At 63.8% G+C, this 49,260-nt stretch carries 54 protein-coding genes, 1 tRNA gene and 3 pseudogenes; 24 read left to right on the top strand and 34 right to left on the bottom strand.

Translation table 11 applies throughout. The annotated features are described in order from the left end of the window. From X744_RS142010 to X744_RS142035, 6 genes are all read left to right on the top strand, one after another. A partial coding sequence (locus tag X744_RS142010; protein WP_031261266.1) for an NADPH-dependent FMN reductase occupies window positions 1–363 on the top strand: 363 nt, incomplete at its 5' end. Beyond that, window positions 360–1,073: an orotidine-5'-phosphate decarboxylase gene (gene pyrF / locus X744_RS142015; protein WP_023762652.1), complete on the top strand. Its 714-nt coding sequence runs from the start codon at window positions 360–362 to the stop codon at window positions 1,071–1,073. The genes X744_RS142010 and pyrF, both read left to right, overlap by 4 nt. Before the next feature lie 28 nt (window positions 1,074–1,101). Then, complete coding sequence (locus X744_RS142020) at window positions 1,102–1,389, top strand: DUF1330 domain-containing protein (RefSeq protein WP_023762651.1); 288 nt, start codon at window positions 1,102–1,104, stop codon at window positions 1,387–1,389. 687 nt (window positions 1,390–2,076) lie between these two features. Beyond that, window positions 2,077–2,397 carry a metalloregulator ArsR/SmtB family transcription factor gene (locus tag X744_RS142025; RefSeq protein ID WP_023762650.1) on the top strand — a complete coding sequence of 107 codons (321 nt, stop codon included), beginning with the start codon at window positions 2,077–2,079 and terminating at the stop codon, window positions 2,395–2,397. Then, on the top strand, window positions 2,394–2,858 hold the full coding sequence (locus X744_RS142030; protein WP_023762649.1) for an SRPBCC family protein: 465 nt from the start codon (window positions 2,394–2,396) through the stop codon (window positions 2,856–2,858). Before X744_RS142025 ends, X744_RS142030 begins: the two co-directional genes overlap by 4 nt. 44 nt (window positions 2,859–2,902) lie before the next feature. After that, the gene (locus X744_RS142035) at window positions 2,903–3,313 is read left to right on the top strand and encodes a GFA family protein (RefSeq protein WP_023762648.1); all 411 of its coding nucleotides are present in this window, start codon (window positions 2,903–2,905) and stop codon (window positions 3,311–3,313) included. A gap of 50 nt (window positions 3,314–3,363) precedes the next feature. Here the strand turns inward: X744_RS142035 and X744_RS142040 are convergent, their stop codons facing one another. The 6 genes from X744_RS142040 to X744_RS142070 all read right to left on the bottom strand — a co-directional run bounded on the left by X744_RS142040 (window position 3,364) and on the right by X744_RS142070 (window position 9,292). After that, window positions 3,364–4,422: a hypothetical protein gene (locus X744_RS142040; protein ID WP_023762647.1), complete on the bottom strand. Its 1,059-nt coding sequence runs from the start codon at window positions 4,420–4,422 to the stop codon at window positions 3,364–3,366. Between the two features lie 123 nt (window positions 4,423–4,545). Beyond that, window positions 4,546–5,421 (bottom strand): SMP-30/gluconolactonase/LRE family protein, encoded by an 876-nt coding sequence (locus tag X744_RS142045; protein ID WP_023762646.1) that lies wholly within the window; start codon window positions 5,419–5,421, stop codon window positions 4,546–4,548. Continuing rightward, window positions 5,421–6,062, bottom strand: coding sequence for a 2-dehydro-3-deoxy-6-phosphogalactonate aldolase (locus X744_RS142050; protein WP_023762645.1), 642 nt, complete (start codon window positions 6,060–6,062; stop codon window positions 5,421–5,423). The genes X744_RS142045 and X744_RS142050 overlap by 1 nt, the downstream gene beginning before the upstream one ends. Then, on the bottom strand, window positions 6,059–7,012 hold the full coding sequence (locus tag X744_RS142055) for a 2-dehydro-3-deoxygalactonokinase (protein ID WP_023762644.1): 954 nt from the start codon (window positions 7,010–7,012) through the stop codon (window positions 6,059–6,061). Before X744_RS142055 ends, X744_RS142050 begins: the two co-directional genes overlap by 4 nt. Further along, window positions 7,009–7,776, bottom strand: coding sequence for an SDR family oxidoreductase (locus tag X744_RS142060; RefSeq protein ID WP_023762643.1), 768 nt, complete (start codon window positions 7,774–7,776; stop codon window positions 7,009–7,011). The genes X744_RS142055 and X744_RS142060 overlap by 4 nt, the downstream gene beginning before the upstream one ends. Before the next feature lie 166 nt (window positions 7,777–7,942). Then, window positions 7,943–9,292, bottom strand: coding sequence for an EAL domain-containing protein (locus X744_RS142070; protein WP_023762641.1), 1,350 nt, complete (start codon window positions 9,290–9,292; stop codon window positions 7,943–7,945). 73 nt (window positions 9,293–9,365) lie between these two features. On the opposite strand from X744_RS142070, the gene X744_RS142075 reads away from it, so the two are divergent. The 4 genes from X744_RS142075 (at window position 9,366) to X744_RS0138595 (ending at window position 12,650) form a co-directional block, all read left to right on the top strand. Then, window positions 9,366–9,578, top strand: a complete 213-nt coding sequence (locus X744_RS142075; protein WP_023762640.1) for a hypothetical protein — start codon at window positions 9,366–9,368, stop codon at window positions 9,576–9,578. Between the two features lie 49 nt (window positions 9,579–9,627). Then, window positions 9,628–10,569, top strand: a complete 942-nt coding sequence (gene gshB / locus X744_RS142080; RefSeq protein WP_023762639.1) for a glutathione synthase — start codon at window positions 9,628–9,630, stop codon at window positions 10,567–10,569. A 176-nt stretch (window positions 10,570–10,745) separates the two neighbouring features. Continuing rightward, on the top strand, window positions 10,746–12,278 hold the full coding sequence (locus X744_RS142085; RefSeq protein WP_023762638.1) for a YifB family Mg chelatase-like AAA ATPase: 1,533 nt from the start codon (window positions 10,746–10,748) through the stop codon (window positions 12,276–12,278). An 87-nt stretch (window positions 12,279–12,365) separates the two neighbouring features. Further along, complete coding sequence (locus tag X744_RS0138595) at window positions 12,366–12,650, top strand: TfoX/Sxy family DNA transformation protein (RefSeq protein WP_084025739.1); 285 nt, start codon at window positions 12,366–12,368, stop codon at window positions 12,648–12,650. A gap of 4 nt (window positions 12,651–12,654) precedes the next feature. Here X744_RS0138595 and X744_RS142090 read toward each other — a convergent pair whose 3' ends face one another. After that, the gene (locus tag X744_RS142090; protein WP_023762636.1) at window positions 12,655–12,897 is read right to left on the bottom strand and encodes a hypothetical protein; all 243 of its coding nucleotides are present in this window, start codon (window positions 12,895–12,897) and stop codon (window positions 12,655–12,657) included. A gap of 359 nt (window positions 12,898–13,256) precedes the next feature. Between X744_RS142090 and X744_RS142095 the strand changes: the two genes are divergently transcribed. Then, window positions 13,257–13,796: a J domain-containing protein gene (locus X744_RS142095; RefSeq protein WP_023762635.1), complete on the top strand. Its 540-nt coding sequence runs from the start codon at window positions 13,257–13,259 to the stop codon at window positions 13,794–13,796. A 77-nt stretch (window positions 13,797–13,873) separates the two neighbouring features. Here the strand turns inward: X744_RS142095 and X744_RS142100 are convergent, their stop codons facing one another. Then, a complete protein-coding gene (locus X744_RS142100) occupies window positions 13,874–16,042 on the bottom strand; it encodes a malate synthase G (protein WP_023762634.1) in 2,169 nt (722 codons plus the stop codon). A 230-nt stretch (window positions 16,043–16,272) separates the two neighbouring features. Here X744_RS142100 and X744_RS0138590 point away from each other — a divergent pair, with 230 nt between their 5' ends. After that, window positions 16,273–16,692: a hypothetical protein gene (locus tag X744_RS0138590; RefSeq protein WP_156938641.1), complete on the top strand. Its 420-nt coding sequence runs from the start codon at window positions 16,273–16,275 to the stop codon at window positions 16,690–16,692. A 37-nt stretch (window positions 16,693–16,729) separates the two neighbouring features. Here the strand turns inward: X744_RS0138590 and X744_RS142110 are convergent, their stop codons facing one another. The 5 genes and pseudogenes from X744_RS142110 to X744_RS142125 form a co-directional block, all read right to left on the bottom strand. Then, window positions 16,730–18,673: a hydantoinase/oxoprolinase family protein gene (locus tag X744_RS142110; RefSeq protein WP_023762631.1), complete on the bottom strand. Its 1,944-nt coding sequence runs from the start codon at window positions 18,671–18,673 to the stop codon at window positions 16,730–16,732. Between the two features lie 225 nt (window positions 18,674–18,898). Next, window positions 18,899–19,201, bottom strand: coding sequence for a cupredoxin family copper-binding protein (locus X744_RS142115; RefSeq protein WP_023762630.1), 303 nt, complete (start codon window positions 19,199–19,201; stop codon window positions 18,899–18,901). Between the two features lie 57 nt (window positions 19,202–19,258). Next, complete coding sequence (locus X744_RS142120) at window positions 19,259–19,885, bottom strand: CDGSH iron-sulfur domain-containing protein (RefSeq protein ID WP_023762629.1); 627 nt, start codon at window positions 19,883–19,885, stop codon at window positions 19,259–19,261. 306 nt (window positions 19,886–20,191) lie between these two features. Beyond that, window positions 20,192–20,557 (bottom strand): annotated as a pseudogene (locus tag X744_RS1000000172880) (hypothetical protein); the annotation flags it as partial. A 124-nt stretch (window positions 20,558–20,681) separates the two neighbouring features. Continuing rightward, the gene (locus X744_RS142125; protein ID WP_245266855.1) at window positions 20,682–21,059 is read right to left on the bottom strand and encodes a hypothetical protein; all 378 of its coding nucleotides are present in this window, start codon (window positions 21,057–21,059) and stop codon (window positions 20,682–20,684) included. Between the two features lie 181 nt (window positions 21,060–21,240). Between X744_RS142125 and X744_RS02640 the strand changes: the two genes are divergently transcribed. Both X744_RS02640 and X744_RS142130 read left to right on the top strand, forming a co-directional pair. Beyond that, a complete protein-coding gene (locus tag X744_RS02640; protein WP_023762626.1) occupies window positions 21,241–21,417 on the top strand; it encodes a hypothetical protein in 177 nt (58 codons plus the stop codon). Between the two features lie 67 nt (window positions 21,418–21,484). Further along, window positions 21,485–21,865: a YkvA family protein gene (locus X744_RS142130; protein ID WP_023762625.1), complete on the top strand. Its 381-nt coding sequence runs from the start codon at window positions 21,485–21,487 to the stop codon at window positions 21,863–21,865. A gap of 32 nt (window positions 21,866–21,897) precedes the next feature. Here X744_RS142130 and X744_RS142135 read toward each other — a convergent pair whose 3' ends face one another. After that, window positions 21,898–22,440 carry a phosphatase PAP2 family protein gene (locus tag X744_RS142135; RefSeq protein ID WP_023762624.1) on the bottom strand — a complete coding sequence of 181 codons (543 nt, stop codon included), beginning with the start codon at window positions 22,438–22,440 and terminating at the stop codon, window positions 21,898–21,900. A gap of 38 nt (window positions 22,441–22,478) precedes the next feature. On the opposite strand from X744_RS142135, the gene X744_RS142140 reads away from it, so the two are divergent. Next, a complete protein-coding gene (locus X744_RS142140; protein ID WP_031261255.1) occupies window positions 22,479–22,961 on the top strand; it encodes a DUF2127 domain-containing protein in 483 nt (160 codons plus the stop codon). 47 nt (window positions 22,962–23,008) lie between these two features. Here the strand turns inward: X744_RS142140 and X744_RS142145 are convergent, their stop codons facing one another. The 11 genes and pseudogenes from X744_RS142145 to X744_RS142190 all read right to left on the bottom strand — a co-directional run bounded on the left by X744_RS142145 (window position 23,009) and on the right by X744_RS142190 (window position 34,261). Next, window positions 23,009–23,317, bottom strand: coding sequence for a UBP-type zinc finger domain-containing protein (locus tag X744_RS142145; RefSeq protein WP_023762622.1), 309 nt, complete (start codon window positions 23,315–23,317; stop codon window positions 23,009–23,011). Further along, window positions 23,314–24,993, bottom strand: coding sequence for a cyclic nucleotide-binding domain-containing thioredoxin-disulfide reductase (locus tag X744_RS142150; protein ID WP_023762621.1), 1,680 nt, complete (start codon window positions 24,991–24,993; stop codon window positions 23,314–23,316). The genes X744_RS142145 and X744_RS142150 overlap by 4 nt, the downstream gene beginning before the upstream one ends. Before the next feature lie 149 nt (window positions 24,994–25,142). After that, window positions 25,143–25,227 (bottom strand) — tRNA-Leu (locus tag X744_RS142155). Window positions 25,228–25,389: 162 nt separating this feature from the next. Further along, window positions 25,390–26,010: a 2,3-bisphosphoglycerate-dependent phosphoglycerate mutase gene (locus X744_RS142160; RefSeq protein WP_023762619.1), complete on the bottom strand. Its 621-nt coding sequence runs from the start codon at window positions 26,008–26,010 to the stop codon at window positions 25,390–25,392. A 48-nt stretch (window positions 26,011–26,058) separates the two neighbouring features. Further along, window positions 26,059–26,895, bottom strand: coding sequence for a 4-hydroxy-tetrahydrodipicolinate reductase (gene dapB, locus X744_RS142165; protein ID WP_023762618.1), 837 nt, complete (start codon window positions 26,893–26,895; stop codon window positions 26,059–26,061). Then, the gene (locus X744_RS142170; protein WP_023762617.1) at window positions 26,892–28,766 is read right to left on the bottom strand and encodes an ABC transporter ATP-binding protein; all 1,875 of its coding nucleotides are present in this window, start codon (window positions 28,764–28,766) and stop codon (window positions 26,892–26,894) included. Before X744_RS142170 ends, dapB begins: the two co-directional genes overlap by 4 nt. Window positions 28,767–28,844: 78 nt before the next feature. Then, on the bottom strand, window positions 28,845–29,891 hold the full coding sequence (locus tag X744_RS142175; protein WP_023762616.1) for a glucokinase: 1,047 nt from the start codon (window positions 29,889–29,891) through the stop codon (window positions 28,845–28,847). Between the two features lie 421 nt (window positions 29,892–30,312). Continuing rightward, window positions 30,313–31,474 (bottom strand): annotated as a pseudogene (gene mepA / locus X744_RS0138575) (penicillin-insensitive murein endopeptidase). 63 nt (window positions 31,475–31,537) lie between these two features. Beyond that, the gene (locus tag X744_RS142180; RefSeq protein ID WP_023762613.1) at window positions 31,538–32,437 is read right to left on the bottom strand and encodes an SDR family NAD(P)-dependent oxidoreductase; all 900 of its coding nucleotides are present in this window, start codon (window positions 32,435–32,437) and stop codon (window positions 31,538–31,540) included. After that, complete coding sequence (gene queG / locus X744_RS142185; RefSeq protein ID WP_023762612.1) at window positions 32,434–33,588, bottom strand: tRNA epoxyqueuosine(34) reductase QueG; 1,155 nt, start codon at window positions 33,586–33,588, stop codon at window positions 32,434–32,436. The genes X744_RS142180 and queG overlap by 4 nt, the downstream gene beginning before the upstream one ends. Then, a complete protein-coding gene (locus tag X744_RS142190; RefSeq protein ID WP_023762611.1) occupies window positions 33,569–34,261 on the bottom strand; it encodes a glutathione S-transferase family protein in 693 nt (230 codons plus the stop codon). The genes queG and X744_RS142190 overlap by 20 nt, the downstream gene beginning before the upstream one ends. Before the next feature lie 161 nt (window positions 34,262–34,422). On the opposite strand from X744_RS142190, the gene X744_RS142195 reads away from it, so the two are divergent. After that, entirely contained in the window at window positions 34,423–35,229 is an 807-nt protein-coding gene (locus X744_RS142195) for an undecaprenyl-diphosphate phosphatase (protein ID WP_023762610.1), read from the top strand. Window positions 35,230–35,264: 35 nt separating this feature from the next. Here the strand turns inward: X744_RS142195 and X744_RS142200 are convergent, their stop codons facing one another. Both X744_RS142200 and rsmI read right to left on the bottom strand, forming a co-directional pair. Further along, the gene (locus X744_RS142200) at window positions 35,265–35,642 is read right to left on the bottom strand and encodes a YraN family protein (RefSeq protein WP_023762609.1); all 378 of its coding nucleotides are present in this window, start codon (window positions 35,640–35,642) and stop codon (window positions 35,265–35,267) included. Beyond that, the gene (gene rsmI, locus X744_RS142205; protein WP_031261250.1) at window positions 35,635–36,564 is read right to left on the bottom strand and encodes a 16S rRNA (cytidine(1402)-2'-O)-methyltransferase; all 930 of its coding nucleotides are present in this window, start codon (window positions 36,562–36,564) and stop codon (window positions 35,635–35,637) included. Before rsmI ends, X744_RS142200 begins: the two co-directional genes overlap by 8 nt. A gap of 131 nt (window positions 36,565–36,695) precedes the next feature. Here rsmI and X744_RS142210 point away from each other — a divergent pair, with 131 nt between their 5' ends. Continuing rightward, window positions 36,696–36,875, top strand: a complete 180-nt coding sequence (locus tag X744_RS142210) for a hypothetical protein (protein ID WP_023762607.1) — start codon at window positions 36,696–36,698, stop codon at window positions 36,873–36,875. 73 nt (window positions 36,876–36,948) lie between these two features. Here X744_RS142210 and X744_RS1000000175650 read toward each other — a convergent pair. The 5 genes and pseudogenes from X744_RS1000000175650 to rph all read right to left on the bottom strand — a co-directional run. Next, window positions 36,949–37,071: pseudogene (locus tag X744_RS1000000175650) on the bottom strand (transporter); the annotation flags it as partial. A 167-nt stretch (window positions 37,072–37,238) separates the two neighbouring features. Continuing rightward, on the bottom strand, window positions 37,239–38,402 hold the full coding sequence (gene hemW, locus X744_RS142220) for a radical SAM family heme chaperone HemW (protein WP_023762605.1): 1,164 nt from the start codon (window positions 38,400–38,402) through the stop codon (window positions 37,239–37,241). Next, window positions 38,399–39,046, bottom strand: a complete 648-nt coding sequence (gene rdgB / locus X744_RS142225) for an RdgB/HAM1 family non-canonical purine NTP pyrophosphatase (RefSeq protein ID WP_023762604.1) — start codon at window positions 39,044–39,046, stop codon at window positions 38,399–38,401. The genes hemW and rdgB overlap by 4 nt, the downstream gene beginning before the upstream one ends. After that, entirely contained in the window at window positions 39,046–39,456 is a 411-nt protein-coding gene (locus X744_RS142230) for a VOC family protein (protein ID WP_023762603.1), read from the bottom strand. Before X744_RS142230 ends, rdgB begins: the two co-directional genes overlap by 1 nt. 183 nt (window positions 39,457–39,639) lie before the next feature. Beyond that, complete coding sequence (gene rph / locus X744_RS142235) at window positions 39,640–40,356, bottom strand: ribonuclease PH (protein WP_023762602.1); 717 nt, start codon at window positions 40,354–40,356, stop codon at window positions 39,640–39,642. A 180-nt stretch (window positions 40,357–40,536) separates the two neighbouring features. Here rph and hrcA point away from each other — a divergent pair, with 180 nt between their 5' ends. The 6 genes from hrcA to X744_RS142270 all read left to right on the top strand — a co-directional run bounded on the left by hrcA (window position 40,537) and on the right by X744_RS142270 (window position 46,135). Further along, window positions 40,537–41,619 carry a heat-inducible transcriptional repressor HrcA gene (gene hrcA / locus X744_RS142240; RefSeq protein ID WP_023762601.1) on the top strand — a complete coding sequence of 361 codons (1,083 nt, stop codon included), beginning with the start codon at window positions 40,537–40,539 and terminating at the stop codon, window positions 41,617–41,619. A 90-nt stretch (window positions 41,620–41,709) separates the two neighbouring features. Next, window positions 41,710–41,907: a hypothetical protein gene (locus X744_RS142245; protein ID WP_013892036.1), complete on the top strand. Its 198-nt coding sequence runs from the start codon at window positions 41,710–41,712 to the stop codon at window positions 41,905–41,907. Between the two features lie 115 nt (window positions 41,908–42,022). Next, entirely contained in the window at window positions 42,023–43,372 is a 1,350-nt protein-coding gene (locus X744_RS142250) for a sorbosone dehydrogenase family protein (protein ID WP_023762600.1), read from the top strand. 206 nt (window positions 43,373–43,578) lie between these two features. Continuing rightward, complete coding sequence (locus X744_RS142260; RefSeq protein ID WP_023762598.1) at window positions 43,579–44,196, top strand: LysE family translocator; 618 nt, start codon at window positions 43,579–43,581, stop codon at window positions 44,194–44,196. 199 nt (window positions 44,197–44,395) lie between these two features. Next, entirely contained in the window at window positions 44,396–45,376 is a 981-nt protein-coding gene (gene cysK, locus X744_RS142265) for a cysteine synthase A (protein WP_023762597.1), read from the top strand. A gap of 132 nt (window positions 45,377–45,508) precedes the next feature. After that, window positions 45,509–46,135, top strand: coding sequence for a glutathione S-transferase family protein (locus X744_RS142270; protein ID WP_023762596.1), 627 nt, complete (start codon window positions 45,509–45,511; stop codon window positions 46,133–46,135). Window positions 46,136–46,157: 22 nt separating this feature from the next. Here X744_RS142270 and X744_RS142275 read toward each other — a convergent pair whose 3' ends face one another. Next, window positions 46,158–47,402 carry an RNA polymerase sigma factor gene (locus X744_RS142275; protein WP_023762595.1) on the bottom strand — a complete coding sequence of 415 codons (1,245 nt, stop codon included), beginning with the start codon at window positions 47,400–47,402 and terminating at the stop codon, window positions 46,158–46,160. Window positions 47,403–47,409: 7 nt separating this feature from the next. Beyond that, window positions 47,410–47,778: a YciI family protein gene (locus tag X744_RS142280; protein ID WP_023762594.1), complete on the bottom strand. Its 369-nt coding sequence runs from the start codon at window positions 47,776–47,778 to the stop codon at window positions 47,410–47,412. A 258-nt stretch (window positions 47,779–48,036) separates the two neighbouring features. Between X744_RS142280 and X744_RS142285 the strand changes: the two genes are divergently transcribed. After that, a complete protein-coding gene (locus X744_RS142285; protein ID WP_023762593.1) occupies window positions 48,037–48,996 on the top strand; it encodes a TAXI family TRAP transporter solute-binding subunit in 960 nt (319 codons plus the stop codon). Window positions 48,997–49,260: the final 264 nt, after the last annotated feature.

Raw genomic sequence — 49,260 nt, 5'->3', positions numbered from 1 at the left:
CTGATCGCGACACCCGAATATAACGGTTCGATTCCGCCGCTGCTCAAGAACACGATCGACTGGGTGAGCCGGGTGCGCCGGGATGGCGGCCGGTCGGTCAGGCCGCTTGCCGGCAAGATCGCCGGCCTCTGCTCGTCCTCCAACGGGCACTTCGCCGGCATCCGCTGCATCAACCATTTGCGTGCCGTGCTGGTGCGCTGCCAGATGGAAGTGGTGACACCGGAATGCTCGGTGCCGGAGGGTGGCGACGCCTTCGACGGGGACGGCCATTTCCGTGACGAAAGACTGCACAAATCGATGGAGCACCTATGCCGCACGCTGATCGAAACCTCGCGCATGCTGTCGATCCGGGTCGAGGCGTGACCGCCGCAACCATGCAGCCTCATTCCATGCAGGAGCGATTGATCGTCGGCCTCGACGTGCCGACCGTGAAGGAGGCCGAGCAGGCGGTGCGCGAGCTCGACGGCGTCGTCTCCTTCTACAAGATCGGCTATCAGCTGGCTTTTGCCGGCGGCCTCGACTTTGCCAGGGAGCTGGCCAGCGGTGGGACGAAAATCTTCCTCGACATGAAGCTGCTCGACATCGACCACACGGTGGCCAAGGGCGTCGAGAACATCGTCAAGATGGGCATGACCATGCTGACCATCCATGCCTATCCCAAGGCGATGGCGGCGGCGGTGGAAGCAGCGCGCGGCAGCGACCTTTGCCTGCTTGCCGTCAGCGTGCTGACCTCGATGGACGAGCAGGACATGATCGACGCGGGCTATGAATACGACCCGCATACGCTGGTGCTGAGGCGCTCGGAACAGGCGCTGCATGCGGGCATGGGCGGCATCGTCTGCTCGGCGGCGGAGGCCGAAGCGGTGCGCCGCATCGTCGGGCCCGACATGGCGGTGGTGACGCCCGGCATCCGGCCGGCGGGCAGCGACCATGGCGACCAGAAGCGCGTGGTGACACCGGGACAGGCAATCCGCAACGGCGCCAGCCACCTGGTCGTCGGCCGGCCTATCGTCGCGGCAAGCGACCGGCGCGCAGCGGCCGAAGCCATCCTTGACGAAATGCGCTCGGCATAATTCAAAAGAACGACTTCGGAGACAACAAATGCCCAAGGGATATTGGATCGCCCGCGTCGATGTGCGCGACGCCGAAGGCTACAAGGACTATGTCGCCGCCGCCAAGCCTGCCTTCGAGCGCTTCGGCGCGAAATTCCTGGCGCGCGGCGGCGAGCATGAAAAGGCCGAAGGGCCGGGCCGCGCACGCAATGTCATCATCGAGTTCGAATCGCTCGCCGCCGCACATGATTGCTACCACTCGCCGGAATACCAGCGCGCCGTCGCCATCCGCCAAAAGGTCGCCGACGGCGAAATCGTGCTGGTCGAGGGCGCCTAAAATCCGCCTGGAGCAGTTTTGACGAATCGCGGGCGTGACGGACTGCATACCATGGCGAATGGCGCAAACGCCCAGCGCCTTCGTCATCCACGGGCGAAGCAAGGAGCGTAGCGACGCAGCGCAGACCCGAGGATCCATGCCGCGACTTCAAAGCGTTGCAGCGGTGTAGAATTCTGCTCCGCTGCATTCTTCGGCTAAGATCGCGGCATGGATCCCAGGGTCTCCGCGACGGAGCTTCGCTCCTGCTTCGCCCTCTAAAGCGCGTCGCGTCGAAATGGATTCATGCACCGCGCTTTAGGTCTTTGTTTCCATGCATGTCGTTGTCTGAAAACCGGGGCCACTTTTGAGCGACATGCATTAGGATGACGAAGTTGGGAGGCTTCGGCCAATCTCGAATGCTTATGATGGTCCACCAACGAACGATGAAATCTCGGCCGTCGATAGGCATCCTGTCAAATCCCTGCTGCAGCGCTAATAGCAGGACTTCAGACGAAATCCTGCAGGTTCACGTCCGCAGTTCGGCGCCGCTAAGCAGGGTTCCGACATCAGGTACATGGCCGGCGCGGCCCATCGCGCAATCAACGTCCGAGTCCGAATAGCCGCATCCAATCTTGCGAGCCCGGATAATTGCCAGTTGACATGCAGGTATTTACCTGCATGTTGCTGTCTCACCACAGAGTGAGGTCGATGGACGCCGACAAGGTTTTCAAAGCGCTGGGCGACCCGACCCGCAGGAGGCTGCTTGACCTTCTGTGCGAGCAGAATGGGCAGACGCTCGGTCAGCTTTGCGATCACCTGGACATGGCACGGCAATCCGCCACCCAGCACCTCGACCTGCTGGAGGCGGCCAATCTGGTGAGCACGGTCAAGCGCGGCCGAGAGAAGCTGCATTTCATCAACCCAGTGCCGCTGCACGAAGTCTACGAGCGCTGGGTGCGGAAATTCGAACGGCAGCGGCTCAGCCTGCTGCACGACCTGAAACAAGAACTCGAAGGAGACGACCGATGACCAGAGAGACGACCAGCTTTGTCTATGTGACCTATATCCGTTCGACACCGCAGAAGGTGTTCGAGGCCATAATCAAGCCCGAGATCGCAAGGCGCTACTGGGGCCACGAGAACGTCTCCGACTGGAAGACGGGTTCGAAATGGGAACATATCCGCGCCAATGACGAACGGACCCTCGAACTCGTCGGCAAGGTCGTCGAAATCTCGCCGCCGACCCGTCTCGTCATCACCTGGGCGAACGCTTCGCAGGCCGACGATCCGTCGAAGTACAGCCGGGTAACGTTCGGCATCGAGGAATACGACACCATGGTGCGGCTGACCGTCACTCATGACGAACTCGAAGCCGGCAGCGGCATGGCGAAAGGCATCAGCCAAGGGTGGCCGGCTGTGCTGTCCAGCCTGAAATCCTTCCTCGAAACCGGCAGCGGCATCGACATTTCCGCCAAGCCGAAATCGGCCTGATGCCGTTCGATATCACGCAGAACCAAAGCCAGTGGAGAATGACAATGACCAAGCGCTATACCGGCGGCTGTGCATGCGGCGCGATCCGCTATGAGACCAGCGGCGAGCCGATCTTCCAGAACCACTGCCAATGCATCGATTGTCAAAAGCGCAGCGGCACGGGCCACGGATCCTACATGACCTTCGGCCGGCGCGCCGATATGGCGATCACCGGCGAGGCGAGCACATGGCGAGTGGCGGGCGCCAGCGGCAATGAAAAGATCCACTCATTCTGCCCAACATGCGGAACGCCAGTCTACCTGACATTCGTCGCCATGCCGGAGTTCATAGCGATCAATGCGACCAGCCTCGACGACCCCAGTGTTTTCGAACCGCAGGTGGTGACCTACACGATCCGCGGCCATGACTGGGACAGGATGGATCCGTCTTTGCAGGCGTTCGAGCGAATGCCGTAGGAAGTTCAGGCCAAGTGTCCGAACGACCGAATTCCAAGATTCGACCCGATCTAGGTGATCAGCCGGCTTGCCGCGGTTTCGGCCATGGCGTCGACGAGTTCGAGGCCCCATTGCTGGCTGCAATAGGCACGGAAATCGAAGCAGGGCAGGCCGGGGCAGACCTCGAACTCGATCAGATGGACGGTGTCGTCGGCCTCGACCCTGAGATCGATGGAAAACACGTCGCGCAGGCCGACCCCGCTCATCAGCCGCTCGGCGATCGCGCGAATCCTGGCGTCGGCGACCGGCTGCGTGTCGGCAACACCAACGAGTTCCGGTTCGGCATAATGTCCCGCCACCTTCGCCGCCTCGCCGGTGTCGCCGTAGAGCGCCAGACTGTCGGCCATGGTCTGGAAATCGGCGCCTGAATCGACAAAGGCGACGCCAAGGGCTTCGACCCCGGCGCCCGGCATCATGCCGAGGAAACTGGCGCGCACATTGCGGCCGGCGACATAGGGCTGGACCACGACATCATCGCGGTAAGCGGCGAACACACGCCGGCTGAGCTCCAGTGCGTGGCCGAGATCGTGGCAGCGTGAATCCGGCCAGATGCCGATCTTGGCGCCGAGCCGGTTGGGCTTGACGAACCAGCCGGTGGGAGACACCGGCGGCTCGACCAGCCATTTGCCGTCGCGTGCAAGCCCGGCCAGCGGCACCGGCAGGCCGAGCGCGCCAAGCACGGCGCCAGAGCGGAACTTGTCTTGGCAAAGTGCGAACAGCGCATCGTCGGCGCCAATCGTCTTGAACCCGCCAAGTCTCGCCAGAGCGGGTGCGGCGCCGCCCCGGAAATAGGCGATGCCATCGGTCAGCGTCCAGACCAGCGTCGTGCCGGGATCCTCGCCGGCGAGCACGCCTGGGGCGTCGTCCAGCGGCACCGGCGTGAACGACAGCCCACGCTCCAGGCAGGCGCGGCCAAGCGCCTCGAATTCAGGGGCGAGATCGGTCGACTGCGCCAGATAGGAGGCGATCTCGGCAGCGCGCTCCGGCGCATGACCGTCGGCGACCAGACGGTCGAAACAGGCCTTTTCCGGCTCATGGACGAGGATCAATCTTGGCTTGCGGCTCGGCATGAGATGAACGCTTCCCAGCGGTACGATCGCCTACCATCGCACGGTGAAGGCGTCAGGCTCTCGCGAAACCGACACGGCGCGGGCGCCTGCGTGACAGCACACCGGCCGACCGCAGAATGCAGTTCAGGCGATCAGCACGCGCGGCTCGAAGCGGCCGTTGACGGGGATATCGAGCAGGAAGGTCATACCAGCCTGCGGATCGAGCTGGCGCTGCTTCTCGTCCTTGCCCTTCCAGGCCGAGGTGACCGCCAGCCGGCCGGCGTTCTTGCCGACAAAGGCCGGGCAGGATGGCTGCGTCACCGGCATCGGGATTTCGCGCAGCAGCGCGCCTTCAGGCGAATAGGCCTTGACCACCTTGCCGCCCCAGACGGCGTTCCAAAGCACGCCGTCGCGGTCGACCACCGAGCCGTCGACAAAACCCTTGGACGAGCGGTGATCGACGAAGATTTTCGGTTCGCCGATGGGCAGGCCGGTGGTCGGATCGCAAGCGACGCGCATCAGCAACCCGGTCGAAGTGTCGGTGTAGTAGGCGAGCGCGCCATCTTCGGAAAAGCAGATCGAATTGGAGACGGTGATGTCGGAAAACAGCTTGCGCAGCTCACCCTTGAAAAACCAGTAGATCGAGCCAGCGCCCTTGCTCTCGTCCTTGGCCATCGTGCCGACCCAGAAGGCGCCGCAGGGATGGACGCGCGAATCGTTGGAACGCGTGAGTGGATTGTCGGCCTCGACAGCTGTGTGCAGCGTCAGCGCGCCTGTCCCCACGTCGCGAACAAAAAGGCCGGTCTCGGTGGCGATCAGCTGGCGCTTGTCATCAATGACGGCGATTGCGCTCGCCATCTGGCCAAGCTCGTGGATCTTGAGCGCGCCGGAGGCGACGCCTTGCTCCAGCAAAAGGCCGTTGACGATGTCGAACCAGAACAGCGCATCGGTGGCGGGATCGTAGCTCGGCCCTTCGCCGAGCTGGCAGATATGATCGGAGAAAACCGAAACCTCGCCCATCACACGTCTCCGCCGAATGCTGCATCCCAGGCCGTCACCGCCGCCTGGGCCCGCCCGGCCACCTCGTCGACGCTCATGCCCGGCTTGAACAGGCTGGAACCAAGTCCAAAGGCCGTCACGCCCGCCGCCTTGTAGCCGGCAAAATCTTTTTCGGAGACGCCGCCGACAGCACCGACCAGTGTTTGCGCCGGCAACACCGCGCGCATCGCGGAAATACCGGCAGCACCCAGCACGCTCGCCGGGAAGAACTTCAGCGCCGAAGCGCCTAGCTTGATCGCCAGGAAGGCCTCGGTCGGCGTGAACACACCGGGCATGGTGACCATGCCATAGTGCATGGCGCGCGCCATCACCTCGGCATCGATGTTGGGGCTGACCAGCAGCCGCCCGCCGGCCTTGTGCAGGCCATCGACATCGGCCGGCGTCAGCACCGTGCCGGCGCCGACCAGAGCCGTTTTCGGTAGCGCTTCGACGATCCCGGCGATCGACGAAAACGGCTCCGGCGAATTGAGCGGCACTTCGATCGCCTCGATGCCGGCGTCGAACAATGCCTGGCCGATGGCAATCGCCTCGGCCGGTTTCAGTCCGCGCAGGATGGCGACCAAGCCGCGCTTGAGCTTGGGAAAAGGTGCGGTCTGGCTCATGAGGCTGCTCCAATTCTGGCGATCATGCCGTTCTCGCGCGCGGCTTCAATGAGCCCGGCACGCACCGCCTCGTCGGCATCGACTACCCGGACTGCAAGCCCGGCGAGGCCAAGCGCCTCACTGTAAAGCGCGGCCAGCGCGCCGGATGCCACCAGCACGACGGGCTCCGCGCCGGCGCCGTGACGACGGCTGGCCGAGGCGATTTCGCCACCGATCAACAACCCGGACAGGCAGGCGGCGGCATCGTCGGCTTTCAGGTCCTGAAGCAGGCCGGCGGCGCGAATGGAGAACAGCCGCGAGGTGACATCGCCGCCTTCGGCCAATGCGGTTTCGCACCAGCGGCGGAAGAACGGATTGTCTGCCGTGACAGGCTTCGGATGTTCGCCTAGCGAATGGCGCAGGATCGAGTGCGCGGCAAGCACGGAAAACAGTTCGCCGGTCGGCCAGGTGCCGAAACCGGCAACAGTGCCGTCCTCGACCAGCACCCATTTCGAATGGGTGCCTGGCATGCAGACCAACTGGCGCCCCTTGGCCGGCAGGCCGGCGCCGGCAAGCTGGGTTTCCTCGCCGCGCATGACATCGGGCGCGTCGGCCAGACGCTGGGCAAGCCCCGGAACGATGCGGATGTCGCGGCTCTGGCCGGGCACTTTGGCAGCACCGCCGAGAATGGCACTGAGCGGCGCCGGCACCGCCACATACGGCGCTTCCAGCCAGCCCTGGCGGGAGCCGGCCATGCCGCAGATGATGACGGGCAGTGCTTCCGGTGCTCCCATCGCTGCCAGATGCCCTTCGAGAATGGTCGAAAAGCCCTTTTGCTGGGCGGTGATCAGGCCATCATCGCCACGGCGTTCGGCTAGCGCCTTGCCTTGTCCGTCGACCAGCCAGACCCGCATGCGGGTCGTGCCCCAGTCGACGGCGGCGACCGCCGGTGCGTTGCTGGCTGGGCTCACAGGAAGCCTCCATCGACGATCAGCATCTGCGCGGTCAGCATGCGCGAGGCGTCAGAGGCCAGGAACAGCACCGTGCCGACGATGTCGTCCGGCTGCATCACCTGCTTGATGCACTGCTTGGCGACATGGGCGGCAAGCGCCTGTTCGGTCACCCAGAGTTCCTTCTGCCGCTCTGTGATCACCCAGCCGGGCGCAATGGCGTTGACGCGGATGCCGTCGACGCCGAGCTTGCCCGCCAGCCCCTTGGTGAGGCCGAGGATGCCGGCCTTCGCGGCCGTGTAGGACGGCATGTCGGGGTGGTTGATCAGATAGGATGTCGAGGTGAAGTTGATGATCGAGCCGCCGCCGGCGCGCTTCATGCCCGGCGCCACCGCTTGCGCGGTGAAGAAATGCGGCCGCAGATTGATCGCCTGATTGTTGTCCCAGTACTCAACCGTCACGTCCTCGACGGCGTGGCGTTCGTCCCATGCGGCATTGTTGACCAGCACTGTGACATCGCCATGCGCCTCTGCCGCCCTGGCTGCCGAAGCACGCAAGGCCTCGACATCGCGCAAATCGGTCTTGAGATACAGCGGCCGCCGGCCGGACTCTTTCTCGATGCGGTCGGCAAGTATCGTGCTTGGACCGTCGGCGATGTCGATGAAGGCGACATTGGCGCCCTGGCGCACAAACCCCTCGGTCAGTGCCGCGCCAATTCCCGAGCCGCCGCCGGTGATCAGCACCGAAGCGCCTTCCAGGTCGGCAAAATTCGCCGATGGCATCATATCTTTTCTCTCCGAGCGTGACCGGCGCGCATCCTAGCCACGCAAGTTGCGCGGGCAAGGGCGAATGGTCGGATTTTTGGGCTAATGTCAGACAAAACGACAATGCGCCGCACTGGATTGCGGACAGCGGCGGCTTCGGGATCGGCGGCGGCTTCGAGATCGCCGGTCAGATCGCCTTGGCGCGCAGGGCGCCGCGGAAGGAATCGCGGAGATAGCCGAGCGTGGCGTCGGCATCGACCGGCTTGCCGAACAGATAGCCCTGGCCGCCGGCGCAGCCGAACTGGACCAGGCGATCGGCCTGCGCTTCCTGCTCGATGCCTTCGGCGACGACGTCCATGCCGAGCCCCTCACACATGGCAAGAATAGCGCGGATGATGTGCTCGGAGGGGCGATCGTCGAGAATGGACGAGACGAAGGCACGGTCGATCTTGAGCTTGTCGAAATGGAATTCGCGCAAGCGGCCGAGCGAGGACTGGCCGGTGCCGAAATCGTCGAGCGAGACGCGGATACCGACGCGGCGCAGGTCCTCGACGATCTGCGCGGCCGAGGCAGGATCGTTCATCAGGCCGGTCTCGGTGATCTCGATTTCCAGCCGGCGCGGATCGAAGCCGGTTCGCTCGAGGATCGCCAATATATGCAGGCCGGTGTTCTGGTCGACGAGCTGCGAGGGCGACAGGTTGAACGACAGGAACAGATCCTTCGGCCAGCTCCGGGCCGCCTCGGTCGCCTTGCGCAGCACCAGCTGCGACAGCGGGCCGATGATGCCGCGCTCCTCGGCGATGGGAATGAAGATGGTTGGCGTCACGGAGCCCAGGTCGCGATCGGTCCAGCGCGCCAGCGTCTCGAAGCCGATGGTGCGGCGCGTGTTGAGATCGACGATGGGCTGGAAATGCGGTTCCACCTCGCCGGCCGAGACAGCGCGGCGCAGCGCCTGTTCGATACGGGTGACGCGCTTGGCCGCTTCTTCCATCTCGCGGGTGTAGACGACGACGCGGCCACGTCCGGATCGCTTGGCGTGATAGAGCGCCGTCTCCGCCTTGTTGATGAGGATCTCGGTGGTCTCGTCGCCCGAAGAGAACAGCGAGCAGCCGACCGAGGCCGAGAGCCTGGCGGTGCGTTCGCCGACATCGTAGGGCGCCGACAGGATCTCGATCAGCATGCGGGATTTTTCAGCCGCCGCCTCCTCGCTGAACACCATCGGATAGAGAAAGGCGAATTCGTCGGCGCCGATGCGGCAGACCGTGGAGTAGCCGTCCATCGAGGCGCGTAGCCGCATCGCGACCTGGATCAGGATATCGTCACCGGCCTTGTGTCCGAACAGGTCGTTGATCGGCTTGAAGCCGTCGAGGTCGAGAATCCCGACGGTAAAAGGTGCGGGGTCGTCGGCACGGTCACTGATCAGGCGATCGACCTTGTCGAAGAACCGGCGATGGTTGCCAAGCCCGGTCAACGGATCTGTGAATGCCAGATCCGTGCTCTCCCTGTTTGCCTGACCGGTGCCAAACGAAGTTTGCATCGGTGTCCCTGTTTTGTGACGTCGGAATTTATTGCGAGACTGGCAGCAAACCCTTTAGGAAACGTATCGCCAAATGGATTTTTCACGGGTAAAGCGCATCACCTTCGGGAAGGTCGACGTGGGGCGTGTCAAGCCGTTGTTTTCACGCACAACTCCCGTCGTTTCCCGCCACTGGATGACCCGGCGCCTCGCCTGTCTGCACATGGCCGGCAAGATCAATGCCGGCCTGGTTTTGCGACTTGCTTATGCCAATCCTGGAATGTCGCGATTGGCAGACGGACAGTGAGCCTGTACAGGCAAGACAGTCGTCCCATCCGAGTCCGCCGGAGACCGCCATGAAGCTGAAAATCGCAGTCCAGATGGACCACATCTCCACCGTGTCGATCGCTGGCGACACCTCGTTCGCGCTGTCGCTGGAAGCGCAGCGGCGCGGCCACCAGCTGTTCCACTACACGCCCGACCGGCTGTCGCTGCGCGACGGCAAGGTGTTTGCCCGCATCGAGGAAATGCAGGTGCGCGACGAGAAGGGCAGCCACTATTCGCTGGGCGAGAAGGTGCGCACCGACCTGTCGGAGATGGACGTGGTCCTGCTCAGGCAGGATCCGCCCTTCGACATGAACTATATCACCACCACGCATATCCTCGAGCGAATCCATCCGAAGACGTTGGTGGTCAACGACCCGGCCTGGGTGCGCAACAGCCCCGAAAAGATCTTCGTCACCGAGTTTCCCGATCTGATGCCGGACACGCTGATCACCAAGGACCCGCTGGAGGTGGCCGCCTTCCGCAAGGAGTTCGGCGACATCATCATCAAGCCGCTCTACGGCAATGGCGGCGCCGGCATCTTCCATCTGCACGAGGCCGACCGCAACCTTGCCTCGCTGCTCGAAATGTTCGGCCAGATGTTCCGCGAGCCCTATATCGTGCAACGCTACCTGAAGGACGTGCGCAAGGGCGACAAGCGCATCATCCTGATCGACGGCGAACCGGTCGGCGCCATCAACCGGGTGCCGGCCGAACACGATTCCCGCTCCAACATGCATGTCGGCGGTCGCGCCGAAAAGACCGAGTTGACGGAACGCGAGCGCGAGATCTGCGCCCGCATCGGGCCATCGCTGAAAGAGCGCGGCTTTATCCTCGTCGGCATCGATGTCATCGGCGACTACATGACCGAGATCAACGTGACCTCGCCGACCGGCGTGCGCGAAGTGCAGCGCTTCGGCGGCGCCGACATCGCCAGCCTGTTCTGGGACGCGATCGAGGACAAACGGAAGTAACCGTCTTCATTTCGTCTTAACTTGGCATTGCAACCGAGCTCTATCCGACTGCAACCTACGCGCTCATGCGTTCCTGTAATGTTCTTGATTTGGCCGGGGAATTGTGATTGTCTCGCCAAAGGGCTCCAACGCCCTAATGGCGCGGGCTCGGGCAAGCCCACATTCGGGGTGGGAAAATGGTGGCGCGGGTTCGCACGGTCGCTTTCCAGGGCATCGAGGCCGTGCCGGTCGACGTGCAGGTGATGATCGCGCCCGGCAAGGTCAACATGCATATCGTGGGCCTTGGCGACAAGGCGGTGGCCGAAAGTCGCGAGAGGGTGCAGGCGGCGCTTCATGCCTCGGGCCTGTCGATGCCGTCGAAGAAAGTCACGGTCAATCTGGCGCCCGCCGACCTGCCGAAGGAAGGCAGCCATTACGATCTGCCGATCGCGCTTGGCCTGATGGCGGCATTGGGCGCCATTCCGGGCGACATGCTGGCCGGCTATGTCGTGCTTGGCGAATTGTCGCTTGATGGCACGATTGCCGCGGTCGCCGGTGCCTTGCCGGCGGCCATCGCCGCCAATGCAGAGGGCAAGGGCCTCATCTGCCCGTTTGCCTGCGGGCCGGAAGCGGCCTGGGCGGGCAAGGAAATCGACATTCTGGCGCCGCGCAGCCTGATCGCCATCGCCAATCATTTTCGCGGCACGCAGGTGCTGTCGCGGCCGGAAGCCGGCATCCACGCCGCGGCGCGCGACCTGCCCGACCTTGCTGACATCAAGGGCCAGGAGACCGCCAAGCGGGCCCTGGAAGTGGCAGCTGCCGGTGGACATAACCTTCTGATGATCGGCCCGCCCGGGTCGGGAAAATCGATGCTGGCGCAGCGGCTGCCGTCGATCCTGCCGCCGCTGGCGCCGAAGGAATTGCTTGAGGTCTCGATGATCGCCTCGGTGGCGGGCGAACTCGGTGAAGGCAAGTTGACCGACCGGCGGCCATTCCGCGCCCCGCACCATTCGGCTTCGATGGCGGCGATGGTCGGCGGTGGCGTACGTGCACGGCCGGGCGAAGTGTCGCTTGCCCATCATGGTGTGCTGTTTCTCGACGAGTTTCCCGAATTCACGCCGCAGACGCTCGATGCCTTGCGTCAGCCGCTCGAGACCGGCGACTGCATGATCGCGCGCGCCAATCATCGTGTCACCTATCCGGCGCGCATCCAACTGGTCGCGGCGATGAACCCATGCCGCTGCGGCATGGCTGGCGAGCCGGGCTATCGCTGCCTGCGCGGCGAGCGTTGCCGCACCGACTATCAGGCGCGCATCTCGGGCCCGCTGCTCGACCGCATCGATCTCAGGATCGAAGTGCCGGCGGTGTCGGCAAGCGATCTGATCCGGCCCGACCGGGCGGAGAAGAGCGCCGAAGTGGCGCTGCGCGTGGCGCGCGCCCGCACCATCCAGCGCGAGCGCTTCGAACGGCTCGGCGCCACCCGCGCCACCACCAACGCGCATTGTGCGCCCTCGGTCATCGAGGAGATCGCCATGCCTGACGCCGCCGGCCTGTCGCTGCTCAAGGACGCCAGCGAGAAGCTCGCCTTTTCCGCCCGCGCCTATCACCGGGTGCTGAAGGTGGCGCGCACGTTGGCCGATCTCGACGCCAGCGAAACCGTCGGCCGCATCCACCTGGCGGAGGCAATTTCCTACCGCATGAGTTCGGAGCGCATGGCGCAGGCGGCTTGACGGGCAGGTGAGGCACCGCTTTCCCGGAGAAGGTGGCAAATCCCATAGGGACTATCTTGCGCACTGTGAGCGCGCCGGGGCCCAGCCATGAGCACTCGCATCGAAGACATGAGAAACCTCGGACCAGCTACGGCGCGGATGCTGGCGGAAATCGATGTTCTCTGTGAGGAGGATTTGCGGGGTCTAGGCGCGGTTGAGGCTTATCACCGTCTGAAGTTCCGGTTCGGACAGCACATAACGATCAACGCACTCTATGCGATGGAGGCGGCGATCCGCGGTTGTGACTGGCGGGCGCTCGACAGCGGAACCAAGGAGCATCTGCGGCGGCAGGCTCGCTATGTGATCGCGCGGCAAGCCGACCCTGCTGAATGAGCATTCATAAAGGCCACAACATCAACGGTGACGTTGGGTCTGCCGGCGTCGCACGGGCGTCGGACACTTCCGGTGCTCGCCTGATTATCAAATGAACCACGAGGCCGACGTATCCTACCTGAAGTATGACCATTGCAAGAATGGCCCATACGAACGCCACCCAGATCGATCCGGCTTCAATATAGGCCCAGATCGCCACTAAGATCGTGGTGGCGGACATGCCCACCAGGAACTGCGGAAAATACATCGCTTTGCCACCCGCTTGACCAGCCGCTAGTTAAGTTTTCACTAATTTAGCAAATTTGCAAGCCTACACGATCAAGGCGCGCACCTCGTCACGATGGCGACGCGACGTTGGCTTCCGCGATCACGCCATAACCGGTCTCTCACGAATCGGCCATGTCTGCAGTGCGGCGGACCTGATTGTCCGCTTGGCCGGCGTCCGCATCACCCAACGGCCCCCCACCGGACGGGCGTCGGCCATTTTTCTCACCCCTTCACCGGAAGGATGGCCGTTATCGGCGCCCGACTAAGGTCTTGGCTGTTGCATTGGATGTTCCTTAGCTTAGACAATACGAATATGATTGGGGTTTGGGGGTGTCGGCAATGTTCATCGACTACTACGAAATCCTGGAAGTTAGCCCGAACGCCAATTCGGAAACGCTGGAGCGAATATTTCGCTATTTTGCGATGCGCTATCATCCAGACAATCAACAGACCGGCGATGAAACCCGCTTCAGCGAAATCGTAGAAGCGCACAATACGCTCAAGGATCCGGTAAAGCGCGCTCAATACGACATCGCGTACAGGGATAATGCCAGCCTTCGCCGTGAATTGACCGAGGAAGCAAGCAGCACCAAAGGCATTGAGCGGGATGTCGTGATCCAGGCCAAACTCCTCTCGCTGCTTTACGCGAAGCGCCGGCACGACGTCACCAATCCTGGGATCGGAGATGTAGAACTCGAACGCCTGTCAGGCTGCCCGCGAGAACACCTGGAATTTCATCTCTGGTACCTGAAAGCAAAAGGCTGGATAGCAAGAGTGGAAAATGGAACGATCGCGATTACGGTAGAAGGCGTCGATCGCGCCAACTCCGAACACCGTCGCGATCCCGTCGTTCGGCTCCTGGACCACAGAGCCTCCTGAGGCCTTATCGCTGGCTGGAAACCCAGGTCGAATATCCGCCGCCCCATTCACGGCAGCGGCAGGCCGCTTGTGGCTGTTCAGCCCTGCTTCGCCTTCAGCTCCAGCCGGCGCGCGTGCAGCACCGGTTCGGTGTAGCCATTGGGCTGGACACGGCCTTTGAAGACCAAGTCGCAGGCGGCCTGGAAGGCGATGGAGTTGTCGAAGTCCGGCGCCATCGGTCGATAGAGCGGGTCGCCTTCGTTCTGGCGGTCGACGATCGCAGCCATGCGCTTCATCGTCGCCATCACCTGGTCCTGCGTGCACACGCCGTGATGCAGCCAGTTGGCGATGTGCTGCGAAGAAATGCGTAGCGTGGCACGGTCTTCCATCAGGCCGACATCGTTGATGTCAGGCACTTTCGAACAGCCGACGCCCTGGTCGATCCAGCGCACGACGTAGCCGAGAATGCCTTGCGCGTTGTTGTCGAGTTCCTTCTGGATGTCTTCGGACGACCAGTTCGGCCGCACCGCGACCGGCACCGACAGGATATCATCGAGCTTGGCCTTGGGCCGGGTCTTGAGTGCTGCTTGCACGGCATGGACATCGACCTTGTGGTAGTGTGTGGCATGCAGTGTCGCCGCCGTCGGCGACGGCACCCAGGCGGTGTTGGCGCCGGCCTTCGGGTGGGCGATCTTCTCGACCAGCATAGCTGCCATCAAATCAGGCATCGCCCACATGCCCTTGCCGATCTGGGCATGACCCGCCAGGCCGCATTCGAGCCCGGTGTCGACATTCCAGGCCTCATAGGCGGAAATCCAGGCGGCCTGCTTCATGTCGCCCTTGCGGATCATCGGGCCAGCTTCCATCGAGGTGTGGATCTCGTCGCCGGTGCGGTCGAGGAAGCCGGTGTTGATGAACACCACGCGCTCCTTCGCCGCGCGGATCGCTTCCTTGAGGTTGACGGTCGTGCGCCGCTCCTCGTCCATGATGCCCATCTTGATGGTGTTTTTGGCCATGCCGAGCAGGGCTTCGACACGGTCGAATATCTCGACGGCGAAGGCGACTTCCTCCGGCCCGTGCATCTTGGGCTTCACCACATACATCGAGCCGGCGCGGGAATTGGCGCGGCGGCCATTGGGTCCGACGTCATGCAGCGCGATCAGCGCCGTCAGCGCTGCATCCATGATGCCTTCCGGCACCTCGTTGCCGTCGCGGTCCGTTATCGCCCGATTGGTCATCAGGTGGCCGACATTCCTGACCAGCATCAGCGAGCGGCCGGGCACGGTCAGCGTGCCGCCGGTGGGCGCGGTGTAGGAGCGGTCGGGATTGAGCCTGCGGACAAAACTCTTGCCGCCCTTGGTGATCTCTTCCGCCAGATCGCCCTTCATCAGTCCGAGCCAGTTGCGGTAGACGACGACCTTGTCCTGCGCATCCACTGCCGCGACCGAATCCTCGCAATCCTGGATGGTGGTCAACGCCGATTCCAGAATGACATCGGCGATCCCCGCCGGATCGGTGCGGCCGATCTGATTGTTGCGGTCGATCACGATCTCGATGTGCAGGCCGTTTCTGACCAGCAGCACGGCACCGGGATTGGCGGCATCGCCGCGATAGCCGACGAATTGTTTGGGATCGGCAAGCGTCGTCGAGCCGGCACCGGCGCCGAGCTTCAGAGCGCCATTGGCCACCGACAGGCCATTCACGCCTGCCCACTTGCCCGAGGTGAGCGGGGCAGCCTCGTCGAGAAAGCTCTTTGTCCAGGCGACGACCGTGGCGCCGCGCGCCGGGTTGAATTTGCCGCCCTTCTCGGCGCCGCTCGTCTCTGGGATCGCGTCGGTGCCATAGAGCGCGTCGTAGAGCGATCCCCAGCGCGCATTGGCGGCGTTCAGCGCATAACGCGCATTCATCACCGGCACGACCAGCTGCGGGCCGGCAACGACCGCGATTTCCGGGTCGATATTGTCGGTCGACACGCTGAAGGCCGGACCTTCGGGGAGGAGATAGCCGATTTCCCTGAGGAAGGTTTTGTAGGCCTCCAGGTCGACGGGCGCGCCGTTGTCGCGATACCAGCCGTCGAGCTTTTCCTGCATGGCGTCACGGTTTTCGAGCAGCGCCCGGTTCTTCGGCGCCAGATCGTGGACGATGGCTGAAAGCCCGTTCCAGAACGCCTCCGCTTCGATGCCGGTGCCGGGCAGTGCTTCCCTGGCTACGAACTCATGCAGCTCGCGGGCGATCCGCAATCCGGCGATCTCGATGCGATCGGTCATCAGGCTACTCCAGATGAAAGGCTTTGCGGGCCTTTGGCATGCCAGGTTTGCCGGGTCAATTCAGCTTAGGGTGAAGGTGGCGTTTTTGGAGCCTTCGTCATACCAAGCGAAACGATATGTCATGGCACAGGTGGCCATGCCAATCGCATATATCGTCAATTTTCTCATTCCAGTAAATCCGGTCTTATACATTGTCTGTCAAATAAGGCAGGCATTTTTGGAGTATGCCGATGTTGAGATTTAGCTGGGTTACTGTCGTTTCACTCTTTGTTGCATTCGCGAGCGTCGCTCCCGTCGCTGCTGCAGATGTCGAGTTCGTTGGCACATGGCGGCAGGTCTACTCAACGGGAGGCAAATGTGCCGATTGCACGGTGGTTATCCGCAGCGATCCAGACCTTCAGGTCGATGCGAGCAATGGGTGGACCGCCGATCTGAAAGCGAAAATGATCAGTGGGGAACAGGCCTTGATCGGAAGCGGCAGTTGGCCCGGGTCGGCATCGGCGGGCGCCAAGGCCAGAACCTTGTCGGCAGCCTTCAAGATTCGTCAAGATAAGCTGCTTCTGATCATGCAGATCATCGACCCGAACGGCAGTCGAATACGGGTGCACGCAGTGTTCGAGCGACTTACTGTGCCGAAATCTTCCATCTGACGGGTGCCATGCGCATTTGTTCAATGCGCCAACGCGCTCACACCGCAATCCTTGGCCGGCCCGCGGCAACCGCCACCACATGGGCCTCGATGAACATGCGCTGGGCTTCGACTGTGGAAACGCGGAATTCGGTCGTGACATCAATCTCGGCGCTGTCGGTGCCGGCTTCCTTCGCGCGCCCCGCGACGATGGCGCGGACATCGGCTTCGGCCGCCGCGATCGCTGCCGCCTCGTCGAGGAAATCGCGCACGGTTTCACCCGAGGCAAGACGAAACAGCCCTTCCCTGGGCTGGCTGACCCGCGCCTCGGCCGATACCCTGACCTGGCCGACGACGGCGCCGAGCGCGTTGGCGACATCGGTATCCTCAGGCACCACGCAGTCATTGCCGATCAAGGGCGGCAGCCCGGCATAGTGCAGCGGCGCCGAGGCGCCGAGGCCGATGACCGGGCGGTCGAGCGCCACGCTCAGCCGGGCAATGCCGGGATGCGCGTCAACCGCGCGCTGCACCAGCGCGTGCGCCACCGTCGAGGCACCATCGAGCCCGTCCTCGGCAAAGGCGGTTTCGAGGATATATTCGGCCGACCAGCGGGTCAGCGTCACCAGCACCCGCTCCGAGATCACTTCGGGCGAAGCGGCGATGAACTGGCCACGGCCGTCGCGCTTGCGCGCGAACAGTTCGGCACCGAGACGCGCGGCAACCGGATCCCAGTTTGCCTGCTTGCCCAGCACATGGGCGGCATCCGAAGGGGTGAAGCCGGCGATATGCACCAGTCCGCGCGACACCAGCCGGTTGANGGGGAGCCGGTCCGGCACGCCGGTGCGCACCGCGAAGCGGCCGTCCATGCGGCCGGGATTGGGCGCTCGCAGCTGGCGCTCCAGCTCCGATGTGATCGCGCTGCCATGCGCCATGCCGGCCAGCGCCAGTGGTACCAGGCGGCGCGGCCCGAGCAGGATCCTTGGGTTGAGGGCGCCATCTTCCAGCGTCACTTCGGAATCGCCACCGAGGCCGAAGGTGCGCATGGCGACAGCCTCGACCATGGTGCGGAAGCCGCCGACGGTGGCGCCTTCCGGATCGAGCCGCGGCCGGCCGCCATCGAGCACGGCGACGTCGGTGGTGGTGCCGCCGATATCGGACACCATCGCATTGTCGAGCCCGGTCATGTGGCGGGCGCCCACCAGGCTGGCGGCCGGGCCGGACAGGATGGTCTCGATCGGCCGCTGGCGGGCGAACGCCGCCGAAACCAGCGCGCCGTCGCCGCGCACCACCATCAAAGGTGCCGCGATGTTGCGCTGCTCGAGGAAGCCTTCGGTCGCCGCCACCAGCCGGTCGATCATCGAGATCAGCCTGGCATTGAGCAGCGTCGTCAGCGCCCGGCGCGGGCCGCCGAGCTTGGCAGACAGTTCGTGACTCGACGTGACCGGCAGGCCGGTCGTTTCGCGGATCAGCTCGCGGGCGGCGATCTCATGCGCCGGATTGCGGGTGGCGAAATAGGCGCAGACGGCGAAGCCGGAGACCGAGGCGCCGAGTTCCGGCAGAGCCGCCTCCAGTCCGGACAGATCGAGCTTGGCGGCATTGCCATGCACGTCGTGGCCGCCCGGACAAAACACCACCGGGTCGGTGCCGAGCGCGGCTTTCAGTCCGTCGCGGGCGAGGTCTCCCTCGGAAAAGCCGATCATCACCAGCGCGACGCGGCCGCCCTGGCCCTCGACCAGCGCGTTGGTGGCAAGCGTCGTCGACATCGAGACCAGTTTGATGGCGGCGGGATCGGTGCCGGCCTTCTGCAACACCGCATCGACGGCGCCGGAAATGCCGACGGCGAGATCATGCCTGGTGGTCAGCGCCTTGGCCTTGGCCAGCACCTTGCCCTTGTTGGGCTCCTCTTGCTTGCCTTCCGTCTCGGACCATAGCACGGCATCGGTATAGGTTCCGCCGGTGTCGATCCCTAGGAACAGCGGCTTTGGCTTGGTCTTGGCGGTCATCGTTTGGCGGCGGTCCGGCTGGCGAATTTATCTGCCCCTGCCCTTAGCCGATACAGGCCGGGCGATAAAGCCGCGACCGCTGGGCCAACACGCGATGGCCGTGATGAGGATTTGATCTCCCTCCTCCGGAGGAGATCGCCAGCTTTGGCCGCAACGCTAGCAACCATCTCCCGCCGGCGCCGAAAATCTTCGCGCCATGCCGGAAGAAAGTCGAGCGAGATGCCGCTATTTCGCCGCGACAGTGCCCTTCATCGAGCTATGGATCGCACAATGGAATGGGTGTGCCCCTGCAGCTGATATCTTGACCTTGGCGCTCTTGCCGGTGGCGAGATGGCCGGTGTCGAAGGAGCCGTCAAGTGCGGTGGCGGTGTGCGTCATCGGATCGGCATTGGTGAAAGTGATGGTATCGCCGACGGCGACCGAGATCTTCGACGGGTTGAATTTCATGCCCTTGATCTGGACCGCATGATTGGCTGCGTAAGCGGGCATGGCAAAGGCAAGCAGGGCGAGTACGAGCATAGTGCGCATGATGGATTCCTCCTGAGCGCGGACCCTCATCCTACACTAACGCTGCCGAACTGTCTTTCATGCCACGAAGCCGATCTTTTTATGCGTACCGTCGCAAAACGGCTTGTTGGCGGAATGGCCACAGCGGCAGAGGAAGGTTCGTTGCGTACGATCGACGGTGTGACCGGTGCCGGTGACGATCTCGACATTGCCTTCGAGCTTGAGCGGGCCGTTGGTGGTCGGCGTCACCGTCAGCGGGCCGTTCCTCGCCTCCAGCGCCGGCGTGTCCTTCAGCGGCGGCTCGCCGGTGGCGGCAAAACCTGATTTGTTGTGGCTGCCGTCGCAGAACGGCTTGTTTTCGGAAGCGCCGCAGCGGCACAGCGTGGCGCGGTAAAATGTTTCGCCGTCGAGCACGATCTCGGCATGCACCGCCAGCGGACCGTTTTCCCGCAGCCGTACGGTGTTGACCACCGGCGGCTGCTCCTGCGGCCCGCCATCCTTCCTGATGTAAGTGATGGCGCCCGAGGGGCAGCTTTCGGCGATGGCGACGATCTTCTCGACGCTTGCCGCCTCGGGATGAATCCACTGGCCCGGAGCGTTGGGCACGAAGACATGTGGATCGCCAAGCACGCAGTTTCGCGAATGGATGCAGCGCCTGCCGGAAAACCCGACGTCGATCTTGTCGCCTTCGACCATACCGGCCATTGCCGTGCTCCTTCTGCCTGGCGCGCGTCGCGTCAACCAACTCGGCGCTCTGGGTATTCGCGCAGGCTAGGGGTTCGGCAGGATAACCGTCAAGCTGGCAACCCGGTCAGGGGACCAGGTCGATCTCCTCGGTTTCGCCGCCGTTGCAGGTATAGCAGCAATCCTCGCATTTTTCCTTGTTGCCGGGACCGACGCCCCAATAGGTACCCTCATCGCCATCGACCCAGGCCCCGTAGCAGATCGATTCGCCTTCGTTGCAGGATATCGGCAACGACTTGGTCTCGCCGTCGTCGAGATAGAAATCCNGACCAGGTCGATCTCCTCGGTTTCGCCGCCGTTGCAGGTATAGCAGCAATCCTCGCATTTTTCCTTGTTGCCGGGGCCGACACCCCAATAGGTCCCTTCGTCGCCATCGACCCAGGCGCCATAGCAGATCGATTCGCCCGCGTTGCAGGATATCGGCAGTTGCTTGGTCTCGCCGTCATCGAGGTAGAAATCCTTGTCGTTACCCGGCCAGACATAGTCACGGTCCTGGCTGTACAGTTCGACGCGCATGGCATTGGGATGGCCGTTCTTGATGGAAAAGGTGACGTCGTCGGCATGTGCCGCCGGCGCGAACGCCATTACGAGAGAAAGCGCGACCAACGTGCGGCGCGCGTAGGTGTAAAGCATGGTAACCCCCTGAAGTAGCGGCCCATCCGGCCGCGCGGCGACCATCGCATGCTGCGGTGAATCGCTAAAGGGATGATTGCAACAATTCCCGAACTGATTTTGGGGATATCGGCGTGCGTCTCCCCTATGGCACCAGATCGATCGTCTCGGTCGAGTGCTCCACGCAGATGAAGCAGCAGGTGTCGCAGGGCTGGTCATTGTCCGGTCCGACGCCGGCGGAAATGCCGTCGTTGCCATCGACCCAGGCGCCGTAGCAGATGTGTTCGCCCTGATTGCACGAGAGCGGCACGGATTTCTGCGAGCTGGGGTCGATCAGGAACACCTTGTCGTTGCCCGGCCAGACCGTTTCGCGGTCGCGGCTGAACAGCTCGACAGCAACCGCTTCCTTGCGCAGGTTCTTGATGAAAAAGGCCATGTCGGCGGCCCGCACCGGGGCGGTGAAGACCAGGACTGCAAGCACAGCCATGCGAAACAGCGTCACGGTCTCGATCTCCCGAATCATCACGGCAGAATCGCATGCAAGCAGGGAACTAGGAAGCCGCGACGCCGACCATCTCCTGTCCAAGCCTGCGAGGATCTCGTCGGCAGCCTTCGCCTCAATTCCGCCCATTAACAAAGTCGTAAGGAGTTGCTTAACCGTTCGCGGCTATGTCACGGCCGGGGGGCCTGATAAAGTGAGTATGATGAGCAACAGCCCCGACAAGCGCAATGAATGGCGCGCCATTTTTTATGTGCAAGCCCGCGTTGCAATCCTGTTTGTCCCGGTCGTTGCAAGCCTGCTGATCATCGCGGCACTCGCCGGCAACGAACGCAAATCCGTTCCCGATATTGACCGGACCGTCACCGGCTCCGTGCGATAAAACGGCCTGATAGCAGGCGGTGATCGGGAGCTATCAGCGCATTGTCGTTTGGCGCTAAGGTCATCCAATGGCTGCGGCATTGAACCAGTGGGCGCGAACGATCAAGCGCGACGTGCATGCGCTCTACCTTGCCGCGCGTGATCCCCGAACGCCGTGGTATGCCAAGGCACTTGCCGTGTGCGTCGCAGGCTACGCCTTGTCCCCAATCGACCTGATCCCCGATTTCATCCCTGTGCTTGGCTACCTCGACGATGTGATCCTTGTCCCCTTGGGTATCCTTGCGGTTGTCAAGATGATACCACCCGAGGTCATGGCGGAACACCGGGAGGCCGCCGCCCTTGCCGCTGACAGGCCGGTGAGCCGCATCGCGGCGGTTATCATCGCTTGTATCTGGGTCACTTCGGTCGCGCTGGCGGCATGGCTGGGATATCGATACTTCGCTGGCTGATCTTGAAGTCGCGCCCAGCTCGCGGAGCGCAGCTAAAGAATTTTGGTCACCAGATTGTCCAGACGGGAATTCTCGCGGTAGGCGTGTCGCACCACGATGGCACCCAGGACGCCGGTGAGGGCCCCACCGACAACATCGGTCAGGTAGTGCGTCCCGATGTAGATTCTCGACCAGCAGATCAGGAATGCCATGATGAAAAGCGCGATCGTCCGGCGCGGGAGGCCTTGCATCGCAAAGGCCGCAACAATTGCAATGCTGGCTGTCGCGTGATCGGATGGGAATGACCAGTCGGCACTGGGCGCAATCAACAGATGTGTCACGCCGGCGTCGTAGGGCCGTATCCGATGCACGAACAGAAGAATGAACTGATTGATCGCCAGGCCGAGCAAGAACGCCAGACCGGCCGACACGGCGCCGTGACGAACGTGGTAGCGGTCGGCCTTCGCCCACCATTGCAGGACCACGGCCAGCACCATGAGGGGAACGCCGATTTGTGAGACGCCGGTCATTGTCTTATCAAGAAAAGGGCTGATACCGGCCTCGGTGTCTATCCAGTGCGTTAATGCTGCATCCATTTGGCATCGGTTTCCGCAGTTGTTCGGGAGGTGGATTTTTGAAGCCCGTCGATGAACACCGCATCCATCAGATTTTCGAAGTCGGCGTCTGGCTCAAGGGCGCGCATGCCCTGATCGAATGCATCGGCGGGATCCTGCTCTATGTCGTCACCACCAATGCCATTGCCGCCTGGGTCAATGCAGTCACCGCAGAGGAATTGATCGAAGATCCGAACGATTTCATAGCTGGCTATCTGTCGCAGATGGCCAGCCATTTTTCGTTGGCCAGCAAGGAGTTTTACGCCTTCTACCTGCTCAGCCACGGCCTGATAAAGCTGGCCCTGGTTGTCGGGCTCTTGAGGGGCAAGCTCTGGGCGTATCCGGCGTCGCTCGCGGCATTGGGTTTGTTCATGGCCTATCAGATCTACCGCTACTCATACACCCTTTCGTTCGGCCTGCTGGTCCTGACCGTCTTCGATGCGGTCGTCATGATGCTGATATGGCACGAGTGGAAGATCGTGCGACAGCACAGGCCAGCATGACAGTTGAACTACCGGCCTCGTCCCTGTTCCCTGAACGCCGCACGGCCTCAATAAAAGCGCGGGATCGGGCCGTTCTGCGGGGTCACGTCCTCGCCGAGGTCGATAAACACCTCGTCGACATAGCACCATGCCCAGCCTTCCGGCGGATCGTAGCCCTCGATGATCGGATGCCTGGTGGCGTGAAAATGCTTGGTGGCGTGGCGGTTGGGTGAGTCGTCGCAGCAGCCGACATGGCCACAGGTGCGGCAGAGCCGCAGATGCACCCATTCCGAACCGCTCTTCAGGCATTCCTCGCAGCCGAGCGCGCTCGGCGTCACCTTCCTGATGTCGCGCGTATGCCTGCATTCATCCATCATGGTCTCCCGGGCGTTAGAGGTGCGTTGGCGTTGCCGAGCGCGAGATATGCATGCAAGGCCGCGACCACCTGGGCACCTTCGCCGACAGCCGCAGCGACCCGTTTGACCGAGCCTGAGCGGACGTCGCCGATGGCGAATACGCCGCTGCGGCTCGTCTCCATCTGCGCCGATCCCAGGTCCGATCCGGTGCGCACGAAACCCTTGGCGTCCAGCGCCACGTCGCAGTCCGCCAGCCAGTCGGTGTTCGGGTCGGCTCCGATGAACAGGAAGAGATGGCGGATCGGGCGCGTCGTTTCCTCGCCGCTTACGCGATTGCGCCAGCGCACGGCAGCAAGATTGCCCCCGTCGCCTTCCAGGGCTTCGACCTCGGTTCCGGTCAGCACCTCGATGTTCGGCTGCGCCCGGATGCGCTCGACGAGATAGCGCGACATGCTGGCTTCGAGGCTGCCGCCGCGTGCCAGCAACGCCACCTTGCGCGCGTGGCTGGCCAGGTAGACCGCCGCCTGTCCGGCAGAGTTGCCGGCGCCGACAAGTGCTACTTCCTGCCCGGCGCAAAGCCGGCCTTCGATGGGCGACGCCCAATAATGCACGCACGTTCCCTCGAACTGCGCCAGGTTCGGGACATCGAGGCGGCGATAGCGCGCGCCGCTGGCGATCACCACGCTGCGGGTGCGCACAGTCTCGCCGTCGCCGACATCGAGCGTGTAGCGGGCATTGCCGGTGGCGGCACTCAATAGCTTCACCTCGTCCGGAATCACCATTTCGACGCCGAATTTCTGCGCCTGGTTGTAGGCGCGCGCCATCAGCGCCATGCCCGAAATGCCCGTGGGGAAACCGAGATAGTTCTCGATGCGCGAGGAGGCACCGGCCTGTCCACCGAAGGCACGGCAATCGAGCACGATGGTCGATAGCCCTTCTGAAGCCGCATAGACCGCAGCCGCCAGCCCCGCCGGTCCGGCGCCGACGATGGCGACGTCGTATAATTTGTCGGCATCGATCGGCCGCAGCAGGCCGATGCAGCGGGCGAGATCCTTCTCACCGGGATTGAGCAGCAGCCTGCCGTTCGGACACAGCACGATCGGCAGATGGTGAGGGTCGACATCGAAGCGTTCGACTAGTGTTTTGGCGCAAGGATCGCTCTCGGAATCAAGCACGCGGTGCGGCTGGCCGCTGCGAGCAAGGAAACCTTGCAGCCGCAACACGTCGCTGTTGTCCTGGGGTCCGATGATGATCGGCCCGCTGGTGGAACTTTCCAAAAGCCCGACGCGGCGCAGGATCAGTGCCCGCATGATGCGCTCGCCAAGATTGGCCTCCTGCACCATCAGGTCGCGCAGCCGCTGCGAGGGGATGACGAACGCCTCCACAGGATCGGCGGCCTGCGCATTCACCAGCGAGGGACGCGCCGAAAGCTGCGCCAGTTCGCCGACGAAACTGCCCGGTCCATGGGTGACGATCGTCTCGCGCCGGCCGAGCCCGCCACCCTGGATGATGTCCACTTTGCCCGACAGCACGACGATCAAGCCGGGCGCCACATCGCCTGCGGTGATGATGTTCTCGCCGGCGGCATAGAAGCTGGCCTCGCCGAACCGGCGCATGCGATCGATGTCCGCCTCGGCCAGCGTCGGGAAGGCTTGGTCGCGACGGGCGCCGAAGATCGGGTTAGTGGATTGAGACATGGCTTTGAGCGTAGCGAAGGGGTCGCGCGGTTTGAAGTGGTTTGTTCGGCGCCTGGCCGGAAGGGGAGGTTGGCGGCAAAGAAAAAGCCCGGACAAACCGGGCTTTTTCTCTAAGTTTCTGAACCGTCGAATGGTTCGAAACGGGAATTTGGTGCCCAGAAGAGGACTCGAACCTCCACTCCTTGCGGAACACGGACCTGAACCGTGCGCGTCTACCAATTCCGCCATCTGGGCTGGTGCGGGCTGATGTAAGCGGGCGAGCGATGTGTGTCAACGCGCTTTTTTCAAAGCATGATCCCGAAAAGTGGGAACTGGTTTTCTCGGACAAACAGTTTCCGTTTGTCCAGAGATCATGCTCGATCAAGAACGGCCGGCCGCTTGCCGGCTGAAGGACTGTCAGCCCTCCAGCACTTCCTTCGAAGCCACGGTCGAATCGGCGTTGAGCTGGTAGATGACCGGCACGCCGGTGCCAAGCTCCAGCTTGACGATCTCCTCGCCCGACTTGCCGTCCAGCGCCATGATCAGCGCGCGCAGCGAGTTGCCGTGCGCGGCGACCAGCACCGTGCCGCCGCGCAGCACATGCGGCTGCAGATCGTGCAGGTAATAGGGCCAGACCCGGGCGCCGGTGTCCTTCAGGCTTTCGCCGGCGGGCGGCGCCACGTCATAGGAACGGCGCCAGACATGCACCTGCTCCTCGCCCCATTTCTTGCGGGCGTCGTCCTTGTTGAGGCCGGAGAGATCGCCGTAGTCGCGCTCGTTCAGTGCCTGGTCGCGGATGGTTTTCAGATCGCTCTGGCCGACCGCGTCGAGAACGTGCTGGCAGGTCTTCTGTGCCCTGATCAGCGCCGAGGTGAAAGCGATGTCGAATTTCAGCCCGCGCGCCTTGAGTTTCTGGCCGGCGGCCTTGGCCTCGGCGTGGCCCTGCTCGGTCAGATCGACATCGCGCCAGCCGGTGAACAGGTTTTTCAGGTTCCATTCGCTCTGGCCGTGGCGCACGAGCACGAGGGTTCTCGACATGTTTGCTCCCTTCGGGTTGGCAGATTGGCAAGTTGGCGGATTGGCCGCTCAGCCGAGGCCGAGCACGTCCCGCATCGAATACAATCCCGGCTTCTTGCCGCGTGCCCACAGGGCCGCCTTGACGGCGCCGCGGGCGAAGATGGCGCGGTCCTCGGCATGGTGTGCCAAGGTGATGCGCTCGCCGGTGCCGGCCAGCATCACGCTGTGATCGCCGACCACCGAGCCGCCGCGCAGCGTAGCAAAGCCGATCGAGCCCGTCTTGCGCACGCCGGTATGGCCGTCGCGGACGCGCACATTATTGCCGGCCAACGCGATGCCACGCCCGGCGGCAGCGGCTTCGCCGAGCAGCAGTGCGGTGCCCGACGGTGCATCGACCTTGTGCCTGTGGTGCATTTCGAGAATCTCGATGTCGAAATCGTCGGCGTCGAGCGCGCGCGCCGCCTGTTCGACCAGCACCGCCAGAAGATTGACGCCGAGGCTCATATTGCCCGACTTGACGATCGTCGCATGACGCGCCGCCGCGGCGATCCTGGCGTTGTCGTCGGCCGAGCAACCGGTGGTGCCGATGACATGGACGATGCGCGCCTGCGCCGCGTAGCCGGCGAACTCGACTGATGAGGCCGGCGTGGTGAAATCCAGCACGCCATCGGCCCTGGCGAAGACGGGTAGCGGATCATCACCGATCGCCACATCGATGCGGCCGACGCCGGCGAGTTCACCCGCATCCTTGCCCAGATGGGGTGAGCCCGCGCGCTCGATGGCGCCGATGACCCGCGCGCCGGGGATGGTGTGGATGGCACGGATCAGGGTCTGGCCCATGCGGCCGGCCGCGCCGACCACCACCAGGCCCATATCGATCCTGTCGGTTGCGGGCGTCTCGCTCATGTCGTGCTCCCGGCGATGCTCTTCTGCGTCTCGATGTTGCGAATTGGGCCTTGGGCCGAAGTCTGGATCGGTGCGCTGTCGTCGACAAGCCCCAGGCCCTTGACGCCCTGGATGCGGTGGAAACGCGCATAGACGCTGTGCGGATCGGCCATCAGCGAGGCATGGGTGCCCTCTTCGACCAGCCGGCCCTGTTCCATGACGATGATGTGGTCGGCGTTGACCACCGTCGACAGCCGGTGCGCGATGACGATGGTGGTGCGCCCTTCCATGACCTGGGTGAGCGCCTGCTGAACGCGGGCTTCGGCCTCGTTGTCGAGCGCCGATGTCGCCTCGTCGAGCAAAAGGATCGGCGCCTGCCGCACGATGGCCCGCGCAATCGACACGCGCTGGCGCTGGCCGCCCGACAGCGTCACGCCATTCTCTCCAACCGGCGTGTCATAGCCCTGCGGCTGCTGGCGGATGAAGTCGTCGGCCGCGGCCTGCCTTGCGGCCTGTTCGATCTCGGCGTCGGTGGCGCCCAGCCGGCCATAGCGGATGTTGTCGCGAATGGTGCCTTCGAACAGATAAGGCTGCTGCGAGACATAGGCGATGGAGCCGCGCAGCGACTGTTTGGTGACCTTGGAGATGTCCTGGCCGTCGATCTCGATCGTGCCCGCATCGACGTCGTAGAAGCGCTGCAGCAGCGCCACCAATGTCGTTTTGCCGGCGCCTGAAGCGCCGACGATTGCCGTGACCTTGCCGGCGGCGGCGACAAAGCTCAAATCGTGCAGGACCGGCGCCTCCTCGACATAGCGGAAGGAGACGTTGTCGAAGCGAACTTCGCCGGAGGTGAATTTCGCCTCGGCGGCACCTTGCGCGTCACTTTGCTGCGGCTCGATGTCGAGAAGCTCATAGATCATGCGCGCATTGACCAGCGCGCGTTCCATGCCGACCTGCATGCGCGCCAGCCGGCGGGCCGGATCATAGGCGAGCGTCAGCGCCGTGATGAAGGAAAACACCGCACCCGGCGGCTGGCCGAGAACGGTGGCCCGGTAGCCGGAATAGGCGATGACGCTGGCGAAGGCGATGCCGGCCAGCAGTTCGGAAACCGGCGTCAGCCGCTCGGAGACGCGGGCGATCTTGTTCGAGCGCTGTTCCGCGTCCTCGGCGAGCTTGCTGATGCGGCGCGACAGCTCGTCCTCCATGGTGAAGGCCTTGACGATGGCAATGCCTTGCGTGGCCTCCTGCATGGCGCCGATCAGTCGCGAGTTGATCTGCACTGATTCGCGCGTGATGCGGCGCACCCGGCGCATCAGGTAGGTGACTGTCCAGATCAGCGGCGGCCCGATCAGCAGCGAGCTCAGCGAAAGTATAGGATCCTGATAGATCATGACGCCGACCAGGCCGATCAGCGAGACGGCGTCTCGCGCCGTCGAGGTCACCGTCATCGACAAAAGGTCGCGAATGCCGTTGACGTTTTCGTTGACCTGCGCGGCCAGCCGCCCGGACCTTGTGTCGTTGAAGAACGAGACGCCGAGCTTCATCAGATGGTTGAAGATGCGCTGCTGGTAGCGCGCCACCAGATTGTTGCCGATCTTGGCCATCGTCACCGCCTGGCCGTAGCCGGCAAGGCCGCGCAGGATGAAAGCGCCGAGCAGTGCCGCGCAGATCCATGGGATCAGGTCGCCGCGCCGTTCATAGAAGATCTGGTTGACGACCGGGCTCATGATCCAGGCGGCAAGCGCCGTCGTCGCCGACACGGTCAGCAGGCAAAGGATCGTGAAAATATACGCGCCGCGATATTCGCGGCCGTTTTCCTGGAGAATGCGGCGGATGACCGCCACGATCTCGCCAGCACGGGGTTTCGACAAATTGGGAGGCTGAAATGTCAAATCGGAGCGCTTCGTAGGTTTCCGCTTCCCGCGGCCGGGCAATTCGGCACCCCTCTTAACGCCAAGCAGCCGGCTTGCCTATGCCTTGGGGTGACTAACTTCGTCGCGCCAGCGCCTGCCTGCCGTCTGGACGCCGAACAGCGAGGGGTTCCGGGCGTAGGCGGCAAGGCCCAGGAGTGCGGCCAGCGGGTGGGTGATGACATAGACCGGCATGGTCCGCATCAGCGCGCTGTGCGGCGCCTTGTCCTCGAAGGCAGCACGGAAATTGCCGGCTTTCAGTGCCGGCACGATCTTTTGCGCGATGCCGCCGGTGAGGAACACGCCGCCACGGCTCATGAACACCAGAGCGAGATCGCCGGCGGTGCGCCCGAGGCAGGTGACGAAGGTCTCCAGCGCTTCCTCCGCAACCGGATCGGTCTTTGCCAGGGCGGCGGCGGTGACTTCGGCCGGCGTGGTGAACGGCGCCGGTTTGCCGTCCGCCTTGGCCACCGCACGGTAGACGTTGACCAGGCCGCGTCCGCACAGGATCTGCTCGCCCGAAATGCGGCCTTCGAGCTTCTCGATATGCGGGAAAACTTCGAAATCGCGCGGCGTGCGCGGGCCGATGTCCATATGGCCGCCCTCGCCGGGCACCGGTATCCAACGGTGAAGCGCATGGACCAGCCCGGCGACGCCGAGACCGGTTCCCGGACCCAGCACGACGCGACCGGCATTGGGCTCCGGCGTACCGCCGCCGATCTTTTCCATATGCTCCTCGCCGAGCGCGACGACGGCGAGCGCCTGCGCTTCGAAATCGTTGAGCACGACGATGTCGCTCAGCCCGAGGCTGGCGAACATTTTTCTCGGCTTGACGATCCACGGGCAGTTGGTGAGCTCGATCTCGTCGCCGTCGACCGGGCCGGCCACCGCCAGCACCGCGGAGTTGGGGCGCACCGATGAGCGATCGATCACGACCGCCTGGATTGCTTCGTCGATGGTGTTGTAGTTGGCGGTCTGGACGATGGCGGGCTCGCCGGCCTCGGAATTGGCATCGAGCACGATCGAAAAGCGCGCATTGGTGCCGCCAATGTCGCCGATCAGGATCGGAAACCGCAACAAAGTATCGTCGTCGCCTGTGCCTGGCATGCTCTCGTCCGTCTCCGGCGCCCCTGACGGCATCTAGCCGCTCTCCCGTTGACTAGCGCATGAGTTTGAAAAGGGAAACGGTTTTCGAATCCACGGGCGCGCTGCGGCCGGTTCTGCGGCCAAACGGCCACTGTTTCGCAAAACGGGCCATCATAGTTTTGAACTGGCCCCCATCTGGACTCCGAACGGCGATAATCGCATTCTCCCCGTGAGGGGAGAGGCTTGGAAAAATCGCGCTATGACAACCGGTCTGGCCAGTGGCGTAAGCGGGCCGCGCGAGGGCGCCGCTGGTTGCCTTCGCGTAACACCGTATCGTGGGCGCTCATCCTTGCGGCAATCATAATTCTGTCTGCTCTGATTGCGCTAAAAGCTGGTCCTGCGCAGGTTTAATCTGGTTTGACGTCGATAGATGCCGCGACGGTCAGTTTCCAGGCGGCCGTGGCCGCGGCAGCGGGATGCCGATCTCGGGTGTCGCCGCGAAGGCGCTCACCGCGCTCGGCAATCCAGCCGTGCCGCTGGCCGTCGTGGCCGGCAGCGACGGCGCTTCCGGTTCGGNCCGCGCTCGGCAATCCAGCCGTGCCGCTGGCCGTCGTGGCCGGCAGCGACGGCGCTTCCGGTTCGGGCGCGGCCACCGCGACGGGCACGCCGCCGCCATGATAGGTCGCGGCCTCGGCTGAAGCCGGCCCAGGCGCGTCGAGCACGGCACGGCATTCCTGGGGCAGGTTCGCCATCGTCATCAGATCGCGGGCCTTCGGCGCGTCAGGGTTCTTGTTGGGCCGCCACGGCTCCTGCGTGAACCACCAGGCCAGCGGCTTGCCGCAGCCGTCATCGTCCGGCGTTGCTTCCTGCGCCTTGCAGCCGGGCGAGCCCGGCTGGCAGCCGATGCGCATGTGGAAGTGATAGTCGTGGCCCCAGAACGGCCTGATCTTGCGCAGCCATGAACGATCGCCCTTGACGGTGTCGCAGAGTTTTTTCTTGATGCCCGGATTGACCAGGATGCGTTCGACTTGCGCGTAGCTCGCCGCCCGCTTCAAGAGCCTTGTGTGCGCCGGCGTCCACAGCGCGTCCTTTACCAGATGGGTCTTCTCGTCGACCATCAAGGTGGCGCTCATCGATTCGCGCTGAGCCGTCGACATCGGATGGCTGGGCATCGGCGTCAGCCATATGTCTGCGTCGAGCCCGATCTGGTGCGAGGCGTGGCCGGTCATCATCGGGCCGCCGCGCGGCTGCGAAATGTCGCCGATCAGCAAGCCGGGCCAGCCTTCGACTGCTGCGTCGCGCGACAATTTCTCGATGACCGCGATCATCGCCGGATGACCCCAGCGGCGGTTGCGCGAAGGCCGCATCACCTCCCAGGTCGGACCATCCATCGGAATGGCGACACCGCCGGCAAAACAGCCCTTGGAATAGAAGCCAATTGATTGCGCAGCGGCTGCTGCCGGCAGCTTCTTGGCGCCAAATAGGTCCTTTGCCCGCTCCTCAGCCGCGGCTGGTTGTACGGCAAGCCCTGCGATGGCAGCCAGGCCAAACGCAGCGGCCAGGATTGTCCTTCTGCCCGGCGACGATGGTCCCGATGCCTTCATGACCCCACTCCTTCATCGCTTGAACCGCCGAATCGTAGCATGCCCAACTTACGGCTTCGACCGTTAGCGCTTCATCGGACTGCGCGCTTCGCCGTCGCGCCAGTCGCCGCTCGCCCACATATGGTCGAGGGCGGTGCGGTAGTCCGGAAATCGAAAACGATAGCCCGCCGCCTTGATCGCTGCGTTGGCGACACGCTTGTTCTCGCCATAGAAGGACCGCGCCATGGGCGAAAGTTGGGCGGCGTCGAAGGGAATTTCGGGCGGCGGCGTGACACCCATCAGCGAAGCGGCATAGGCGACGACATCCTGCGGCGGTGCCGGCAGATCGTCGGTGACATTGAAGATGCCACCAGTATTGCTGTCGATGAGCCGCCAAAGCGCACCGGCAATATCGTCGCAATGAATGCGATTGAACACCTGGTCCGGCTTGACCAGCCGCCTTGCGGTGCCGTTTTCCAGATTGACCAGCGCATTGCGGCCCGGCCCGTAAATGCCGGACAGGCGCAGGATTGCAACAGGCCGGCCGATGTCCGAGCCCAGTTGCAGCCAATCCTGCTCGGCCCCCACCCGCATCACCGAGCGCTTCGACACCGGCCGGCATTCGGCCGTTTCATCGACCCACGCGCCGTCGTAATTACCGTAGACGCCGACGGTCGAGAGATAGCCGATCCATTCGAGCGCCGGCATTTGAGCGATTGCCTCCCGGGCAGCGTTCAAGACGGGATCGCCGGCCTCTTCCGGGGCGATCGAGATTACCAGATGCGTTGTTTTTTCCAGCGCATCCCCGATTTCGTCAGTCAGCGCACCATCGAACAGCAGCGGTGCGATGCCGGCCTGGCGCTGCGCCTCGAATTTGTCCGGGGAGCGGGTCGTGCCGAATATGTTGGCGGGCCCCTTGTTGGCACGGGCAAAGGCCTTGCCGGAATAGCCGGCGCCGAAGATGAAGACCCGTTTCTCGCTCATGCATGCGTCCTGGTTGGCCGCGCCAGACGCCATTCGTCGCGCACGGCTGTATCGGTCTCGGTTTTCAGGCCGATAGCTGCCCGTTCTGAATATTCGGCATCAGGCACCAGCCGCGCCAGCGCCCATATTGCCGCGCCCCGCACCAGCGGCGAGGCATCGTCCAGCAAGGCACGCACGCTGACGGCAAGCGCGGTGTCGCCGGAATTGCCGGCGGCGATCAATGTGTTGCGGACAAAACGATCGCGGCCGATGCGTTTTATCGGCGAACCGGAGAAGAAAGCGCGGAAGGCCGCCTCGTCCAGTTGCAACAGCCGGCCAAGCGGCGGCTCGCGCAATTCATCGCGCGCGGCGAGCTTGGCCTCCGAAGCAGCCCGGGCGAACTTGTTCCACGGGCAAACGGCCAAACAATCGTCGCAACCATAGATGCGGTTGCCGATCTTTTCACGGAATTCATGCGGGATCGGCCCCTTGTTCTCGATGGTGAGGTACGAAATACAGCGCCGCGCATCGAGCCGGTAGGGCGCCGGAAAAGCATCCGTCGGACAGGCGTCGAGGCAGGCACGGCAGGAGCCGCAATGGTCGATCTCCGCCTTGTCGGGCACCAGTTCGGCGGTGGTGAAGATCGTGCCGAGGAACAGCCAGGAGCCATGCTCGCGGCTGACCAGATTGGTGTGCTTGCCTTGCCAGCCGAGACCCGCGGCTTCCGCCAGCGGTTTTTCCATCACCGGTGCGGTGTCGACGAACACCTTCACGTCGCCGCCGGCACGGGCCACGATCTTGCCAGCGATCTCCTTCAGACGCCCCTTCATCACCTCGTGATAGTCGCGGTTCTGCGCATAGACCGAGATCGCGCCGCGGTCGCGCTTGGCCAGCACGCCGCGCGGATCATGGTCGGGACCGTAATTCATCGCCAGCACGATGATCGAGCGCACCTGCGGCCATAGCACCGTCGGGTCGCCGCGGCGTTGCAGCGTCTCGGCGATCCAGTCCATCGAGCCGTGAAAGCCGTCGGCGACAAATTCGGCCAGCCGCGCCGGCGCAAGCGGGATCGCATCGGGAGAGGTGACGGCGACGGCATCGAAGCCGACGCGACGCGCCTCCGCGTCGATCAGCGTGCGCAGTTTTGCGGCGTCAGAAGTCGAGGTCCGCATAATGCGACACCGGCGACAGGCCGCGCACGCGGTCGGTCAAAAGCGGCCGGAAGGAGGGCCGTGACTTGACCCGCGTGTACCATTCGCGCGCTGCAGGATGCTCGCGCCAATCAATCTCGCCGAGATAGTCGAGCACCGACAGCGTCGCGGCGGCGGCCAGATCGGCATAGGTAACCCTGGAGCCGGCCAGCCAATGGCGGGTGCCGGCCAGCCAGTTGGTGTATTTCATGTGCTGGCGGATGTTGGCGCGCGCCGCACGGATCGCGCCTGAATCGGGCGAGCCGCCGCCCGCAACTTCCGGCATCACCGGCTTCAGCACCCGTTCGCGCACCAGATGGCGGGTGATTTCGCTTTCGGCCTTGCTGAGATACCAGTCGATCAGCCGGCGGATTTCGGCGCGCTGCATCGGATCTTCGGCAAACAGCCGCTTGTCGCGCTTCAAGACACCGCGCGTTTCATCGAGATATTCCGATATGACGGTTGCACCGACGATCGGCACGTCGCCTTCGGCCAGCAGGATCGGCAGTGTGCCGGCCGGGTTCAGCGCCAGGAACTCCTTGCGTCGGGTCCACGGCTTTTCCTCGATCAGGGCCAACTCCTCGCCATACTCGCCGAAAGCGAGGCGGACGAAGCGACAAGTGGCGAACATGGGATGGTGGAAAAGCGTCAGCATGGTTCCGCGATGATAAAGCGCACTGGCGAATCGAAGGGCGCACCGGTAAGTCTTGGCCGCCCGGTTAGCGGGCCGTCAGGGTGTTGCGACCTATAGGGGGACTTGCACGCCATGACAAGCAAGCCGTTTTGTCAGCCGTCACGCCAAATCCCGAGGTAGCCATGGAAAGCCAGCCATTCGTCGAAGCTCTGCTGCTCGGCCTGCTGGAGGGGCTGACCGAGTTCATCCCCGTCTCATCCACCGGCCATATCCTGCTCGCCGGCCATTTCCTCGGCTTCCATTCGACCGGCAAGGCCTTCGAGATCCTGATCCAGCTCGGCGCCATCCTGGCGATTCTGAGCGTCTATTTCCGCCGGCTGTGGCAAATGCTGATCGACCTGCCGCATGACCGGCTGACAAGGCATTTCGCCATCGGTGTCCTCATCGCTTTCCTGCCGGCGGCGATCATCGGCGCGCTGGCGCATGATTTCATCAAGGCGGTGCTGTTCGAATCGCCGCGGATGATCTGCATCATGCTGATCATCGGCGGCTTCGTGCTGCTGGCGGTGGACCGCATGAACCTCAAGCCGTTCTACCGCGACGTCGAGCGGTTCCCGACCCGGCTTTACCTGCAGATCGGCCTTTTCCAGTGCCTGTCGCTCGTTCCCGGCACGTCACGCTCCGGTTCGACGATCGTCGGCGCGCTGCTGCTGGGCGTCGACAAACGGGCGGCGGCCGAATTCTCCTTCTTCCTCGCCATCCCGACCATGGTCGGCGCCTTCGCCTTCGACCTGTTCAAGAACCGCAACGTCCTGAGCAGCGCCGACCTGCCGATCATCGCCGTCGGCTTCGTCGCCGCCTTCGTCACGGCGCTCATCGTCGTGCGCTTCCTGCTCGATTACGTCTCGCGCAACGGCTACTCGCTGTTCGGCTGGTGGCGGCTGGTGGTGGGTGGTGTGGGGTTGGCGGCGTTGATGATCTGGGGGTGAGCTTACCCTCCCCCTTGTGGGGATGGTGAGCAACCTCAATTCCTTCCATAGAACGCATTCTCGACATGCACCGGCCAGCGCCAGGGCAGCACCGCGACCATGTCGAAGCGCATCGACAGTTTGCCGTAATCGGACTGGCGCGACAGCCAGATGTCGGCCGCCCCCTCGATGCGGCGCTCCGATTCGTGGCCGATCGCCTCCATGGCTTCCATCAGCGTGCGCCGCGCCTTGACCTCGACGAACAGCACGAGGTCGCCGCGGCGCGCGATCAGGTCGATCTCGCCGAAGCGGGTGCGGTGGCGGCGCGCCAGAATCCGGTAGCCCTTCAACACCAATGCTGCCGCCGCCAGCCATTCGCCGCGGTGGCCGCGCCGATAGGCTTTTTGGCGGCTGGCACTCGGGCGCTCAACCACCGTCGCTTTCTCCAGAAGCATGCTTGAGTTCGAGAAGCCGCCGATACAACGCCTGTTTCTGGCCGCCGATCATTTTTGCGGCTTCCGCCGCTGCCTTGGAAGCCGGCATTTCGCCGGCGAGCGACAGCAACAGGCGGTCGATGTCGGCCGGTTCGTCGGCCTTGGCCTCGGCCGGACCGACGCAGACGACGATCTCGCCCTTCGGCGTATCGGCCGCCGCATAATGATCGGCCAGCGCCTGCAGCGTGCCGGTGCGCATCTCTTCAAAGGTCTTGGTCAATTCGCGACCGATCGCGGCCTTGCGCTCGCCGCCAAGCGCCTCGACCATGGCGGCAAGGGATTCGGCCAGCCGGCGCGGTGATTCGAAGAAGATCAGCGTCGCCGGCACAGCCTTCAGTGCCCCAAGCCGCGTCAGCCGCTGCCCTGATTTGACCGGCAAAAAACCGGCGAACAGGAAGGCGTCCGACGGCAGGCCGGATGCGGTCAACGCCGCGAGCGGCGCCGACGGGCCGGGAATCGGCACGACGCGAATGCCGTGGTCGCGCGCCTCGCCGACCAGCCGGTAGCCGGGATCGGACACCAGCGGCGTGCCGGCGTCGGAGATCAGCGCCACGCTCTGTCCGGCCTGGAGCGCCGCGATCAGCTTCGGCCCGGCCTCGCCCGCATTGTGTTCGTGATAGGCCGTGGTGCGGCGGCGAATGGCGTAGCGGTCGAGCAGCACGCGCGACACCCGCGTGTCCTCGCAAGCAACGATGTCGGCGGCGGCCAGCGTCTCCAGCGCGCGCAGCGTGATGTCGGCCAGATTGCCGATCGGCGTCGCCACCAGATAGAGCGCCGGCTCGAGCGGCCGGGCCGCGATCTCGGTCTGCCCGACCACATAGCTGCGCTTGCCCGTTTCGGCGGTCACTGATGCCTTCTCCATTCAGCCCTGTTTGGCACGGCCAGCGTCGGCTTGCAAAAGCTGACGTTGCGCCTCCCTCGCCATTCCTTTGCCACAGTAGGGAACGAAACCGGCTACGGCGGATTTACCCCCTGATTCCCGAGGAGGACAGGATGGATAGCCTGAAGATGCAGGACGCTTTCGAGCCCTATCGGGCCGAGCGCAACCGCGTTGCCGTACGCAAGGACAAGCGCCTCCCCGCGAAGACCGACGCCAGCCTGGCCAAGCAGGCCTGCTTGCCCACGAATGTCGGGCTTTCCGACAACAAACCCGACAACATGACGGAGCACTGACCGGACGATGCCCAATCGCTTCGATATCTTCATCACCCGTCTTGAAACAAAAAACGCCCGCAACGACGTGCCGCTACATCCGATAGGCGACCAGCACCGCGGACGCCGCGATAAGGGCGACGCCAAGCCAGTCCGCCCCGGCGAGTCGCCCGCCGAGAAAGGCCGCGGCAAACAACCCCACAAGCACGACGCTTAGAGCATTTCACCGTTTCGCGGTAACGGCGAGCCGCTCTAACTCTTTGTCTTGATGCAATTCCGGACGGAAAACCGCGTCACACTTTTCCTGGAATTGCTCCGCAATCCTCAGCCTCGGAGATTGGGGGCGTGGGCGTCATCCTCGCCGCGCACCCAAAGCCTGCTTGGTTATCGCGCTAGGTCCGCCACCACCGCATCGAGCACGATCATGCCGGCCGGAGTGGCGCGGAGCCGCGCGTTGCCGATCGGTGCCACCAGCCCTTCGCCCTGTAGCATCGAGAGCCGCGCGCTCGACAGGCCGCGCCCGGAGAACGCCTCGTAGCGGGAGAGGTCGATGCCCTCGGCCAGCCGCAGGCCCATCAGCAGGAACTCGTCGGCTTCTTCCGAACGCGTCAGGATCTCGCCACCGGTGACGCCATGGCCCTTGGCCTCGACCAGATTGGCCCAGGTTTCCGGCATCCGCTCGGCGATCGTGACTGTGCGGCGGCAGTTCTCGACGAAGCGGCCATGGGCGCCTGGCCCGACACCGACATATTCGCCGTAGCGCCAGTAGGTCAGATTGTGCCGGCTTTCGGCGCCCGGCCTGGCGTGGTTGGAAATCTCGTAGGCTGGCAGGCCATGCGCCGAGGTGATCTCCTGCGTCAGCGCATAGAGGTCAGCGGCGTGGTCGTTGTCGGGGATGATGAATTTCTTCGCGGCATGCAAGGCATGGAACGGCGTGCCCTCCTCGATGGTCAGCTGGTACAGCGACAGATGATCGGCGGCGTGGCCGATCGCCTGTTCGAGCTCGGCCTGCCACGCCTCCGGTGTCTGGCCGGGTCGGGCATAGATCAGGTCAAAGGACAATCTTGGGAAGATTTCCCGCGCGAGCCCGATAGCATGCAACGCTTCCTCGACATTGTGAAGCCGGCCGAGGAAGCGCAAATCCTTGTCGTTCAGCGCCTGTACCCCGAGCGAGACGCGGTTGACCCCGGCCGCCCGGTAGGCGCGAAAGCGATCGGCCTCGACCGAGGACGGATTGGCCTCCAGCGTCACCTCGATGCCGTCGGGAACGGTCCAGTTCCTAGCCACGGCGTCCAGAACCCTGGCCACCGTTTCCGGCTTCATCAGCGACGGCGTGCCGCCGCCAAGAAAAATGCTGGTTACCTCGCGCGGCCCGGTGCGCTCGCGCATCGTCGCCAGTTCAGCCTCGAAGGCGCTGGCGAAGCGGTCCTGATCGACCGGCTGGTGGCGGACATGGCTGTTGAAATCGCAATAGGGGCACTTGGCCGCGCAGAACGGCCAATGGACATAGACGCCGAAGCCGGGCGTCCGGTCGAGCAGCATGCTCATGACGAACCCAATCGTGCTTGGGCGAACTTCTGGAAAGCGCGGGCGCGGTGCGACAGCGCGGTCCGCTGGCCGGGCTTCCAGCCATGCTTTTCCTCGGCGCTCATCTCGCCGAAGGTTTTTTCGAAGCCATCGGGCAGGAACACCGGATCGTAGCCGAAACCGAGATCGCCGCGCGGCGGCCAGACGAGCGTGCCTTCGGCCTCGCCGCGATAATATTCGGCTTCTCCGTCGGGGAACGCCAGGCAGATGACGGCGACAAAGCGGCCCTTGCGTTGTCCGGCCGAGGCGGCGCTGACTTCCTGCAGCGCCACTTCGGTGCGTTGCATAGCCATGCCGAAATCGCGCGCGCCGTCAGCGGTTTCCGCCCAGTTGGCGGTGTAGACGCCGGGCGCGCCGTCGAGCGCGTCGACGCACAGGCCGGAATCGTCCGACAGCGCCGGCAGGCCGGTCGCCTTGGCCGCGGCCAGCGCCTTGATGTAGGCGTTTTCCTCAAAGGTGGTGCCGGTTTCGTCGGGCTCAGGCAGGCCGTAGTCCTTGGCCGATTTCGCTTCGAAGCCGAACGGCCCCATCAGATCGGCGAATTCGCGCAGCTTGCCTTCATTGTGGCTGGCGACGACGATCTTCTTTCCATCGAGAGAATGCATCAAAGGCCCCAGATTCGTGGCTCGGCGAATTCGATCGAATTGCCCGAGGGGTCGCGTATATAGATCGAACGGCCGCCCTGCGGCCATTCGAATTCGCTTTCGATGGCTATGTTTTTCGCCTCGAGACGCGCTTTCCAGTCGGCGATTTCGTCAGCGGTCGCCGCAAAGCAGAGATGGCCTTCGCCGACAGCGCCATGCGGCGGCACCGGCAGCCTGGCGTCGGGCGCGGGCGGGATTTTGGTTGCCTCGGCATTGAAGACGAGCAACACGCCCGGCCCGCAGCGGAAGAAGAGGTGGCGGCCATCGACTTTGCCGAGGAGGTTTAGGCCGAGGACGCCGGTGTAGAAGGTTTCGGCGGCGGTTAGGTCGGTGACGTAGAGAGCGGATTCCAGGATAGCAGAGGGCGTCACGAGGCGCCCCCCTCTGACCTGCCGGCCATCTCCCCCTCAAGGGGGGAGATTGGCAGCTTCAGCGCCTCCGCACAACTCACGCCGCCGCAAGGTGGCGCAAACCAGCGGGATAGCCGATCTCCCCCCTTGAGGGGGAGATGGCCAGCAGGCCAGAGGGGGGCGCTCAAGCTCGGCATTTGAGAACTAAGCCACCGCCATCTGCTGCAAACTGACCAGGCGCTGAATGCCCTTCTTGGCCAAGCCCATTAATTCCGCGAACTGCCCTTCCGAAAAAGGCTCGCCTTCGGCGGTTCCCTGGATCTCGACGATGCCGCCCTTGCCGGTCATGACGAAATTGGCATCGGTGCCGGCCGACGAGTCCTCGATATAGTCGAGGTCGATAACCGGCTGGCCGTCATGGATGCCGCAGGAGATCGCGGCGACGTGGTCCTTCAGCACCTTGGCGACACTGGCCATCTGGCGGGCTTCCATCCAGCGCAAGCAGTCGTAGAGCGCCACCCAACCGCCGGTGATCGAGGCGGTGCGGGTGCCGCCATCGGCCTGGATGACGTCGCAGTCGACGGTGATCTGTTGCTCGCCCAGCGCTTGCAAATCGACCACGGCGCGCAAGGAACGGCCGATCAGCCGCTGGATCTCCAGGGTGCGGCCGCCCTGCTTGCCGGCGGAAGCCTCGCGGCGCATGCGCTCGCCGGTCGAGCGCGGCAGCATGCCGTATTCCGCCGTCACCCAGCCCTTGCCGGAATTGCGCATCCAGCCCGGCACTTTTTCCTCCAAGCTGGCCGTGCACAGGACATGCGTGTCGCCGAACTTCACCAGGCATGAGCCTTCGGCGTGCTTGGAGACGCCGCGCTCGAAGGAGATGGCGCGCATTTCGTCGAATTGGCGTTTGGAGGGGCGCATTCAGGCTGCTTTCTTGTCATTTTTCGGGAATCTTGGCCGGCTTGTAGCCGCATGGGACGAATGGCGCAAAGGAAAATGGCTTGACGATCCGACACAGACACCGGGGTGATCTGACGCAGACACCGGGTTGCGCGGGCCGTAGCGAAGTCTATATCTTTGGGCCGGAGGTTTTTGGCCGCAATGACCAAGGCAGTCGATCCAAGTTCGCAGGCGCCCGCGCTTCAATCATTGGACATGCGCTCGCGCGACATCTTCCGGCGCATCGTCGATTCCTACCTCAAGGACGGCGAACCCGTGGGATCACGCAGCCTGTCGCGCATCCTGCCGTCTTCGCTGTCACCGGCCACCATCCGCAACGTGATGAGCGATCTCGAGCATCTCGGCCTCATCTACGCGCCGCACATCTCGGCCGGCCGTTTGCCGACGCAGGCCGGCCTGCGTTTCTTCGTCGACGCCTTCATGGAGCTTGGCGATCTGTCCGACGAGGAGCGCCGCGCCATCGAGGCGCAGGTGCGGGCATCCGGCTCGGGGGCGACGCTGGAACACATGCTGACCGAGGCCAGCCAGATGCTGTCGGGCATGTCGCGCGGTGCCGGCCTGGTGCTTGCCGCCAAGAACGAAGTGGCGCTGAAGCACATCGAATTCATCCAGCTCGAGCCGACCAAGGCGCTGGCGGTGCTGGTGTCGCAGAATGGCGACGTCGAAAACCGCGTCGTCGAGCTGCCCGCCGGCATCACCGTCTCGCAACTGCACGAGGCCTCGAACTTCCTCAACGCTCATATCCGCGGCCGCACGCTGGCGGAGGCGCGGGTCGAGATCGCCCGCATCAAGGAAGAGACCAGGGCCGCCCTCGACACGCTGTCGCAGGACCTCGTCGAGAAGGGGCTCGCGGTGTGGGCCGGCGCGGACAGCGGCCTGCCGGCACGGCTCATCGTGAGCGGCCGCGCCAATCTGCTCGAAAACGTCACCGCCCAGGCCGATATCGAACTGTTGCGGCACCTGTTCGAGGACATGGAGACGCAAGATGGACTGATCCAACTGCTCGACCTCGCCGAGGAAGGATCGGGCGTGCGCATCTTCATCGGCTCGGAAAACAAGCTGTTCTCGCTGTCGGGCTCGTCGCTGGTGGTCGCGCCCTATCGCGACAAAGACGCCCGCGTCGTCGGTGCGCTTGGGGTCATCGGCCCGACCCGGCTCAATTATGCCCGCATCGTGCCGATGGTCGACTATACGGCGCAGCTGATTTCCCGCATGCTGCGCTAAGCGTATTGATGTTCAGGTGATGCCGGCCTGACCTGAATCTCAACACCTTAGACTCAAAAAACAAAGAACAAGCAGCTGAGGAGAAAAACAATGGCGCTCGAAGAATTCAAGGCCCGGATCAGCCTGCTGCTCGAGGAGATGGTCAACCAGCCGGAAGACCAGCACGAGATCCAGGAGCAGTTGCGCGAAAAACTGCGGGAAATGCGCGCCATGGGCCTGCCGCTGCCGGCCGATCTCGTCGCGCTGGAAAAGCGTCTCGATGACGATTTCTACGCCGCCGGGACCTGAAGGTAGAAAACCTCCGCTTTCGCTTCAACTGATCGTGTGCCGCGGAACAACAGACGAAACCGCTCGTTTGGCCTCTTTGCAGCCGTTCACTGTGTGACCAGGTTTGGAGGATTGAATGATCCGATTGGCTGGGCTGGCCCTGTCCGCAGCGGTGTTCCTCACCACCGCTGCATTCGCACAGCAAGCGGAGCCCGTATTGAAAGGTGCCGCGGCCTTCGGCGACTGGCGTGCCGACAGGCCCGGTGTGCGCCGCCTGATCAAGCCGAACGATCTGCCAAAACCCGACGTCACCAAATCCGCCTCCAACAGCGCCGGCCTTGCCGAACGGCCGGCAGATGCCAAGCCGAAACTGCCGCCGGGCTTTTCGGCCGAGCTGATCGCGTCGGGCATCGACAATCCGCGCGTCGTCCGCGTCGCGCCGAACGGCGACCTGTTCGTCGCTGACAGCGAAGCCAACCAGATCCGCGTCTACCGCCTGGCCGAGGGCAGCGCGAAGCCGGCGCAGCACGGCATCTTTGCCCGCAATCTCAACCAGCCCTATGGCATTGCTTTCTATCCGCCAGGCAACGACCCGCAATGGGTCTATGTCGCCAACAGCGACGGCATTGTGCGCTTCGCTTATCACAGCGGCGACCTGAAGGCCGCCGGCGACCCGGAGACCATCGTCGACAACATCCCATCAAGTCATCACTGGACCCGCGACATCGCTTTCTCTCCGGACGGCAAGACGCTCTATCTATCGGTCGGCTCGGGTTCGAATGCCGCGCAGCATATGGGCAAAGAACCGAAGGGCGGCCTCGACGCCTGGGCGACGTCGCAGCCGCTCGGCGCTGCCTGGGGTCCCGAAGATGGCCGCGCGGCTGTGCTGGCCTTCGATCCCGACGGCAAGAACGGACGCATCGTCGCCACTGGCCTGCGCAACTGTTCGGGCATGGCCGTGCAGCCGGCGACCGGCGCGCTGTGGTGTGTCGTCAACGAAAGCGATGGGCTCGGCGACAATGTGCCGCCGGAATATGCGACCGCGGTCAAGGACGGAGCCTTCTATGGCTGGCCCTGGTACTATATCGGCAACAACGAGGATCCGCGTCACAACGGCGAGCGCCCCGATCTTGCCGGCAAGGCGACCATTCCCGACGTGCTGATGCAGGCGCATTCGGCGCCGCTCAACATCGCCTTCTACGAAGGGAAGACTTTTCCGGCCGAATACAAGGGCGACGCCTTTGTGGCTCTGCACGGTTCATGGAACCGTGGCAACAGGACCGGCTACAAGGTGGTGAGATTGCTGTTCAGGGATGGCAAGCCGACCGGCGAATACGAGGATTTCATCACCGGCTTCGTCGTCTCCAACGGCGAGGTCTGGGGTCGGCCGGTTGGCGTGGCGGTGGCGAACGACGGCGCGCTGATCGTGACCGAGGACGGCAATGGCACCATCTGGCGCGTCACCCATGACGGCGATCGCTCCTGAGCAATCTTGGCACAAACCCCTCACCCGGATTGCCAACGGCGGCGCCAGGGTCTTCTCCCCGGCGGAGACGGTGACCGCGAAGCGGCTGGATGAGGGCGCCTTCTCCACGTGTTGCAGCGACATCTGGTGCAATGGATTCCGATCCCAGGTGAATTCAATCCTGGTCCATTCTATGCGACAAGGCGTTCTGATTTGAGGTCCCAGCCATGACGCTCACCGGATTCCTCGCCTACAGTGCCGCGCTCGGCATCGCCGCCGCCATTCCTGGTCCCGGCGTCACCGCGCTCGTTGCGCGTGCGCTCGGCTCCGGCTTCCGCTCGTCGTTGGCGATGTCCTTTGGGCTGATGGCTGGCGATCTCACCTATCTGACTGCCGTGGTGCTGGGTCTCGCCTTCGTCGCGCAGACCTTCGGCATGGTTTTCCTGGCCATCAAATGGCTCGGTGTCGCCTACCTGGCCTTCCTCGGCTGGCGCTTCTGGAACAGCGGCATCACGCCCGAGACGGTCGAAGCGAAAAAGGGCAAGGGTGGGCTGCTGTCGAGCTTTGCCGCCGGCCTGACCGTCACGCTCGGCAATCCGAAGACGATGATCTTCTACCTGGCGATCACGCCGACCATCGTCGACCTGAAGACCATCACACTTACCGACTACGGCATTCTCGTCGCGCTGACGGTCGTCGTGCTTCTGGTGGTGCTGGTGCCGTATCTGGCGCTGGCGTCCAAGGCGCGCTGGTTCCTGAAGTCGCCGCGCGCGCTCAAGGCGCTGAACCGCACCGCCGCCGGCTTCATGGTCGGCGCCGCCGCAGCGATTGCCGCCCGGCAATAGAGGGCTTTTCGGCCAAACCATTTCGCAAACAGGCCTTCGCGGGAAATGCTTTTCCGGCAGGGCGACGTTTTCGACACAGGTCCCACTCGGATATTTTCAGCCGACAGTCTATCTTGCACGGCCAAAGGCCCTATCTTGCCGGCTTGAATTCCATTTGCCTGAAATTCTCTACCTGCCTGAAATTCTGGGAGCGAAACCAATGAACAAGCCCGTCACCTCTGCCCGTTTACCCGGTCGCGGCCGCGTCTACGATTCCATCACCGATACGATCGGCGACACGCCCCTGGTGCGGCTCGACAAGTTCGCTCGGGAAAAGGGCATCGTCGCCAACCTGATCGCCAAGCTCGAATTCTTCAATCCGATCGCCTCGGTCAAGGACCGCATCGGCGTGGCGATGATCGAGGCGCTGGAGGCTTCCGGCAAGATTTCTCCCGGCAAGACCACGTTGATCGAACCGACGTCGGGCAATACCGGCATCGCGCTTGCCTTCGCCGCTGCCGCCAAGGGCTACAAGCTCATCCTGACGATGCCGGAAACGATGTCGATCGAGCGCCGGAAGATGCTGGCGCTGCTCGGCGCCGAGCTGGTGCTGACCGAGGGTCCGAAAGGCATGAAAGGCGCCATCGCCAAGGCCGATGAGCTGGCCGCGACGATCCCCAACGCGATCATTCCGCAGCAGTTCGAGAACCCCGCCAACCCGGAAATCCATCGCACGACGACGGCCGAGGAAATCTGGAACGATACGCATGGCGAGGTCGATATCTTCGTCGCCGGCATCGGCACTGGCGGCACCATCACCGGCGTCGGCCAGGTGCTGAAGAAGCGAAAGCCCTCGGTGCATGTCGTCGCCGTGGAGCCGGACTCCTCACCGGTTCTGTCGGGTGGCCAGCCTGGCCCCCACAAGATCCAGGGCATCGGCGCCGGCTTTGCGCCCAAAATCCTCGACACGACGATCTATGACGAGATCGTCAGGGTGTCGAACGAGGATTCGGTCGCAAATGCCCGCCTCGTCGCCCGCCTCGAAGGCGTACCGGTCGGCATCTCGTCGGGCGCCGCCCTGCAGGCGGCCATCGTCGTCGGCTCACGGCCGGAAAACAAGGGCAAGAACCTGGTCGTGGTCATCCCGTCCTTCGCCGAGCGCTATCTGTCGACGATTTTGTTCGAGGGGTTGGGGGCGTAATCCGACGGTTCTTCGTGATTAAGCTGGCCCGTTGAATAAACCGCCCGTGGCGTCAGCCACCAGCTTGAGAAATGCCCTGCTTCCGGTGCAAATCGTCACCGGCCGGTGCAAAGCGGGCCGGGGGAGGATTTCATGTACAAGCTCTACACTCGTCGGGGCAGCGGCGGCTTCGTCGTCGAGGCGGCCCTGGCGCTGGCGAATGTGCCGTTCGAACAGATCGACGTGCCGAAGACGGAGCGGCCCGATCCGGCCTTCCTCGACATCAGCCCGTTGAACCAGGTTCCGGTGCTGACTTTGCCGGACGGAAGCTCGATCACCGAATCGGCGGCGATCTGCATCCTGCTTGCCGAGCGTCATCCCAATGCCGGCCTGGCGCCGGCGGCCGACGCGCCTGCCCGCGCCGATTTCCTGCGCTGGATGACCTTCATGTCGTCGGTGCTCTATCCGGCAGTGCTGCGTTTCTATTACGCATACCGCTATACGACAGATGCCGAAGGCACCAACGCGGTCAAGCAGGCAGCCGTCGCCGAGATGGACCGCGGCTTTGCCGTCCTCGATGCCTCTCTCGAAGGCCGTGACTGGCTGGTTGACGACCGCATGTCGGTCGCGGACATCTACCTCGTCATGCTGGTGGCCTGGCATCCCGACGCCGAGAGGGCGCGCACGACCTGGCCTGATATCGAGCGTCTGTGGTCGAAGCTGCGCGAGCATCCCCTGATGAAGACGCTCAACACATCGCATGGGATGTGGCCGGGCTGAACGGACGGCCGGTTGGCGAGTCTCAATTTTTGAGCGCTGCCCTTTTGCCCTGCAGGAACCGGCGCACCGCCGGGTCGCGCTCGAGGCCGATCGCCCGGTCATAGGCTTGGCACGCCTGCGGTACCTGCCCAAGCCTGGCCAGGAGACCGGCGCGGGCTGCCCAATAAGGCTGATACTCATCAAGCCGCTTGTCGTCGCCCAGCACGTAGAGGGCCGCCAATCCAGTCACTGCACCCTCGGCCTCGGCAATCGCCACCGCGCGGTTGATCGCCACCACCGGTGATCCCGCGACAGAGAGCAGCGCGTCGTAGAGTTCGCGGACCGCCACCCAGTCGGTGCGGCCGGTCAGCCGTCGTGCCGCATGTGCGGACTGAACCGCCGCCTCAAGCTGATAGCGGCCGATGACGCCCATCGTGGCGGCGCGGCGGAGCAGGGATTCCGCTTCGTCGACCAAAGCGCCATCCCACAGCGTATGATCCTGCTCGGCCAGCGGAACATAGTCTCCGGCCGGATCGCGCCGTGCCGCGCGCCGCGCTTCGGCGAACAGCATCAGCGAAAGCAGACCCAGCGCCTCGGGCTCTTCCGGCATCAGCGAAGCCACCAGGCGGCCGAGCCAGATGCCTTCGCCAGCGAGATTGCGGCGCCGCGTTTCGGTGCCCGCTGGATCGGACCAGCCTTCGGCGAAGGCGGCGTAGATCGCTTCCAGCACCGCATCCAGCCTTTCGCCGAGTTCGGTCCGCTCCGGAACGCGGAACGGAATGCCGGTTTCACGGATGCGGGTCTTGGCGCGAACCAGGCGCTGGCCCATGGTTGCCGGCGACACCAGGAAGGCTGAGGCGATCGTTGCCGCGTCGAAACCCAGCACGGTCTGCAGGATCAGCGGCGAGCGAATGCCGGGCTCGATCGCCGGGTGGGCGCAAGCGAACATCAGCCGCAGCCGTTCGTCGGGAAGGTCTTCGTCGGTCATGCCCGCCTCCATCTCCTCGGCAATCAGCTTGAGATGCTCGCGGCCGGCCTCGCTGGTCAGCCGCCGCCGCACCGCATCGACGCGGCGCCGCCTTGCCACCGCCAGCAGCCAGGCTTCCGGCCTTTCAGGCACGCCGGTTCGCGGCCAGCGTTCGAGTGCCGCGGCAAAGGCGTCAGCCAGCGCGTCTTCGGCAGCGGCCACGTCACGCGTGCGCGCCGCCAGCCAGGCTACCAGCTTGCCGTAGCTTTGCCGGGCGGCGGCTTCGGCGGCCACCCGGGCGATCTCCGAGCGACTGTCCATCACATCATCATCTCTCGGACAGGTACTCGGTCATTTCCCAGATCGGCCGCAACTCGACAGTACCGGTGCTGGCCGCCGGGCAGCGCGCCGCCCAGACGATCGCGGCGTCGGCATCCTCGGCCTCGATCATGTAGAAGCCGGCAAGCTGCTCCTTGGTATCGGCATAGGGGCCGTCGAGCACGTTGGTCTTGCCCCCAGCCACCCGCACCGAGGTGGTCGCCTGACTCGGGCGCAGTCGGTCCCCTGCCAGCCAGGCGCCGGACTTCTTCAAGGCTTCGGTATAGGCACCATAGGCGGCACTCATCTGGTAGGTCGCCTCGGCCGGTGCATTCGCCATCGCGGCTTCGTCGGCGTAGATCAAAATCATGTATCGCATGGTCTTCTCCCGTTGTTTCGAAGGCCGCTTCCTTGCGAGCCGGACGTATGTCGCGCGGCAGCGCGCGATTTCGACAGACAGCTCAAAAAACTTTCGGCTCCGCCGGCTTTTTGCGCAAGCCGCCATCTGTTTCCGATCCCTCAACCGTTCGTCTAACGAGCACAATTGCGGGTTGGCATTTGCGGCTCGCTGTCTAAACTCGCCGTGGTCGCACCTGGGAGGCGGTGCGGTCGCCGATATTTCAGGGAGGAGGCCCCGATGTTCCATTTCAGAACGAAATTCGTTGCAGCCGGTGCCGTGGCGCTCTCGCTTGGCCTGGGTGCCGTCTCAGCCAGCGCGCAAGAATTTATCAATGTGCTGACCGGCGGGACGTCCGGCGTGTATTATCCACTCGGCGTCGCATTGTCTGAAATCTACGGCAAGGGCATCGAAGGCGCGCGTACCCAGGTGCAGGCAACCAAGGCTTCGGTCGAAAACCTCAATCTGTTGCAGCAGGGCAGGGGCGAGATCGCCTTTGCGCTCGGCGATTCCGTCAAGCTGGCCGCTGAAGGCAACACCGAAGCCGGCTTCCCGGGCAAGCTCGACAAACTGCGCGGCATCGCCGCTATCTATCCCAACTACATCCAGATCGTCGCCAGCCGCGAGTCCGGCATCAAGACGCTGGCCGATCTCAAGGGCAAGAGCCTGTCGGTCGGTGCGCCGGCGTCCGGCACCGAGCTCAACGCGCGCGCCATCTTCGCTGCCGCCGGGCTGAAATACGAGGATCTCGGCCGGGTCGAATACCTACCCTTCGCCGAATCGGTCGAACTGATCAAGAACCGGCAGCTCGACGCCACGCTGCAATCCGCCGGACTCGGCGTCGCCTCGATCCGCGACCTCGCCACCTCCGTGCCGATCAATGTCGTGGCAGTGCCGGAGCAGGACGTCGCCAAGATCGGCGCGCCCTATCTTTCGGTGATCATTCCCAAGGGAACCTATGAAGGCCAGAGCGAGGATGTCGCGACTGCGGCCGTCGGCAATTTCCTCATCACCCGCGCCGATGTCTCCGACGAAACCGCGTATCGGATGACCAAGCTGCTGTTCGAGCATCTCGACCAGCTGGCCGCGGCGCATGCCGCCGCCAAGGCGATCGACCCGGCCAAGGCGCTCGACGGCATGCCGGTGCCGCTGCATCCGGGGGCTGAGCGGTATTACAAGGAGAAGGGGCTGCTGAAGTAAGCGCTTGGCAATCCGACATGTCTTCGCCAGGCGCCCCCCTCTGCCCTGCCGGGCATCTCCCCCTCAAGGGGGGAGATTGGCCGTCGCGATGTCTTTTGCCAATCGCTGACGTTGCAAAACGAGCGCCGACATCAATGTATCCGATCTCCCCCCTTGAGGGCAGGGCTATCGCATATGAGTAAAGAGCTGGAAGAGGAAGTCTCTGTTCCATCTGGCTCTTCGCATCTTGCTGGCGATGGGTTTGTCGAGAGGATGGGCTTGCAA

The organism is Mesorhizobium sp. LNHC252B00 (genome assembly GCF_000502955.1).
GTDB lineage: Bacteria > Pseudomonadota > Alphaproteobacteria > Rhizobiales > Rhizobiaceae > Mesorhizobium.
The sequence above is the reverse complement of the archived record's forward strand: the minus strand, read 5'-3'. Positions and strand labels throughout refer to the sequence as shown.

Coding starts and splice junctions, on each gene's coding strand:
- X744_RS142020 (WP_023762651.1), top strand. CDS start 1,102: ATGCCCAAGGGATATTGGATCGCCCGCGTCGATGTGCGCGACGCCGAA.
- X744_RS142025 (WP_023762650.1), top strand. CDS start 2,077: ATGGACGCCGACAAGGTTTTCAAAGCGCTGGGCGACCCGACCCGCAGG.
- X744_RS142030 (WP_023762649.1), top strand. CDS start 2,394: ATGACCAGAGAGACGACCAGCTTTGTCTATGTGACCTATATCCGTTCG.
- X744_RS142035 (WP_023762648.1), top strand. CDS start 2,903: ATGACCAAGCGCTATACCGGCGGCTGTGCATGCGGCGCGATCCGCTAT.
- X744_RS142040 (WP_023762647.1), bottom strand. CDS start 4,422: ATGCCGAGCCGCAAGCCAAGATTGATCCTCGTCCATGAGCCGGAAAAG.
- X744_RS142045 (WP_023762646.1), bottom strand. CDS start 5,421: ATGGGCGAGGTTTCGGTTTTCTCCGATCATATCTGCCAGCTCGGCGAA.
- X744_RS142050 (WP_023762645.1), bottom strand. CDS start 6,062: ATGAGCCAGACCGCACCTTTTCCCAAGCTCAAGCGCGGCTTGGTCGCC.
- X744_RS142060 (WP_023762643.1), bottom strand. CDS start 7,776: ATGATGCCATCGGCGAATTTTGCCGACCTGGAAGGCGCTTCGGTGCTG.
- X744_RS142070 (WP_023762641.1), bottom strand. CDS start 9,292: ATGCAAACTTCGTTTGGCACCGGTCAGGCAAACAGGGAGAGCACGGAT.
- X744_RS142075 (WP_023762640.1), top strand. CDS start 9,366: ATGGATTTTTCACGGGTAAAGCGCATCACCTTCGGGAAGGTCGACGTG.
- gshB (WP_023762639.1), top strand. CDS start 9,628: ATGAAGCTGAAAATCGCAGTCCAGATGGACCACATCTCCACCGTGTCG.
- X744_RS142085 (WP_023762638.1), top strand. CDS start 10,746: ATGGTGGCGCGGGTTCGCACGGTCGCTTTCCAGGGCATCGAGGCCGTG.
- X744_RS0138595 (WP_084025739.1), top strand. CDS start 12,366: ATGAGCACTCGCATCGAAGACATGAGAAACCTCGGACCAGCTACGGCG.
- X744_RS142090 (WP_023762636.1), bottom strand. CDS start 12,897: ATGTATTTTCCGCAGTTCCTGGTGGGCATGTCCGCCACCACGATCTTA.
- X744_RS142095 (WP_023762635.1), top strand. CDS start 13,257: ATGTTCATCGACTACTACGAAATCCTGGAAGTTAGCCCGAACGCCAAT.
- X744_RS142100 (WP_023762634.1), bottom strand. CDS start 16,042: ATGACCGATCGCATCGAGATCGCCGGATTGCGGATCGCCCGCGAGCTG.
- X744_RS0138590 (WP_156938641.1), top strand. CDS start 16,273: ATGTTGAGATTTAGCTGGGTTACTGTCGTTTCACTCTTTGTTGCATTC.
- X744_RS142115 (WP_023762630.1), bottom strand. CDS start 19,201: ATGCGCACTATGCTCGTACTCGCCCTGCTTGCCTTTGCCATGCCCGCT.
- X744_RS142120 (WP_023762629.1), bottom strand. CDS start 19,885: ATGGCCGGTATGGTCGAAGGCGACAAGATCGACGTCGGGTTTTCCGGC.
- X744_RS142125 (WP_245266855.1), bottom strand. CDS start 21,059: ATGATTCGGGAGATCGAGACCGTGACGCTGTTTCGCATGGCTGTGCTT.
- X744_RS02640 (WP_023762626.1), top strand. CDS start 21,241: ATGAGCAACAGCCCCGACAAGCGCAATGAATGGCGCGCCATTTTTTAT.
- X744_RS142130 (WP_023762625.1), top strand. CDS start 21,485: ATGGCTGCGGCATTGAACCAGTGGGCGCGAACGATCAAGCGCGACGTG.
- X744_RS142135 (WP_023762624.1), bottom strand. CDS start 22,440: ATGGATGCAGCATTAACGCACTGGATAGACACCGAGGCCGGTATCAGC.
- X744_RS142145 (WP_023762622.1), bottom strand. CDS start 23,317: ATGATGGATGAATGCAGGCATACGCGCGACATCAGGAAGGTGACGCCG.
- X744_RS142150 (WP_023762621.1), bottom strand. CDS start 24,993: ATGTCTCAATCCACTAACCCGATCTTCGGCGCCCGTCGCGACCAAGCC.
- X744_RS142160 (WP_023762619.1), bottom strand. CDS start 26,010: ATGTCGAGAACCCTCGTGCTCGTGCGCCACGGCCAGAGCGAATGGAAC.
- dapB (WP_023762618.1), bottom strand. CDS start 26,895: ATGAGCGAGACGCCCGCAACCGACAGGATCGATATGGGCCTGGTGGTG.
- X744_RS142175 (WP_023762616.1), bottom strand. CDS start 29,891: ATGCCAGGCACAGGCGACGACGATACTTTGTTGCGGTTTCCGATCCTG.
- X744_RS142180 (WP_023762613.1), bottom strand. CDS start 32,437: ATGAGCGAGAAACGGGTCTTCATCTTCGGCGCCGGCTATTCCGGCAAG.
- queG (WP_023762612.1), bottom strand. CDS start 33,588: ATGCGGACCTCGACTTCTGACGCCGCAAAACTGCGCACGCTGATCGAC.
- X744_RS142190 (WP_023762611.1), bottom strand. CDS start 34,261: ATGCTGACGCTTTTCCACCATCCCATGTTCGCCACTTGTCGCTTCGTC.
- X744_RS142195 (WP_023762610.1), top strand. CDS start 34,423: ATGGAAAGCCAGCCATTCGTCGAAGCTCTGCTGCTCGGCCTGCTGGAG.
- rsmI (WP_031261250.1), bottom strand. CDS start 36,564: ATGGAGAAGGCATCAGTGACCGCCGAAACGGGCAAGCGCAGCTATGTG.
- X744_RS142210 (WP_023762607.1), top strand. CDS start 36,696: ATGGATAGCCTGAAGATGCAGGACGCTTTCGAGCCCTATCGGGCCGAG.
- hemW (WP_023762605.1), bottom strand. CDS start 38,402: ATGAGCATGCTGCTCGACCGGACGCCCGGCTTCGGCGTCTATGTCCAT.
- rdgB (WP_023762604.1), bottom strand. CDS start 39,046: ATGCATTCTCTCGATGGAAAGAAGATCGTCGTCGCCAGCCACAATGAA.
- rph (WP_023762602.1), bottom strand. CDS start 40,356: ATGCGCCCCTCCAAACGCCAATTCGACGAAATGCGCGCCATCTCCTTC.
- hrcA (WP_023762601.1), top strand. CDS start 40,537: ATGACCAAGGCAGTCGATCCAAGTTCGCAGGCGCCCGCGCTTCAATCA.
- X744_RS142245 (WP_013892036.1), top strand. CDS start 41,710: ATGGCGCTCGAAGAATTCAAGGCCCGGATCAGCCTGCTGCTCGAGGAG.
- X744_RS142250 (WP_023762600.1), top strand. CDS start 42,023: ATGATCCGATTGGCTGGGCTGGCCCTGTCCGCAGCGGTGTTCCTCACC.
- X744_RS142260 (WP_023762598.1), top strand. CDS start 43,579: ATGACGCTCACCGGATTCCTCGCCTACAGTGCCGCGCTCGGCATCGCC.
- cysK (WP_023762597.1), top strand. CDS start 44,396: ATGAACAAGCCCGTCACCTCTGCCCGTTTACCCGGTCGCGGCCGCGTC.
- X744_RS142270 (WP_023762596.1), top strand. CDS start 45,509: ATGTACAAGCTCTACACTCGTCGGGGCAGCGGCGGCTTCGTCGTCGAG.
- X744_RS142275 (WP_023762595.1), bottom strand. CDS start 47,402: ATGGACAGTCGCTCGGAGATCGCCCGGGTGGCCGCCGAAGCCGCCGCC.
- X744_RS142280 (WP_023762594.1), bottom strand. CDS start 47,778: ATGCGATACATGATTTTGATCTACGCCGACGAAGCCGCGATGGCGAAT.
- X744_RS142285 (WP_023762593.1), top strand. CDS start 48,037: ATGTTCCATTTCAGAACGAAATTCGTTGCAGCCGGTGCCGTGGCGCTC.